The organism is Streptomyces sp. NPDC001980, from assembly GCF_040296885.1.
Lineage (GTDB): Bacteria > Actinomycetota > Actinomycetes > Streptomycetales > Streptomycetaceae > Streptomyces.
Window position 1 is genome coordinate 57,672 of the sequence record NZ_JBEOYD010000035.1, and the last position, 41,988, is coordinate 99,659.

14 protein-coding genes (1 of these 14 cut by a window edge) are annotated in these 41,988 nt (G+C 72.3%); 3 read left to right on the forward strand and 11 right to left on the reverse strand.

Going from position 1 to position 41,988, the window contains the following annotated elements; genetic code table 11:
• The 4 genes in view from ABT137_RS38245 to ABT137_RS38260 are tightly spaced (at most 39 nt apart) and all read right to left on the reverse strand, a layout consistent with a single transcriptional unit that may run on beyond the window.
• Nucleotides 1-114 carry the start of a class I SAM-dependent DNA methyltransferase gene (locus ABT137_RS38245; protein WP_351716020.1) on the reverse strand. Its footprint begins 696 nt before the window's first position, so 114 of the gene's 810 nt are visible here — the first part of the coding sequence; it begins with the start codon at nt 112-114; its stop codon lies off the left edge, out of view.
• A gap of 39 nt (nt 115-153) precedes the next feature.
• Nucleotides 154-1,905, reverse strand: a complete 1,752-nt coding sequence (locus ABT137_RS38250) for an NAD+ synthase (protein WP_351716022.1) — start codon at nt 1,903-1,905, stop codon at nt 154-156.
• Nucleotides 1,902-3,206 (reverse strand): nucleotide disphospho-sugar-binding domain-containing protein, encoded by a 1,305-nt coding sequence (locus tag ABT137_RS38255; RefSeq protein ID WP_351716024.1) that lies wholly within the window; start codon nt 3,204-3,206, stop codon nt 1,902-1,904. Before ABT137_RS38255 ends, ABT137_RS38250 begins: the two co-directional genes overlap by 4 nt.
• Nucleotides 3,199-3,360, reverse strand: a complete 162-nt coding sequence (locus ABT137_RS38260; RefSeq protein ID WP_351716026.1) for a hypothetical protein — start codon at nt 3,358-3,360, stop codon at nt 3,199-3,201. Before ABT137_RS38260 ends, ABT137_RS38255 begins: the two co-directional genes overlap by 8 nt.
• Before the next feature lie 202 nt (nt 3,361-3,562).
• Between ABT137_RS38260 and ABT137_RS38265 the strand changes: the two genes are divergently transcribed.
• Nucleotides 3,563-4,549 (forward strand): methyltransferase, encoded by a 987-nt coding sequence (locus tag ABT137_RS38265; RefSeq protein WP_351716028.1) that lies wholly within the window; start codon nt 3,563-3,565, stop codon nt 4,547-4,549.
• Between the two features lie 113 nt (nt 4,550-4,662).
• Here the strand turns inward: ABT137_RS38265 and ABT137_RS38270 are convergent, their stop codons facing one another.
• Nucleotides 4,663-5,892 carry a cytochrome P450 family protein gene (locus ABT137_RS38270; protein ID WP_351716029.1) on the reverse strand — a complete coding sequence of 410 codons (1,230 nt, stop codon included), beginning with the start codon at nt 5,890-5,892 and terminating at the stop codon, nt 4,663-4,665.
• A gap of 324 nt (nt 5,893-6,216) precedes the next feature.
• On the opposite strand from ABT137_RS38270, the gene ABT137_RS38275 reads away from it, so the two are divergent.
• Nucleotides 6,217-7,413 (forward strand): cytochrome P450, encoded by a 1,197-nt coding sequence (locus ABT137_RS38275; protein ID WP_351716030.1) that lies wholly within the window; start codon nt 6,217-6,219, stop codon nt 7,411-7,413.
• A 4-nt stretch (nt 7,414-7,417) separates the two neighbouring features.
• Here the strand turns inward: ABT137_RS38275 and ABT137_RS38280 are convergent, their stop codons facing one another.
• Complete coding sequence (locus tag ABT137_RS38280; RefSeq protein WP_351716032.1) at nt 7,418-10,270, reverse strand: ATP-binding protein; 2,853 nt, start codon at nt 10,268-10,270, stop codon at nt 7,418-7,420.
• 206 nt (nt 10,271-10,476) lie between these two features.
• Here ABT137_RS38280 and ABT137_RS38285 point away from each other — a divergent pair, with 206 nt between their 5' ends.
• A complete protein-coding gene (locus ABT137_RS38285; RefSeq protein ID WP_351716034.1) occupies nt 10,477-11,130 on the forward strand; it encodes a sigma-70 family RNA polymerase sigma factor in 654 nt (217 codons plus the stop codon).
• Nucleotides 11,131-12,118: 988 nt separating this feature from the next.
• Here ABT137_RS38285 and eccCa read toward each other — a convergent pair.
• The 5 genes from eccCa to ABT137_RS38310 all read right to left on the reverse strand — a co-directional run.
• Nucleotides 12,119-16,132 (reverse strand): type VII secretion protein EccCa, encoded by a 4,014-nt coding sequence (gene eccCa / locus ABT137_RS38290; protein WP_351716035.1) that lies wholly within the window; start codon nt 16,130-16,132, stop codon nt 12,119-12,121.
• 28 nt (nt 16,133-16,160) lie between these two features.
• Nucleotides 16,161-16,565, reverse strand: a complete 405-nt coding sequence (locus ABT137_RS38295) for a YbaB/EbfC family nucleoid-associated protein (protein WP_351716037.1) — start codon at nt 16,563-16,565, stop codon at nt 16,161-16,163.
• Nucleotides 16,566-16,688: 123 nt separating this feature from the next.
• On the reverse strand, nt 16,689-39,551 hold the full coding sequence (locus ABT137_RS38300) for a lonely Cys domain-containing protein (protein WP_351716039.1): 22,863 nt from the start codon (nt 39,549-39,551) through the stop codon (nt 16,689-16,691).
• 14 nt (nt 39,552-39,565) lie between these two features.
• Nucleotides 39,566-40,036 carry a WXG100 family type VII secretion target gene (locus tag ABT137_RS38305; RefSeq protein WP_351716041.1) on the reverse strand — a complete coding sequence of 157 codons (471 nt, stop codon included), beginning with the start codon at nt 40,034-40,036 and terminating at the stop codon, nt 39,566-39,568.
• Between the two features lie 14 nt (nt 40,037-40,050).
• A partial coding sequence (locus tag ABT137_RS38310; protein ID WP_351716043.1) for a WXG100 family type VII secretion target occupies nt 40,051-41,988 on the reverse strand: 1,938 nt, incomplete at its 5' end.

Below are 41,988 nucleotides of genomic sequence, written 5' to 3' on the forward strand. Positions count from 1 at the left end.
CTCGCCGTTCTCCAGGAGGTCGAACGTCCACTGTTCCGCCCGCACGGTCTCGGGTTCGACGGGCGGGAAGCTGATCGCGTGTCTGGGGGCGGTGGACTCGGTCGTTCCGTGCACGGGGGCTCCTGGACGGGAGGGGTGGGGGGCGTCTCGGGGTCAGCCGGGGTAGCCGTTGGTGATGGGCATGCGCCGGTCGCGGCCGAACGCGCGGGGGCTGATGCGCAGGCCGGGCGGGGTCTGGTGGCGCTTGAACTCCTTCTCGGCGACGAGCCGCAGGGTCAGGTCGACGTCCTCGGCGCGGGCGCCGGTGCGGGCGAGGATCTGCTCGCGGGAGGCGTTCTCCTCCACCGCGAGTTCGAGGATGCGGTCGAGGACGTCGAACTTCGGCAGGGTGTCCTCGTCGCGCTGGTCGAAGTCGGTCTCCGCGCTCGCCGGGCGCTCCACGATGCCGCGCGGCACCGGGTCGGTGGCACCGGTGCCGCCCCGGTGTCCGACGAGGGCGTACACCAGCCACTTCGGTACGTCGTCGATGACCGCAAGGCCGCCGGCCGTGTCGCCGTAGAGGGTGGAGTAGCCGACGCTGGTCTCGGTCTTGTTGTTGGTGGTCAGCACCAGCCAGCCGAACTTGTTCTGCATGGCCATCAGCAGGGTGCCGCGGATCCGGGCCTGGAGGTGCTGTTCGGCGACGTCCGGGCCACGGTCGGCGAAGGTGGACGCGAGCATCGCCTCGTAGGCCTGGAAGGCGGGCTCGATGGAGATCTCGTGGCTGCGCACGCCCAGGTTGTCGGCGAGGCGGCGGGCGTCGGCCCTGGTCCCGGCGGAGTTGTAGCGGGACGGCATCAGCAGCGCCTCGACGTTGCCGGCGCCGAGCGCGTCGACCGCGAGGAGGAGGACGAGCGCGGAGTCGATGCCGCCGGAGACGCCGAGGCAGACCTTCTCGAAGCCGTTCTTGCGCACGTAGTCGCGGACGCCGAGCACCAACGCGGCGTACACCTCCGGCAGTTCGTCCAGGACGGGAACGACGGACGGTGCCGGGCGCGTGGGCGGCGGCGTGCCGGCGGCCGGCCGGGACAGGGTCGGGCGGCTCACGGTCGTACGGCTCTCGGTGGTCGTACGGCTCTCGGGCGGGCCGGAGGAGCGGGGGTTGAGCAGCCGTGCGGCGCGCACCGTCTCGACGTCGAGGTCGACGTGCAGCAGGGCCTCCTCGAACTGCGGTGCCCTGGCGAGGACTTCGCCGTGGTGGTCGAGGACGACGGAGTGGCCGTCGAAGACGAGGTCGTCCTGGCCGCCGACGAGGTTGCAGAAGGCGACGGCGGCGCGCCGGTCCCGGGCGCGCTGGGCGAGCATCCGCTCGCGCTCGCGGCCCTTGCCCCGGTGGTAGGGGGACGCGGAGGCGTTGAGGACGAGGTCCACGGCGGGTGCCAGGCCGGCCGGGGGCGGTCCGTCCGCCCAGATGTCCTCGCAGACGGAGAGCGCGAGGCGGGTGCCGCCGTAGTCGAGCAGTCCGGGTTCGGCTCCGGCGGTGAAGTAGCGCCGTTCGTCGAAGACGGCGTAGTTGGGCAGCTTCTGTTTGCGGTACACCGCCCGGACCGCGCCGTCGGCCACCACGGCGAGGGAGTTGTGGACGGCGCCGTCCCACTCGGGGAAGCCGACGAGCGCGACGATCCCGGCGGTGCCGCGGGCGAACTCGTCGAGGGCGGCCCGGCAGTCGCGCAGGAAGTGTGCCTTGAGGAGGAGGTCCTCGGGCGGGTAGCCGCAGATGGACAGCTCCGGGGTGAGCACGAGTTCCGCGCCCTCGTCGCGCGCCCGGTCGGTCCAGCGGCGCAGCGCGGCGAGGTTACCGTCCAAGTCGCCCACGTGAAGGTTGAGTTGGGCGAGGGCGAGGCGGAGTGGGGCGGGCGGTCTCATCGTCGGACCCCGGTCAGCGAGTCGGCGAGGTCGGCGATCAGGGTGCCGCCGGTCTCGCGGCCCGGGGCGCGGCGGATGTTCTCGCGGACCTCCGCGAGGCGCCGGCGGCGGCCGTCGTCGGCGAGCAGTTCCTCGATGGTGGCGACCATGGCGTCGGGGTCGAAGCCGTAGGTGTCCATGCGGACGCCGAAGCCGAGGTCGGCGACGCGCTGGGCGTTGTCGTACTGGTCCCAGAAGAGCGGGAGGACGATCATCGGCAGGCCCGCGGCGACGCCCTCGCCCAGGGTGTTGCTGCCGCCGTGGGTGATGAGGAGGTCGCACTCGGGCAGGACGCTGGGCTGCGGGAGGAACGGCTCGCCGTACATGTTCGGGCCGAGGGTGACCTCGTGGTGGCACGGGCCCATGGAGACGATGGTGCGGTGGCCGGTGCGGGCGACGACGTCCACCAGGTGCTGGAGGAGCCGGGTGTCGAGGGAGCCGAGGGAACCGAGGGAGAGATAGAGGACGGGGCCGGTACCGGGCAGGTGGTCGGCCACCTTGAACGTGCGCTCGCCGGTGCGGACCACGGTGTCGAGGCGGTGCCGGCGGCGGGTGAATTCGGCCGGGCGCGGGTAGTCGAGGGCACTCGGGTAGGTGTAGAGGTTGAGCCAGGGCGAGTCGTAGGAGAATCGCAGCGGTTCCAGCGGCGGGGCGCCCTGGGCCGTGCAGTAGGCGTCGAACTCGGCGTGCAGGCCGGTGTGCAGGGCCGCGTACTCGGCGCGGAAGGCGTCCCAGCCGGAGCGGTCGCCGAGCGGGTAGCCGGAGAAGGCGGGCGGCAGGTCCGGGTCTGCCAGCTCCAGCGGGTTCGCGGAGATCGACCGTACCCAGGGGATGCCGGACGCGGCGACCGAGGGGTCCGCGCCGACGTTGTCCACCACGATCAGGTCGGGCCGGACCTCGTCGATGATGGCGCGCAGCCGGGGGTGGGCGTACTCGGCGGCCCGCGCCAGTTCGGCCCACTGCGGCCGGATCACCGTGCGGAGCTGTTCCAGGGTGGAGCCCCGGAAGTGCACGGCGTTCTCCCGCACCCAGGCGGCCCACATGGCGGGGCCGCCCGCGGCCGGGTCGGCGGGCGGGGGCGAGGCGTCGTACACCTCCTCGTCGAAGCCGTGCGCGACGGCGACCCCGCGGAAGCTGCCGTCCATCGCGAACACGGGCCGCCCGCCGCGCTCGCGGACCACCTCGGCCATCGCCCGCAGCGCGTTGTACGGCCCCCACGCGGCGGCGCCGGGCACGAAGAGGACGCGGGCGGTCTCAGGCACGGGCCGGCCCCCGTCCGGTCGGCACCGACGCCGCGTTGCCCGCGGTGTCGGGCGACTCCGTGCCGTACAGGGCCGGTTCTCTGTCGTAGCGCGCTGGTTCTCCGGCGGGCACGGTCACCGTGCCGCGGTCGAACCCGTTGCGGTGCGAGCTCATCGGCCGCCTCTCGGTCCGGGACCCGGGCCCGGAAGCGTGCCGCGGCCCTCGCTGATACCGGTCGACACCGTACGGCCGCGCCCCGGGGACATTCCCAGATCCCCGAACGAAGACCTGTCGGGCGTCGGGGCGCCGCTCCTACCTTCTTGTCCCACGCGATCCGGACGTGCCCGGCCACCGACGAGAGGGAGCCCTGCCCGTCATGACCCAGCAATCCCCCGAGACGATCCACGCGCTCGCCTACGGCGCCTACCCCGCGCGCTGTCTGCAGGTCGCCTCCGAGATCGGTGTCGCCGACCGCATCGACGACGAACCGGTCCCCGTCGACAAGCTCGCGGCGGCCTGCGGGGCCGCTCCCGGAGCGCTCGACCGGGTCCTGCGCCTGCTCACCTCGTTCGGTGTCTTCGAGGAGCGGGACGGCGGCTACGCGCACACGGACGCGTCCCGCGTCCTGCGCGACGACCACCCGATGAGCGCGCGCCCGCTGCTCCGCCTGATGGGGCTGCCGATGCACCTGGACAGCCTCACGCTGCTCCAGCACACCGTCATGACCGGGGAGCCGGCCATCGAGGTGCTCCACTCCGAGGGGGTCTGGACCTATCTGCAGGAACATCCCGACGAAGCCGAGATCTTCAACCACGCCATGACCTCCAAGGCGGCGGCCGACGTCCCGGCGGTCGTCGGCGCCTACGACTTCACGCCGTTCGGCGTCATCGCCGACATCGGCGGCGGCCGGGGCCACCTGCTGCGCGGCATCCTGGACGCCGCCCCCGACGCCGAGGGTGTCCTGTTCGACCAGCCGAGCGTCATCGAGGCCCTGGCCTTCCCCGACCACCCGCGCCTCGCGCTGCGCGCCGGGGACTTCTTCGACGCGGTGCCCGCCGCCGACGCCTACGTCCTGATGCACGTCCTGCACAACTGGGACGACGAACGGACCGCGCGGATCCTCGCCACGATCCGGAAGTCGGCCGCCCCCGGAGCCACCCTGCTCGTCATCGAGAACGTCCTGCCCGACGAGCGGCCGACCCCGGCGGCGCTCACGATGGACGTCATCATGCTCGCCCTCACCCGCGGCCGTGAACGCACGGAGGGCGAGCTGTCCGCGCTTCTCGACGCCGCCGGTTTCCGGTCCACCGGCATGACGGAGACCTCCGGCACGATGCGCATCGCCGAGGCGAAGGCGGTCTGACACGCGAGAAGCCGACACTGCGGCGCCACCCCGATCGTCGGGAGCCCGGCCGGGGTGGCGCCGCACTGTTGTGCTCTTCGATGCTGGTCTCCGCCTCTGCTGAACGCCCTCCGCTACGCGGCGGGGCCCAGGATCACGGGCAGTTCGGCGAGGTCGTTGCCGATGAAGGAGTGCTGGGGCTCCAGGTCGTCGGGGGCGATGGAGAGGGCCAGCCGGGGGAAGCGGGCGAACAGGGCCGGAAGGGCGATCTCGGCTTCGAGCCTGCCGAGCGGGGCGCCGACGCAGTAGTGGATGCCGTGGCCGAAGGCCAGGTGCTGCTTGTCGGCGCGGTCGATGTGGAAGGCGGCCGGGTCGTCGTGGAGGCCCGGGTCGCGGCCGTGGGCGCCGAAGGCGATGAGGATGGCGTCTCCGGCCCGCACGGTGACCCCCTCGCCGAGGTCGATGTCCTCGGTGGCGAACCGCATCGGCAGGTGCATGATCGGCGGATGCAGCCGCAGGGCTTCGTCGATCACGTCGGTCCAGCGGGCCGGCTCGGCGAGGACGGCGGCCAGCTGGTCGGGGTGGGTGAGGAGTTCGCGTACGGCGGCGTCGATCAGGGAGACGGTGGTCTCGCTGCCGCCGCCGATCATCGCGATCAGGGTGGAGACGAGCTCCGTCTCGCTGAGCCGGTCGCCGTCCTCCTCGTGGGCGGTCAGGAGCACGCTGGTCAGGTCGTCGGCGGGGGCACGGCGCTTGGTCTCGATGAGGGTCTGCATCGCGCGGTAGAGGTCGTTGGCCACGGCGGCGGAGTGCTCGGGCGTGACGTCGGTGGCGAACACGGCGCCCATGATGCGGAGCATCTCGGGCCGCTGGTCGGCGGGGACACCGAACAGGTCGCAGATGACCCGGGTGGGCACGCCGTGCGCGAACCCGGCGCGCAGGTCCACGCGTTCGTCGGCGCCGCGGGCCTCCAGGGTGTCCAGGAGGTCGGTGACGATGACCTCGATCGCGGGCCGCAGCTCTTCGATCCGGCGCGGGGTGAACGCCCTGCCGAGCAGCTGCCTCAGCCGCGCGTGGTCGTCGCCGTCGGAGGTGAACATGCTGATCACGTCGACCCAGGGATAGAGCCACGGTACGGCGCCGGGCTGGTGGCCGGGCCAGGACTTGCGGGCGTCCTTGGAGACGTGCGGGTGGACGAGGAGCTGCTTGGCGATGTCTCCGCGGGTGACCGACCAGGCGACGACGTCCTCGGGCAGCCGCACGCGGACGGCGGGCCCGGCGGCACGGAGTTCGTCCGCCTGCTCGTACAGCCGTCTGCCGCCGTCGCTGTCGAGGGTCACGGCCTCGGTGGGGATGCTGGTCACGCGGTACCTCCTGGGTGTGGGCCGCGGCGTGGCTGCACGCCGGGCACTGCGGGCGGGAGCGTGCGCGGTGCCGGGCAGGGCATGAAGGTGAAATGCCTTACCGCGCGGGCGAGTTGGGGCGGGCGCAGCGACACCGTACGGCCGCACCGCGAGGACAGGCACAGATCCCCGAACGGGGACCTGTCGAGCGGCGGGGCCCTGTTCCTACCTTTGGTGGAGTGCGAACGACGGCTGCCCCGAGGCCGGTCGGCGCGACACGCACTGCGGTGCCGAACCGGCGAGTGGGTCATGGTTGCTGATGGCAGAGTCGTCCCGTCCTTCCCGATGCCCCGGGCACCCGGACGGCCCTTCGATCCCCCGCCGGGTCTGTACCGGCTGCGGCGGGAGGCGCCCGTGTGCCGGGTGCGGCTGTGGGACGGCAGCGTCGCCCGGCTGCTGACCCGGCACGCGGACCAGCGGGCCGTGCTGCTGGACAGCGACCGGTTCAGCTCCGACACCGACCTGCCGGGGTTCCCGCATCGCAGCGCGAGTTCGAAAGCCATGCGGTCACGGGAGCGGGCCTTCATCGACATGGACGATCCCGATCACGGCAGGATGCGCCGGCTGGTGATCCCGGACTTCGCGGCGCGGCGGATCGACGCCCTCCAGCCGATGATCCAGCGGGTCGCGGACGAGCGCGTCGACGAACTGCTCCGCGGCCCCGAGCGGTTCGACCTGGTGGCGGACTTCGCCACCCCGGTGACCCTGCTGGTGCTCTTCGAGGTCCTCGGAGTCCCGTTCCGGGACCACCCGTTCCTGCGGGACGCGGCGCTGACGATGCAGTCGGCCGGCCATTCGGAGGAGGTGGGTGCCTCGGTCAAGGCGCGGGTCATGACGTATCTGGAGGGGCTGATCGGCGCCAAGGCCGCCTGCCCCGGGGCGGACGTCGCCTCCCGGCTGGTGCAGGGCGGCCTGGCCGCCGGGGCGCTGAACAGGGAGGAGACGGTGATGACGCTGATGCTCCTGCTGATCGCCGGGTTCGAGACCACCGAGCAGATGATCGCCCTGGGCAGCCTGGCACTGCTCGAACACCCGGACCAGCTGGCCCTGTTCCGGGAGAACGACGACCCGGCCGCGGGCACCAGGGCGGTCGACGAGCTGCTCCGCTACCTGACGGTCTCTCACTTCGGGCGCCGGCGGGTGGCGTTGGTCGACGTGGAGGTCGCCGGGGAGGCGGTGCGGGCCGGTGAGGGGGTCGTCGTGGCCACCAACATCGGGAACCGGGACGAGGAGGTGTTCCCGGGCGCGGACCGGCTGGACCTCGGGCGCGACGCCCGCGGTCATCTCTCCTTCGGCTTCGGCCGGCATCTGTGCCTGGGCCACCACCTCGCCCGCACCCAGCTCCGGATCGCCCTCGGCACCCTGCACCGCCGCCTGCCGTCCCTGCGGCTCGCCGTCTCGCGGGACACGCTGGCCTTCCGCCACGACAAGATGATCTACGGCGTCCACGAGCTGCCGTTGATCCGCTCCGCACCCGCGTGACCCCTCAGCCGCGCCCGTCCGGTCGTCCGGGACCGGAGTCCGCGGCGGCGCCGACCTCGCGCCGGGAACGTACCTGCAACTTGGTGAGGATGTGCGAGACATGGGTCTCCACGGTGCGCCGCGAGAGCAGCAGCCGGGCGGCGATGTCGGGGTTGGACAGACCCTCGGCGACCAGGTCGGCGACGCGCCGTTCGGTCGCGGTCAGCGCCTCCCAGCCGAACGACGGCCGCACGTGCGGGGCGCGGCTGCCGGCGCGCACGCCCCAGGGGCGCAGCCGGGCGGCGGCCCGGCGGGCGTCCCAGTCCGCACCCAGCTCGGCGCAGACCGCGAGGGCCTCGCCGAACGAGGCACGGGCGGCGTCGAGATCTCCGGACGCGGCCTGGACCACGGCGAGGTCCTCCAGGGCGTTGCCCAGGTCCGGCTGCCGGTCGGCGCCGCGGAGGTAGTCGACGGCGGCGAGCAGCCGGGCCGGGTCCTGGTCGAGCAGCCCGAAGCACCAGTCGGCGGCGGCCAGGGTCCGCGGCCGCGGCCGGCGGTCGGAGGCCTGCCGGGCGGCGATCCCGGCGGCGCTCGCGGTCTGCCGGTCCTCGGCGGCCAGCGCCAGCCGGACCAGGGCGGGCAGCCACTCCGGGTGGTTCCCCAGGTCGTGTGCGTAGGTCTCGGCCATCAGCTCCGTGAGCACCTCGACGGCCTCGGTGAGCCGGCCCGCCCGTTCGGTGACGAGGCCGCGGGCCAGCAGCAGGTGTCCCGCGGCGACGGGTCCCTGCCCCGGAGCCCGGCCGCCGGCCGGGGCGTCCAGGAAGCCGGCCGCCTCCTCCCACTGTCCGCGGCGGGCGCTGATCAGCGCCTTCAGGCCCCGGCGGGACAGCCGCCACAGCGGCGGGAGGTCGGTGACCTCGTCCAGCACCGCCAGCGCGTCGTCCCAGCGTCCGTGCTCGTAGTACCGCTCGGCCCCCTGGACGAGGGTCATCGACAGCCGCGTCGCTCCGGCGCGCTCGGCGAGCGTACGGGCCTGGGTCAGGGCCTGCTCCGCCTCCTGGAGACGGTCGACGCCGTCCAGGTCGGCGGCCCGGTGGCCGAGCAGGATGAGCCGCAGGTCGACGAGGTCCGGGTCGTTGCCGATCTCCGCCAGCGCCTCGGCGTTCAGGGCCAGCGCGCCGGCCTGGTCGCCGTGCCAGCTGCGGATGACGGAGGCGGCGTTCAGGGCGTATCCGACGGCCATCGGGTCGCCCAGTTTCCTGCCCTCGTCCAGCGCCTCCGCCATCGCCAGCCGGGCCCGGCCGATCTGCCCGAGGACGTGCCGGGCCAGCGCCACCAGGGCCAGCAGCCGGGCCCGCCAGACGGGTCCGACCCGGGGGTCGTTGGTGGCGGCACGCCAGTTCTCGACCACGGCCTCGTAGCGGCCGGTGCGCATCCCGATGGTGCTGAGCAGCCATCTGACCCGGCCGAGCAGTTCGGGGTCGGCCGTCTGCCGCAGTACGGTGCGGGCCAGTTCCTCGGCGCGGTCCAGCGGGCCCATGCGGAAGTAGAGCGCGGCCAGCTGGGCGGTGAGCACGGGCAGCCGGGGATCGTCCGGGCCCGCCTGGCGCACGGCGTGTTCGAGGAGTTCCGCGGCGGCGATCGGGGCCCGTACGACCAGTCGCTCGGCGTTGTCCGCGAGCCACTCCCACTCGCGGTCCTCGGCCGTGTCCAGGACCGGGAGGATCAGCTCGGCCACCCGCTCCACGGGGGCCCCGGAGGTCATCAGCTCCTGTGCCGCGCGTCGCAGGAACGCCGTGCGCAGGGCGGGCGGCATGGCCTCGTACAGGACCTCCCGGAGCAGGCCGTGCCGGAAGCGGAGGCGGGACCCCGCGGACTCCAGCACGGCGGCGCCGAGCGCCTCCTCCACCACCGCGAGCATGGAGCCGGTGCCGCGGCCCACCGCCGCGGCCAGGTCCCGCACCGAGAACTCGGGGCCGAGCAGCGACGCGGCGCGCAGCGCCTCCTGGGTGTCGGCGGAGAGGCCGGCCAGCCGGTCCGCGATCACGTCCCGCAGTTCGGTGAGCTTCTCCACGTCCCGGCCGGCCGACGTCAGCTCCACCCGGCCGTCCGTGGTCCGCAGGGCGCCGACGCGGGCCAGGGCGTCCAGCAACTCCCGTACGTAGAGCGGGTTTCCGGCGGCCGAGCGGAGCCGTTCGGCGAGCACCGGGCCGGGTTCGCCGCGCGCCAGCAGGCCGGTCAGCTGGGCGACCTCGGCCTCGGGCAGCCGGTCGAGCGAGATCAACTGCCCGCCCCGGGACCGCAGATCGCGGCGCAACGGCTCCAACTCGGTGTTGCCCGGGACCGGCCGGCAGGTGCCGATGACCAGTAATGGCAGCTGGACGGAGGCCCGGCACAGCCGGCGCCACATCAGCAGGCTCGCCTCGTCGGCCCAGTGCAGGTCCTCCACCGCCAGCACCAGCGGGCCCGTCGTACACAACCGGTCGACCAGGACGAGGAGTTGTTCGGTCGCCGCCACCACCGGGTCCCCGGCGAGCAGCCGCATCGTCCAGCCCGTCGCCTGCTGCGGCTGCTCCAGGGCGAGCGCCGCCTCCGCGCGACGGGGGTCGGACGAGCCGGTGTCGATCTCCAGGAGCCGGGTCATGACGGACAGCGGCAGCCGCCGGCCCAGCTCGTCGCACTCCCCGGCCGAGACCTCGCAGCCGGCCGCGCGAGCTTTGGCCAGGGCGTGCGCAAGCAAGGTCGACTTACCGATGCCCGGCTCACCTTCGATCAGCAGACTCCCGCCGCGACCTGCGGCGACGTCGGAGACCAACCGATCCAAAACCGCCTGCTCCGCTTCCCGGCCGACCACCGGATGCAGCTGTTGCCTGAGCATGCTCATGACTCTAGAGCCTTTCTGTTAGGTCCCACTCCGTTTCAGATGACGCCTGGGGAAACTGCGGCTTCGGTCACACGGCCGCCCCCGGCTCACTGAGTCGGTCGGTCCCTGGAGCCTCCGGGATCTCAGTGAGGCTCACGGATGTCTCCGTATCGGCGCTGCCGCAGGCTCGTTCCATCGGTCGGCAACAGATGGGGCAGCTCATGACGACGGCACTCGCACCCGAGGCACAGACTTCCGCACCGCAGGCGTTCCCCGCCCCCGGGTCCGCGGAGCAGAAGATGCGGATGATCTACGACGTCAACAAGAACTCGCTGATGCGCAGCCTGCTCGGCTGGACCCAGGGCGACCGGCAGACGGCGGAGGACCTCGTCCAGGAGACCATGCTGCGCGCCTGGCGCAATCTGGACATCCTGCCCGACGACCCGCGGGCGGTACGGCCGTGGCTGCTGACGGTGTCGCGGCGGCTGGCGATCGACATGCTGCGGGCCCGCTCGGCGCGCCCCACCGAGGTGGAGGACGATCCGCTGGAGTCGATCCCGGTGACGGGGGAACCGCTGGAGCAGATCCTCGACCGCCAGGTGCTGCGCACCGCGCTCGCCGGGCTGTCCGCCACGCACCGCGCGGTGCTGGCCCAGGTCTACTTCCTGCACCAGCCGGTCCGGCACGCGGCCGAGGTGCTCAACGTCCCGGAGGGCACGGTCAAGTCCCGCACCCACAACGCCCTGCGGGCCCTGCGCGAGGCACTGGGCGACCGCAACGGGGCGACCCTGCGCGCGCGGCACGGCCTGCCGGCTCAGGCGCAGCGGCATCCTGGGCGCCGCCCCGCCGCCGTACGGTCCGTCGCCCCCCACTGATCCGGGGCGCCGGGACCTCGTCCGTAGCGACTCCGCCCGGCACCGCACTCCCCCGCCGCGCCCCTCGCCCGGGCTCACCCGTGGCGGGAGCCGGCCTCCGAAGTGTCGCGTGTGCGCACCGAACACGTCCCCACCGTCCGCCGGGACCGACGCAGTTGACCGGCGATGCCGGGATCGGCCGGGCCCCGTCCGCGCCGCCCGGCAGAGCGCCCGCCCGGCGGCCCGCCGTGCTCTCCGCCCACCGACCACGCCCACGAGAGCGGTCGGCCCCAGGGCCGCGATACGGCCCCACCGCAGCACTACAACGTTGTCAGCCGCCCCGGCCCCGGCCGGCACCGCGGGCGCCTCCGCGCCGCCCAGGCCGGCACGCGACATGTGCGTCGCGCCGTGCGGAGCCCGCCCGGACGGCCCCTGTCGGAGGCACAGCCGTGTGCCGTCGTCGTCCACGCCCCCGTCCGCCACACCGACGGGGGCGTACGGGCGCCCCGGCGCTGTCGCATCGTCCGTGACCGGGAGATCCGCCCCCGGCAGAGCCGACCCACGTGCCACGGCCGAGCAGACCTCCGGCCGCCCGGCGACCGCCTGCGCCACCGGCGCCCCGCTGTCCGGCAGGGTTTCGGAGCCGAGTCGAGCGATCCCCGCACTCCGCGGGAAGCGGCCCCTCGGCGTCCGTGCCAGGAGTGACCACCGCTGATCCTCCTGGTCCGGGGTGGAGCACGGCCCCCGGTATCCGGGGGGCTGCGCGGCGCCGGACCGTGCGGACCTGCCCTGATCCGGCTCCGCGCCCTCGACGAGCAGGTCCGCCCGACCGCGTCTCGCGACGGAATCCGCCAACCGGGCGGCCTGTAGGGCGAGTTGGGTCTGCCGTTCGACGGCCGGAGCCGTCACGTGCACTGCCATGCGGCGGAGCGTAGCGATCACCCGGGAGGCGGAGGTTGTGCGGAGATGAACGTTTCCCGCTTCCCCTCCGTCTCACCGGGGCCGCTCCTCACCCGTCCAGGGCGACCTGGATCAGGGTCGGCGGCGTCTGCCGGCCGACGAGGACGCCGCGGCCGGGCGGGCGCTGGGCCGCGCGCTCGCTGCCGAGCACCGCGCCCTCGCGCGGATCGCCGGACAGGACGAGGCCGGCGGTACCCAACTCCTTCACCCGCGTGAGCAATTGCTCGGACATCGAGCCGCGGGCGGTGCCTGCGACCCGGCGGGCCACCACCAGGTGCAGGCCGATCTCACGGGCCTGCGGCAGGAAGTCCATCAGCGGATTGAGCGGTGACGTACGGCCATTGGCGACCAAGTCGTAGTCGTCGACCACCACGTAGAACTCCGGGCCCGTCCACCAGTCGCGCTTGCGCAGCTGCTCCATGGTCACGTTCGCCGGGGGCAGCCGTTCGGTGAGCTTGGCGACGACCTGTTCGACGTAGACCTGGGCGGCGTTGGCGTCGCCGATGTAGGCGCCGATGTACTCCTCGTCCACCGCGCCCATCAGGGCCCGCCGGTAGTCGACGACGATGAAGCGCGCCTCGAAGGCGGAGCGCCGGGCCGCCAGGCCCTTCATCCAGCCGCGCAGGAAGGTGGACTTGCCGCAGCCCGCGTCGCCGAAGACCAGGAAGTGCGGGTCCGCGTCGGTGAGGTCCACCCGCACCGGGGCGAGGTCGGCCTCGGCGATGCCGACCGGCACGCCCGGGGTGGTGTCGTCCTCGCGGATCCGGCCGGCCAGGTCGGCACTGGTGAGCCGCTCGGGCAGCATCCGGATCGGCGGGGCGACGTCACCGGACCAGGAGGCCGCGAGCTTGCCGATCGCCTCCTCCTGCGCGTCCGCGAGTCCGTCGGTGGTGTCCCTGCCGTCGAGACGGGGCAGGGCGACCTGGAACTGGACTCCGGGCGGGGCCATGCCGCGGCCGGGTGCGGAGAGCCCGAAGGCGCGGGCCGCACGACGGTTGATCTCCGAGTCGCCCGGGTCGTTGAGGCGCAGTTCGAGCCGGGCCGAGATGGCGTCGCGCAGCGCCGTGCGGATGTCCGCCCAGCGGCCCGCGGTCAGCACCAGATGGACGGCGACGCCGAGGCCGCGGCCGGCGATGTCCAGGAGGATCGCGTCGATGCCCTCCATCTCGCCGCGCACCGCACCCCAGTTGTCGATCACCAGGAAGACGTCGGCCGTCCGCATGCCCTTGGGCAGCCGGTCGGTGTTGCGCAGCCGCCGGAACTCGTCGGCGGAGTCGATGCCGAGGTGGCGGAAGAGCCGCTCCCGCTCGGCGATCAGCTGGCGCACCTCGGCCAGCGCGCGCCGGGCGCGGGCCGGGTCGTGCCGGCCGGCCACCCCGCTGACGTGCGGGGCCCGTTCGAAGGGCTGGAGCGAGCCGCCGCCGTAGTCCAGGCAGAGGAACTGCGCCTCGGCGGGGGTGTGGGTGAGCATCGTGGAGAGCATCAGGGTGCGCAGGAAGGTGCTCTTGCCGGACTGCGGGGCGCCGACCACCGCGAGGTGACCGGCCTTGGCGAAGTCGGGTACCAGCGGCTGCTGGAGCTGCTGGAGCGGTACGTCCAGGACGCCGACCGGGGTGCGCAGGGCGCCCTTGTGCGACCACCAGTCGGCGGTCATCCCCCGCTCCGGGCGGACCACGACCGGTCCGGTGAGGTCGTCCAGGGCCAGCGCGGCCGGCAGCGGCGGCAGCCACACCTGGTGGGCCAACTGACCGGCTGTACCGAGCCGTTCGACGATGACCTGCATCTCGCTCGGACCCTCCAGCATGGGCCGCACCCGCTCGCGCTCCTCCTCCGGCTGCGCGTCGGGGTCGGGCGGCAGCCGCAGCGCGTAGTGCACGGGGTCGGTGGGCGGCGGTCCGGCGGCGAGGGCGCGCTGTTCGTCCGACAGGTGGGTGCCGGAGACATGGGCGACGCGGAAGCGTTCCAGGACCGTCTCGGCGACCTTGAGGTAGGCGGAGCCGGGGATCGGCGGCAGCCGGTAGGCGTCCGGGGTGCCGATGACGACCCGGGACTCGGCCGCGGAGAAGGTGCGCAGGCAGATCCGGTAGGAGAGGTTGGCCTCCAGGCCACGCAGCCGCCCCTCCTCCAGGCGCTGGGTGGCGAGCAGCAGATGGATGCCCAGGGAGCGGCCGACCCGGCCGATCTGGACGAACAGCTCGATGAAGTCGGGCCGGTTGGCGAGCAGTTCGCCGAACTCGTCCACGATGACCAGCAGGTACGGCAGCGGTTCCAGCGGGCGCCCGTCGGGGCCGGTGGCGCCTGCCGCCCGGCGCAGCTGGTACTCGCGGACGTTGTCGATGTTGCCGGCGTCGCGGAGCATCTTCTGCCGCCGCTGCTGTTCGCCGACGAGGGCGTCCTTGACCCGGTCGACCAGGGCGACCTCGTCCACCAGGTTGGTGATCAGGCCTGCCACGTGCGGGAGGTCGGTGACGCCGGCGAAGGTCGCGCCGCCCTTGAAGTCGACCAGGACCAGGCTGAGCAGTTCCGGCGAGTGGGTCATGGTCAGGCCGGTGACCAGGGTGCGCAGCAGCTCGCTCTTGCCGGAACCGGTGGCGCCGACGACCAGGCCGTGCGGGCCCATGCCGCCCTGCGCGGACTCCTTGAGGTCCAGGACGAGTTGCTGGCCGCCGCTGTCGAACCCGATCGGCATGCGCAGCACCTCCTCGTCCTGCGCGTCGACCCACAGCGACTCGGGGCTGAAGTTCTCCAGGTCGGAGATGCCCAGCATGCTGGGCAGTGACATGGTCTGGGCGAGGATCTCCTCGCCCTCCACGGACAGCCTGAGCGGGGCCAACGCCCGGGCGACGGCCTCGCACAACGGCAGTTCCGCGCGGGCCGCGACGGCCGACTCGACCGCGGAGCGGGCGTCGGCGCGGCGGCCTTCCACGGTGACGGCGCCCTGTGCGTCGAGGCGCACCCGGACGTCGGCCCGGGTGGGCTCGTCGTTCTCCTGTTCCACCAGGCAGATCACGGTGAGCGCGCTCTGCGGGCCGGCCGCGGCGAGGAGTTCGGCGGCGAGCGGCGAGCGGGCCCAGGCCGCCCGCGGCAGGTAGCGGTCGAGGACGACGACCAGGCGGCGCCGGGTGTCGGGACCGTCCCGGTCGGTCAGGGACAGCCGCCGGGACGGCTGCTGCGCGGCCGCCTCCAGGGCTTGCTGGAGATGGTCGGCGATGCCTTCGAAGTCCTCGGCGACCAGCGGTACCACGCCGGCCTCGCCGGTGGTGTCGGGTTCATGGGTGTGCGGCAGCCACTTGGCCCAGTTCCAGTCCTCGCCGCCGGTGGCGATGGCAATGCCGACATCGTCCGGGGCGTGCAGTACGGCGATCTGGCAGAGCAGGGCGCGCACCGCCGCGCGGGCCACCTTGGGCGGCCCGAGCACGCTGACCACACCCGCCTTCGCCAGATCCAGCACGGCGGGCTGGTCGCCGACCACGGACATCGAGTCGACCAGCCGGTCCGCCGCCGTCTTGGCGCGTGGGTCGTACTCCACCGTCGGGTCGTTGCGGGTGGACATCCGAATCGGCGTCGACAGCGGCGCGTTGCCCGTCCCCACGGACACCTTGAGGAAGTCGGCGTCGGTCACCCGGCGTTCCCACACCCTGCGGCGCTGGGCCGCGATCGCCCACAGCCGGCGCGGCGAGGGGAACTGCCAGGCGGCGACGGTGCGCTGGCTCTCCGCCACCTGGCGGGCGGTCCGCCGCACCTCGACCAGGTGGTCCAGGTAGCGGTCGCGGGCGCGCAGCTTCTGCTTGCGGGCCTGTCCGCGCATCTGCATCCGCACGCCGACGGTGACGCCGATGGACATCACGACGAACGCGATGCCGAGCAGGACCAGCATCCGCCGGCCGCCGGACATCAGATAGGCGGCCATGCTGATGCTGGAGAGCAGCGGCATGAGCAGCATCAGCCAGCTGGCGTTGCTGTCCTTGCCGACCGGCTGCGGCGGCGCGGAGAGCACCACCGGATCGGTGGGCAGCGCGGGCGGTACGACCCTGGCGGGCCGGTGGAAGATGACCCGGGACATCAGTTCTCCTCGTCGGTCGGGCTCGCGATCAGGGCCGTCGCCGGGGGCGGCGCTCGGGGAAGCGCGGTACGACGGGGGACTTCTCCTTCTCGTTCTTCTCACCGTTCAGCCCGGCCAGGATGTCCTGCAGGCCGCCGGTGATCCCCGACATGACCTCGGCGCGCTGCTCGGTGACGGTGTCGTGCGCGCTGTCGATGGCCTGGATGACGAGCCGGACCAGCCGCTCCGAGTTGTCGGGGTCGATCACCGACGGGTCGATCCGCAGGTCCACGACCCGGCTCTCGGCCGAGACGGTCGCGCTGACCATGCCGTCCGTGCTGTGGCCCGTGGCCTCGATGTTCCGCAGGTCCAGCTGCGCCTCGGCCACCGTGCCCTGCATCCGCCGGGCACGGTTCGCGAGCGCGGAGAAGTCGACCTGCTCATACTCGGGCATGCGAGCATCTGCCTTTCCGGGGGCCGTTGTTCACTCGGAGGGTCCGCTCAGGGGTCCCACTCGGGGGTTTCACTGGGAGATACGGATCCGAGGTCCGAACGGGTCTGTGTCAATTCCTCGACGTCAATTCCTCGACGGGCAGATGTCGACGGGCGTGCGCAGGGCGCCGACGGTCAGCATGGCCCGGCGCCCGAGGCCGTTGGCGACGACCCGGGCCAGTGCCATGCCCGCCATGGAGTGACCCGGATCATCCATGCTCACGTGCAGATCGACATGGCCGACAGCGAGGCCCTGCTCGGCCAGCTCCACCTTGATGTGTGCGGTCAGCCGGGCGCCGAGCTCGCCGGCGTACTGCTCGCCTGTCACCGCGTCCGCGCCGCCGAGCGCGTCCGCCAGGTGCAGCAGCTCGTCCGGGGACACCACGTCCTCCACCCTGAACACCCGCTTGTCCAGCACCGGTTGGATCGGCAGCCGACGCACGGGGGCCGCGGGCGTCACATCGCGGCCGTCGTCGTACGACCGGTGGTTCGGGTTGGGGATCCACTCGCCGAGGGTGTTCTCCCCGTGGGCGCCGGCGCCGGGGACGATCCGCCAAGCGCCCTTGATGTACCGGGACGCGACGCCGCCCGCGAAGAGAACTTCGGCCCCTGCGGCGGTCTTGTGCGGGATGCCGTACGCGTCGAGCGTCGCGGCGACGTCGATACCGCCCGGCGCGTCGACCTCCCAGACGTAGCCTTCGTTCAGGCGTTGCGCCGCCTGCTCACGGGAGGCGCCGGCGGCCACGAACCCGAATGCGGCGCTCTCGCCGGACCCCGCCTGGGCGTAGCTGTCGAGGTCGAGGCTGGGCCCCATGGGCACCAGGCCGGCGGCGATGATCTCCTCGGGAAGGCGGTCGTCCGCCAGGAAGACCTGCCCTCCCCGGGAGAGGATCGGTGGCGGAATGATGTCGGCCGCGTCCGCCGGGACGGCGGCGTTCGGCATCGGCCCCTCGACGATCTCGGTGGTGCCGACGGCGGGGAGCCTGGGAGGGGCGACCGCCGGCGCCTCGGTGACGGCGGGTGCCGCCGGTTTCGCCGGGGTGGGTGCGGCCAGCGGTGGCGGAAGGGTGCGGACCCAGCCGGACGTGGAGCTCGCTCCGGGGGCGGGTTCCGCCACCACGATGTGGTGCTCCTTCGTCTTCCTGTTGTGGAACAGGTCGATGTCGACCGCGGGCCGCAACACGCCCCTGCCGGTCGCGGCCCGGTTCGTGAGGGCTGTCGCCAGGGCGCGGCCGCCGCCGGAGTGCGGCACGAGCGGTACGACGGGCTCGTTCGGCGGGTGGGCGCTCAACAACTGGTCGTTGGTCAGCAGTTCGGCGATCTCGTCGTGCGGCACCGAGGGGCGGGTGCCGTTGGGCAGGGACATGTCGATGTGGTCGGGACCACCGTCGGCGAGCACGAAGAAGGCGCGTGGGAGCTCGTCCGGGTCGTCTTGGGGAGAGAGCCACGGCGCGGTGCGGGGCGAGGCGCCCGCCGGGTCGGTGCCGTTGCCCGAGAGGAGGTAGTTGTCCGTGACCAGCCGGCCGGTCAGCGGCCGGCCGGTCCAGTTGCGGCCCAGCGCACGGGTGGGTGGGCCGAGCAGCGTGTCCGCCGACAGGGCACCGGCGCGTTCGAGGTGGAACGCGGCGAGTGCCGTCGGGTTGTGGACGTCACGGCCGGCCGCGGCCGCCCCGGCCATGGTCCAGAGGAGTTCGGCACGTCGTGCGTCGTCCACGGGACCGGCGGAGGAGCCCAGGTGGAGGACCTTTGCCGCCACGGCATCCACGTCGGACGCGGCCGCCAGGCCCTCGACGGCCTTGACCGTCGCCCACAGCAGCCGCTGCCGGTGGACGTCCGTGACCGGACCGGACTCCAGGTCCAGCACCTCGACGGCCCGCTGGTCGGGATCTCCCTTGCCCACCAGCGAGAGGGCCTCGCCCAGCGACGGCAGCCAGACGAAGCCGGTGAGGGACCTGTGGTCCGGCTGGGTCCGTGCCGCCTCCAGCACCGCCCGGACGTCGGCCGGATCCAGAGCTGTGCCCGGGGCCCGGACGAGCCCCGCGGACCGTCCGAGATACGCACGGGCGACCCTGTGCAGGAGATCCATGGTGAACGGCCCGACGTCCCCCATCAGCGGATCGTCGCGGCGCATCCTCGCCAGTGCGCCGATGCCGGCCAGCAGCCGCTGGTACTCCCCGTGGGCGTCGTCCTTGTCGTCCTCGACCGAGGCCCCGAACACCAGCCGCAGAGCCCGGACCAGCCGCAGGGTCGTGACCCTGTCCTGCTCCGACGCCGGGCCCTCGCCCGTGTGCAGGCCCGCCGTACGGGCCAGTTCGTCGAGCGACGCGCCGATCGGTTCGGGCCGCAACTCGAGCCACTTGCGCCGTTCCCCCAGGGAGTCCGTGAGGATCCCCTGCCAGGACTCCTTGCCCTCGCTGCGGACGAAGTGGACCCGGTCGATCGCGAACACGGTGCGGTCGACGTGGTTGGCGACCTGCTGGGCCTCGGAGACGGTCGCCAGCGGGTCGGCGACGAAGGGAGTGCGGCCGGCTCTGTTGTGGACGGCGAGAGTGTCGGCAGGCGCGCCGGCCCAGCACGACATGAGCACCACTACGTCATCGGGGGCGAGTTCCTGGAAACTCGGGCGCCGCTGCAGGTACCCGGCGACCTGGTCGCCGCGCGCGTTCCCGCTCGTCCCGTCCAGCTTCACGACGCGGAACGCGCCCGGTTGCCCGTGCAGGTAGAAGTAGTACGCCGTCCGGCCGGCCCAGGGCACCTTCTCCTTGTCGCCGTGCGTGAACGAGCGGACGGGGTCGAGGTACTCGTACTCGTTCGCCTCCGGCAGCGCGTTGACGTGCTCGTCCCGTTCGGCCATGTCGCGCTCGCTCAGGACGGCGCGGCCGTAGGGGCGTCCGTCGGTGGTGAGGGTGTGGCTCAGGATCTCGTCGTCCGGGACCAGTGTCCCGTCGACCGTGCGCACGTAACGCTGCTCGGCCCCGGCCGTCGGGTTCTCCGGCTCCGGTCGGCCCGGCCTGCTGGCGAACCAGCTTCCCAGCGGGTGCCCCAGGTCCCGGTGGTCGATCTCCACGATCCGGGCCCGACCTGTCACCGCGTCGTCGTGCAGCTTGACATGGCCGCCGTGCGCCCACACGGTCCTGCCGGTCCGGGCGGCAGCGGTGCGCGGCAGGCGCGGACTCCGGGCGCCCGCGTGCGGGACGACAAGGAGGACGGGGACCTGAGCGTCGAGTGCCGCCAGGTCCGGGTCCATGGCCAGCAGCTCGGCGAACTCCTCCAGCGGCACGCGCACCAGGGACCCGCCCGTCAGCCGGACCCGGACACGCTCGTGATCGCCCTTGGCCGAGATGACATAGGGGCGGTGGTCACCGGGCCCTTGCTGCTGCCACGGCACCGTGGGGGCGTCCACGGTGTTGCTGCCGCGCACCTGGACGTAGGATTCCGCGGCCAGGTCGATGACCGCGCCGCCCGTCCAACTGCGGCCCAGGGCACGGCCGTCCGGCGCGGTGATCCGGCTCGCGTCGGACAGCGCCCCGCGCCGCCAGAGGTCGTACGCCCCCAGCGCCGCCAGGCTCGTCGCCCGGCCGGCCGCGGTCGCCTCGTCCACCAGTGCGTACAGCGCGCGGCGATGGACGTTTCGTACGGGCCCGTCGAGGTGCAGGATCCGGCGGGCCAGCTGATCCGGGTCGAAGGGGACCTCGCGCTGTGCCGGGTCGGGGTCGGCCAGTCGCAGGGCGTTCAGCTTTTCGATGGCCGGCGAGCGGGGCGCCAGGTCGATCTCGATGACCGCCTGCCGCCGCAGGTCCCGCGTGCCGGCGCCACCGGACGCCCCGTTGTCGGCGAGGTCCCGCCCCCCGCTGACGCTGTCGATCCTGAAGGCATCGGCGGCGACCCGGCCCGCGGTGGACGCATCGCCGTTCTGGAGGAGGCGCAGGGCGTTGCCGATCTCGGTCCGGAGGACGTCGGCGACGGCGTCCGCGCGTTCCCGGCCCGTGCTGTCGGCGCCCCGGCCACCGAGCCGTGAGCCGTTGCCGTACCCGGTGACGGTGATCCAGGGGGCCTGCAGTCCGTCCCGGATGTCACGCAGGCCCGCCTCCGCCGCCTTGCGGGCCAGAGCGGCGAGGCGGTCGCGCCGGGCCGGGGCGACCTCCTTGGAGCCCTCCTCGAAGGTGACCTTCTCCGTGGTCCACGGCCGCGATGACGCGGTCGCGTCGGCGGTGGCCGGTTCGACGGCACCCGCATCTCGCACCGGGCTGCTCAGCGGCCCGACGGGCATGCTGGGGAACGGTTCGGGAGCTGAGGTTGCCGACACCGTGGTGGTGACGGGTACCGCCGGTGCCGCCGGGGCGGGTGGGACCAGAGCCGGAGGGTCCTTGCGGACCCAGCCGGCTGTGGCGCCCGAGTGGGCGGGCTCCGCCACGACGATGTCGTACTCGTTCCTCCTGGTGCTGTGGAACAGTGCGACGTTCACCGCGGGCATGAACACGGTCCTGCCGGTCGCCGCCCGGTCCGTGAGGGCCCTCATCAGCGGGGCGCTCCGCGGCGTGTTCGGCATGATCGGCACGATCGGGTCTTCCGGCAGGCGAGCGTTCAGCACCGGGTCGTTGGCGAGCAGTTCGGCGATCTCGTCGGGGGGAACCGGGCGACGGGAGCCATCGGGCCAGGGCATGTCCACGTGGTCGCGACCGCCGTCGGCCAGTACGAAGTAGGCGTTCTCGCCTGTACCGGCTCCGCGAAGGCGCCACGGCACGGGCAGGACCGCGGCGCTGCTCGGGCCGACGTTCGTGTCCGTGGCGAGGTACCGGTCCATGACCAGTGGGTCGGTCATCGGCCTGCCGGTCCAGTTGCGGCCCACCTCGCGGCCGCTGGAGGACAACAACAGCGTTCCGCGGGACAGGGCACCGCTGCGTTCGAGGTGGAACGCGGCGAGCGCCGTCGGGTTGTGGACGTCACGACCGGCCGCCGCCGCCCCGGCCATCGTCCACAGGAGTTCCGCACGCCGTGCGTCGTCCACGGGCACGACGGACGCGTCCAGGTGCAGGACCTTCACCGCCAGGGCGTTCACATCGGGGGCGGCCGACAGGCCCTCGACGGCCCCGACCGTCGCCCACAGCAGCCGCTGCCGGTGGACCGCGGTGACCGGGCCGGACCCCAGGTCGAGGACCTGGACGGCCCGCTGCGCGGGATCGTCCTTCGCCAGCGTCGAGAGTGCCTCGTCCACCGACGGAAGCGGAACGAAGTCACGCAGAGCCGCCCGGGCCGGCTGGGTCCGCGCCGCCTCCAGCACCGCCAGGATCTCGGCCGGCTCCAGGGCCGTGCCCGGGGGCTTGGCGAGTCCCGCGGACTGCTCGGCATGCGACCGGGCGACCCGGTCCAGCAGGTCCATGGTGAAAGGACCGCTGTCCCGCAGCCCCGGATCGTCGCGGCGCATCGTCTCCAGCGCGCCGATACCGCTCAGCAGCCGCTGGTACTCCCCGTCGACGACGTCCTTGTCGTCCTCGACGGAGGCGCCGAACACCAGCCGCAGGGCCCGCACCAGCCGCAGGGCCGAGTCCCTGTCCTCCTCCGAAGCCGGGCCCGCACCCGTGTGCAGGCCCACCGTGCGGGCCAGTTCGTCGAGCGCTGCCCCGGTCGGCTCCGGCCGCAACTCCTTCCACCCGCTCCGCTCCCCCTCGGCGGTCATGGCGATGCCTTGCCGGCTCTGTCCCCCGCTGTACGAGACGTAGTGGGCCCGATCGACCGCGAACACGGTGCGGTCGACCTGGTTGGCCACCTGCTGGGCCTCGGAGACGGTCGCCAACCGGTCGGCGGCGAAGGGGGCACGGGCGGCGTCGCCGCGACGGGAGATGCCGTCGGCGGCCGCGCCGGCCCAGCACGACATGAGCACGACCACACCGTCGGGGGTGAGCCGCCGCAGACTCGGGCGCCGTCGCAGGTATCCGCCGATCTGGTCGCCGGGCGTGGTCCTGGCGGTCCCGTCCGCCCTCGCGATCTGGAACGCGCCGGGGTTCCCGTGCAGGTAGAAGAAGTACGCGTCCCGGCCGAACCAGGGCACGTTCTCCGCGTCGCCGTACAGATTCTGGGAGACGGGATCGACGTGTACGTACTTGTCCGCATTCGACACGGTACCGAACTGCCGCTCCCGTGCGATCACATCGCCCTTGGTGAAGACGGCGCGGCCGTACGGGCGCCCGTCGGCGGCCAGGGTGTGGCTCATGATCTCGTCGTCCGGGACCCGCGTCCCGTCGACCGCGCGCAGGAACCGCTCCTCGATCCCGGGCACCTGGTCCACGAGTCCCGGACGGTCCGGCTCGCTGGCGAACCAGCTTCCCAGCGGCTCTCCGGCCGACCGGCGGTTGACCACCGCGATCCGGGTCTGCCGCGTCGACGGGTCTTCGTGCAGCTTCACCTCGCCGCTGTGCGCCCACACGGTCCTGCCGGTCCGGGCGGCGGCGGTGCGCGGCAGGCGCGGACTCCGGGCGCCCGCGTGCGGGACAGCGAGGACGACGGGCAGCTGGTCGTCGAGCGCGGCCAGGTCCGGGTCCATGGCCAGCAGCTCGGCGAACTCCTCCAGCGGCACGCGCACCAGGGACCCGCCCGTCAGCCGGACCCGGACACGCTCGTGATCGCCCTTGGCCGCGACGAGATACGGGCGGTTGTCATCGGCTCCCTGCTGCTGCCACAACGCCGTCGGGCTGTCGGCGACCCTGCCCTCGCGCAGCTCGACGTAGGACTCCGTGAGCAAGTCCCCCGCCGGACCGCCCGTCCAGTTGCGGCCCAGGGCCCGGCCGTCGGCGGCGGTGATCCGGCTCGCGTCGGACAGCGCCCCGCGCCGCCACAGGTCGTACGCGCCGAGCGCCGCCAGACTCGTCGCCCGGCCTGCCGCGATCGCCTCGTCCACCAACGCGTACAGCGCGCGCCGGTCGGTGTCCCGCACCGTGTGCTGGGCGTCCAGGTGCAGGATCCGGCGAGCGAGCGGATCCGGATCGAAGGCGCCCTCACGCAGACCGGTGCCGGTGTCGGCGAGCCGCAGGGCGTCGAGCCGTTCGACGGCCTGCGAGCGGGGCGCCAGGTCGATGTCGATGGTCGTCTGCCGCCGCAGGGCCCGTACACCGGCGTCACCGGACACACCGTCGACGGCGACGTCCCGCCCGCCACTGACGCCGACGATCGTGAAGGCACTGGAACTGACGTGCCTTTCGGGCGGTTCGTTCTGCTGGATCAGTTTCAGGACCTTCCAGATCTCGTCCCGCAGCACGTCGGCGACGGCGTCCGCGCGCCCCTGGCCCCTGCTCTCGGCGCCCCAGCCGGGGCTCGCCGGCGTGAGCCACGAGCCGTTGCCATACCCGGTGACGGTGATCCAGGGGGCCTGAAGCCCCGCTCGTATGTCGCGCAGCCCCGCCTTCACCACCTTGCGGGCGAGATGGGTGAGGTAGCCGCGCTGGAGGGGATCGACCTCCTCGGAGCCCTCCTTGAAGGTGACCTTGCCGGTGGTCCACGGCTCCGACGACGCGGTTCCCTCGCTGACGGCCGGATCGACGGCACCCCGGCCGTCGGCAGAGGCGGCGGCAGCGGACGTGTCCGACTGCGCCGGGGCCGAAAGGGCGCTCTTCCCCGGGTCGGTCAGGGGGCCGGCGGGCATGCTGGAGATCAGTTCGGGACGGGCGCCGGGGTCCAGGGAACCGGTGGTGTCGACAACCTCCGTGGGCAGGATCTCCAGCAGGGCTGCCGCCGCTTCCTCGTCCGGCGCGGTGGTCTTCGCTGCCGGTTCCCGGGTGCCGGCACCGCCGGCGACGTCGGCCGCCCGGACGATTTCGAAGCGCAGCTGGAAGTTGCCGTTGCTGTCCCGGAACAGGGCTCCCCCGGTAATGAGGTGAGCGTCGTCGCCCGAGTAGCCCTTGAGCTCGTTGAAGGTCTTGACGATGTTGTTGGTCGACTTGCCGTTGACGGTCCTGAGGACCTGCTCGAACGACTCGTCACCCGCGGTGAACCGCCTCGTGCTCGTCTCCGCGTCGAGCAGCCCGCCCAGCGCCTTCTTGGCAGCCGGACCGGAGATGTTCTGCCGGTAGATACGGTGCGGCAGTCGCTCGGGCAGGTCGGCGGCGGACTTCGGCCGCTCCAGGTCCTTGCCGACCGCGGTGGCGAGTTTCTTCGCCGACAGTTTCTCCCCGGCGAGCAGCACGTGCGCGGTCGACCACTGGTGGATGAACGCGTCGGCGGCCGTGAACCCTTCACCGGGGGCACGGTAGTTCTCCCCCATCACCGCGAGAGTCGTGCCGTCGTCCGTGCGGCCGTAGGAGTTCATGAACTTGGCGCCCGACAGCGGGGCGTTCGCCTCGCCGTTCTCCTCCGCCGGTGTGTAGCCGACCGTCACGTCCTCGATCTGTACGAACCGAGGCGGAATGTCGACGCCCGCCGCGGTGAGCGCTGTGGACCGCTTCGCCCACATGGCCTCGCGACTGCCCGGTGTCTCGGCGTCGCCGTCCTTGAGCGCGGCCACGTACAGGTCCAGCCGTTCCGGTGCGGGCAAGAGCGCCCGACGGGGTCCGGACGGCTGCGGCGCAGGGGCGGGGGCCGGGGTGCCGGTCGCGTCCTCGGCCACGGGCGTCGGCCGAGGCTCGGGTTCCGGTGTCTGCTCGACCCGCACGGGCGGGGACGGTTCGGTCACGGGGGTCGCGGGGGCGTCGAGTGTCTGTCCGGGGGCCGTACGTCCCGCGGCGGCCGCCGCACGCCGAGCCGCCGCCTGCTGCTTCTTCGCCTTGCGCTGCGCCAGCTTCTGCTCCGCCGGCGCCGCCCGCTCCTGCTCGGTCGGCGGCGCCGTGACGGGCTTCGCGGCCTTGGCGGAGTTGGGCAGCAGGCGCCCGATAGTCTGCAGTGCCGACCACTGGGACTCGGTGAAATGGTCCTTCCTGGCGTTGTGCAGTGCGCCCAGCGCCTGGACGAACCTCGCGGGCTTCTGTTCCGCCCACTTCGGCGGCGCCGGAAGTGTCCCCTCCAGGAGACCGGTCATCGTCTCGCTCAGCGGACGTTCCTCCGCGAGCCGGTCGGCCAGGGCGAGGACGTCCGCGGCGTCGCGAAGCCGCTTCTCCAGCACCCACTCCGCGCCGTTCGGATCGGACGGATCCGCCTTGCGCCCCTCGAAGGCAATGATCTTGTCGGCAAAGAGCCGGGCGGTGTCCACCACACTCAGGTCGACGGTGCCCGGGCCGTCCACCACCGGGAGCGAACGCGTCGCGACGGGCACCGGCGCGAGCGTGACACTCGCCTCGACATCGCCGAACTGCCCGCGCACCGTCGTCCCGGAGGACTGCTGACCGCCGACGAGAACGTCGTCCTGGAGGTACCGCATGACAGCCGCGCGCTGCTCGGCCCCGACCCCCTCGGGCAGGGTGAGGCGCAGGTCCAGATCCTGGACGGAGCGCACCGGCCGGACCGCCGACACACCGCCGCCACCGCCCAGACCGACCACCGCCTCCAGACCGAAGCGGTCGCGCAGAGCGGCAGTCACCGACTCCTCCAGCAGCGCGGCCGTACCCAGGCGGAACTGCGATTCGGGGTCGTCGTCCTGCCGATAGCCTCCCTCGCCCGGCGAGAGCTCAGCCGTCGGCGTGGGCGACGGCACCGGCGGCACGGGCTCGGGCTCGGGACGGACCGGCGTCGCGAGCTCCGGCGCCGGGCGGGCGGTCCTCGCGGACAACGACGAGGTCCGCGCCGGGACCGGGGGCGCCGGTGCCGGACGGGCCTCCATCGCGAGCTCCTGCGCCGGGCGGGAGGTCTTCGTCGCCAACGACGAAGTACGCGTCGGCACAGGAGGCGCCGGTGCCGGACGCGTAGGCATCGGCGGCGTCGGGACGGGCCGGGTCGGGACCGGCGGGGCCGGGGCCGGACGGGCCGGCATCGGGGGTGCAGGGAGCGGCGGGGGTGCCAGGAGGCCCTTCCGCCAGTCCTCGAGGCCGTCCGCGAGCCTGCCGGTCGCCTTGTCGATCGGGAGCATGCCGAACAGGCCGTTCGGGACCTTGACCCGGACCGTTCCGTGCGGGCCCTCGACGACCGCGGTGACGTCGAACCGGTAGAGCCGGTAGTGCCGCTGCCCTTCCTTGTTGCGCTCGTCGGTGTCGCCGACGGCGGTGGTCCGCTTGCGGCCGTTCATCCAGTTCTTGATGGTGATCGGCAGCCGGTCGAACATCTTGTGGTCACCCAGCGAACCGCCCATCTCGGGCCCGAGCGTGAACTGCCAGCCGCTCTCCTTCTCCACCTCGTGCTTGGGTTCCTCGTCGGTCTGCGTGTACGTCCGCTGCTTGATCAGGGTGCCCTCGGGCGGACCCAGGATCTCCGCGCCGTCCACCTCCAGGCCTACGACCGCCTTCTCGGCGCCGACCGGGACCTCGTAGGTCTGGTTCAGCAGCTCCTTGATGTGGGGCCGCAGCATGTTGCCGCTGGTGTAGTGCTGGTAGCGCAGCCCCGCCCGGGTGGTGAAGTTCAGGCCCGAGACATGCGGGGGCGCGGCGACGTCGAGAGCGGGCGGGGTGCGGTGGCGTACGGCGGTGACGGCGGCCCAGCGCCCGATGGCGGCGGCAGCGGGCACGGACCACGGGTGCAGGTTCTCCAGCAGCGCATCCGGCAGCTTGGGGACCTGTTCGGCCTGTTCGGCCTTCTGCGCCGGGACGGTCTCCTGCGCAGGGGCGGGCTCGGACACCTGGGGAGCCGGGGCGGCCGGCTGTTCCTGGGTCGGCTCGGGGCGCGGCTCGGCCGGCTGCGCCGGATTGCGCCTCTTGAGCGTGTTCGGCTTCGGCCCGGGGGTCCAGCTGACCTCGGTCTCGCGGGCCCCGGTGAGGTCGATGGGCTCGGGCCACGCCTCGACCGCCGCCGTGAGGTGCCGGGGCACGAGCAGGCGGACGCTGCCGCCCTCCACCTGCGGGGCGTTGCCCGGTGTGCCGTCTCCCGCGTCGTACCAGGTGAACACCCCCTTGTCACGGCTCGGTGCGCCGGTGAACAGCCGGGTGATCCGGCCGACGCCGCGGGCGGGCAGGGTCAGCGCCTCCGGCAGTTCGGTGGTGGCGCCCATCTCGACCCGGAAGGTGAGGTCGTGGTTGAACTCCTCCGACGCGTCCTTGGGGTTGGCCCGGTAGATCTTGACCGTCTTCTCGGCCTCCTCGTCCGCCTCACCGCGGGACGTGGAGTATTCGGCTCCGCCTTCCAGACCGCCGTGCAGCGACCCGGCACCGATCCGGCCGCGCAGATCCAGGCCGCCGCTGAACTCCGAGCCGGAGGCCTCGCTCTTCGACTTCTCGTCCACCGACTCGCCGCGCAGCGTGAGCTTGATGTCGTCCCGGGGCCGCTGCCCGGCCGCCGCGCCGAGCCTGGTCGCGGTGACCTTCACCCACAGGTAGCGGGTGGTGCCGAAGGGACCCGGCACCGGGAACCAGCGGCTCACCCCCTGGTTGGTGGTCAGGGCGTACCACTCGCTGCGCAGCGCGTCCGCGGAGAACGACGAACTCAGCGACCGCATCAGCAGGTTCGGCCGCGGACCGACACCCTGGACGCGCTCCGTGGTCACCACACCACGTCCGCGCAGCCGGTCGGTAATGGCGTCCAGGATCCCGTCGGCCCGCATCACCTCCGGGTGCCCGATACCGGAGATCAGGTCCTGGTGCAGGTAGCCACGGGTCCTGGGCGGCGGGGCGACGGACTGTTCCCGGGCGGTCGGCGACAGCCGGGCGGGGTCCGGTACGGACGCGGTGGCGGCCGCGGCCGTACCGGGGTCGGTGGCGTGCTCCTCCACGTCGGGCGGCGTGACGACGATCGTCGGGAGGGGGGCCGGGGCCGCGGCCGTGGTGGCGTAGGCCGCCGGGGCCGGGCCGACGGCCGACTCCTCGCCCTCGGGAGAGGTGATGACGATCGCCGGAACGGTGGCCGGGGCCGCTGCCTCGGCCGCGCCGGCCGCCGGAGCCTCGGCCCGGTCGGCCGCCGCGGTCCTGGTCGCGTCGGCGGCCGGGACCCCCGCGGGCATGATGTCGGAGAGCCGGCGTTCGGGGGTGAGCAGGTCGAGGGCCGCGTCGGCGGTCAGGAACTCCGTCGTCTCGGTGAGTTCCTTGCCGCGCCAGCGGACGTAGGTCACCTCGAAGACCGGCGTCGTACGCACCGTGTGGACGTCGCCGCTGTACGTCGCCCGGGTGATGTCGATCCGTCCGGCCGTCTTTCCGGAGCCGTCGCCCCACTTCTTGGCGGCCTCGCCGTATCCCAGCACGGTCAGCCGGCCGCCGAGGCCGCCGTGGTGCCCCTCCTCGTCGTTGGCGTCGGCGCCGAACCGGAACTGCGGTCCGACCGAGCCGGCCAGGCCGAGGGCCCACTCGCCCTCCTTCTCGACCGCGTGGCTCGCCGCGGCCTGGGCGTAGTGCTCGACCTCGACGTCCGGGCTGCGCCCGAGATCGCTCGGGGCACGGGTGTGCAGCCGTACCCGGAACGCCTGCTTGTGCCTGCCGTCCTTCGGAAGCTCCGACTGGTGCCCGAGGGAACCGGTCATGGCGCCGAACCGGGCGGTCAGGATCCCGGGGTGGGCGAGGTCCCGGATCTCCTCCGGCCACTCCGCCGGGTTGTGCAGCCAGCTGTCGGGCAGTCCGTGCTGCCTCGCGTACATGCGGGCGCCGAGCTGGGCCAGCTCCGGCATCAGGTGGAAGACCGGGTAGAGGCCGTGGGTGCCGCTGCTGAAGTCCAACGGCCGCTCGGTCGCCGGACGTTCGCCGGTGACCTCGGCCCGGCCCGCCGCCTGCGCCTGCTTCAGGGAGACGGGCTCGGCCGGTACGTGCTCGTGCGGGACGACGACGCGTGCGGTCGCGGGGTTGCTCCCGCTGAGGTACGACGGCTTCCTCGCTTCCGGTGTGACCGTCCACTGCAGGGTCATCCCGTAGCGGTGCTCGTCGACCTTCTTGGCCGTCTCCGTGCGCCGGTACTCCTTGGCCAGTCCGGCGAACTTGTCGCTCTTGCCCCAGGACCGGCTCAGCAGCCCGCGGAAGGCGCCCACGGCGAGCCGAAACGGCGGGGTCTTCAGGTGCAGGGAGCCGATGTTGAACTCGTGCTCCGGAATGGCCAGCCGGGCACCGCCGCCGAACGCGAACCGGGCCTTGCTGCCCTTGCCGCGCTCACCCGCGACCGTCGCGCCGTTGACGACACGGGCATTGACCTTCATCGTGTACGTCTGGCCCAGCGGGTTGTCCTCGTTCACCGGACCGGTGAGCGGGTTGGCTCCGGTGACCCGGTCTCCCCAGCTCATCTTCGCCGACACCTTGTAACGGTGCCCGCCGACCTCGATGGTGCGGTGGATACCGAGCAGTGCCTGGTTCGGATCGGCCTCCAGGGCGGACCGGCCGTAGAACATCGCGAGATCCCGGTCGGCGTTCGCCCAGTCGCTCTTCGAGGCCTTCTTGGCTCCGGCCGCCTTGACGTGGTGCCGCTCGATGGCGTCGCGGAGGTCCTGCTGGAGGGTCTCGGAGCCCGGCAGGGCGATGGGCATGCCGAAGCCGAGGCCCCGGCGTGCGGCCAGCGGCAGCGGCTCGCGCGGATGCGGCGGCAGCAGGCCCGGACCGGACACGCCCATGCCGAAGCGGAACGGCGAGCGCACGGTCGGCAGCTTCTTGACCTGCCGACGGGCGGGCAGCGCGAAGACCCGGTGGCGCCGGGCGTTCTCGCCGCCGTCCGCCGGGCGCAGGTCCGCGGTCCAGCCCGGACCGACCGTGCCCTCCACGAACTGGGCCGCCTCGCGCTGCGGCACGCTCTGCTCGGACTCGGTGGTGACGACGACCGGGGCGATGTTGTGGGTGCTGGACTCCATGGTCGCGGTCAGCCGCAGCCCGGTCCGGTAACGGCTCTGGTCGCCGAAGACGTTCAGCACCGTGTGGCTCATGTGGGCGGTGTCCAGGGAGTAACCGGCACCGCGGTCGCCGCTCACGGACGCGCCGACGGCGGGGGCGACGCCCTTCACCTCGACCGACTCGTGCTCCGGCGCCTCCTGCCCGGGGGTAGTCTCGGGGTCGGTGCCCGCCGCCGACGCGTCGGAGCCACCGCCGCCGATGCCGGCCGTGTTGTAGCCGCCGCCGAGCCCGGCGACCGACGCCCCCTTGGTGGACGCCGTGCGGCTGAAACCGGCGCCGATGTCGTCACGTGTCGCGACGTTGGTGTCGCCCAGGTACTGAAGGCTGTCGACCGTGGCCTGGATGCGCAGATGCCCCTGGAACTTCTTGCCCAGCGGTCCGGAGACCTCGATGCTGTTGGAGACGTCCCCGCCGGCCCACCAGGCATAGCGGTTGCGTGCGGTCGGCTCGCTGAGGAAGCCCTGGGACTTGTCCATCCCCAGCCCGGTCATGATCTTCTTCACGTGCGGGGCGGGAAGGCCGGCGGCGAGGAGATTGCGGTGCAGTCCCGCGATGGCGGGGGTGAGGTTGACCGCGTTGAGCAACTCCCTGGCCTGGGACGGCCCGGTCCTGCGGGGCTTGACGGGGCGGGGCCGCTCGGGGGCGTTGAGGTCCGGCTGGTGCTGGCCCTCCTCGGAGTAGGGGGCGGGGAGGTCGACGTGCACCCGGTCGGGCACGGTGACCAGGCGACCCGCCTGAGTGGCCTCCTCGCCGCCGACGAAGACGTGCATCTCCAGTCCGGCCGTGAACCGGTTGAACTTGTTGATGAAGGGCTTGCGGCCGGACAGGATCGTCTGCCCCCAGGAGTTGCTCTTCTCCTTCGACGAGCCGACGAGGACCTGCGGGACGGCGAGGGCGGCGATCGAGGCGGCGACACTGGTGCCCAGGTTGAGGGCCGTGAACAGGATGGAGTCGGCGCCCTGGACCGTCTCGCGGCTCGTCTCACCGCCGGTCTGGGTCACCGCGAAGCCGACCGGGTACTCGCTGACGTCGCCCGTCTTCGGAGGCACCGGGGTCAGAGCCCGCACCATGGGACGGAGCCACACCAGCCGGCCGTCCACGACCACCGTATGGCCCACCGCGAGCACGTTGTCCCAGTCCTTGGGCTTCTTGTCCAGCAGCAGTTTCTGGACCTCGTCCCGGATCCCCGCGCGCAGCGCGTCGTGCGGTCCGGGGCCGGGCAGGACGAGAGACTGGCTGACCCGGCCCGCCCAGAGCCGGGCCCGCTTCTCGGTGAACTTGATCTGCTTGACCGAGTCCGGTACGACGGCCTGGCCCAGCGCGCCGAAGGACAGGTACCAGGGCTCGCGCACGTCGTCGGGCGGCGTGACGACGTTCTCGGGAACGGGGGGCTGGACGGGGGCCTCGCCCGAGGTGTTGCTGTCGGCCGATGTTCCGGCAGAGGCTTCGGCAGAGGCTTCGGACGACGCCCCGGCTGAGGTCTCGGCCTGGTCCTCTGTTGCCGGGTCCGTGGTGGCCGGGTCCGTGGTGGCCGGCTCTTCGGCCGTCGGCTGCGTGGCGGAGGCTCCCGTGCCGGCCAGGCCGTCCGGGTCCAGGGTGATACGGACCGCGGTGGCGCCCCTGGTCCCGGCCGGCCCGGTCGGGACCAGGTGGATGTAGGACGAGTCGGCCACGAGGGTGTGCCGCGCGGTGCCGGGCGCCGGGAAGCCGGGGTGTTCCAGCAGCTCATCCCGGTTGTACACCTGGCCGAGCCAGCCGGTGTCCCCGAACAGCAGTGCCCCGGACGCAGGATGGACGAAGTCACCGCCGTACCGCACCCAGCCGTCCGCGGACAGCACCTCGCCCGAGGGCATCCTGACGCTGCCCATGTCGCTGACGTCGTACTCGACCGGCGCCGAACCGAGTGGGCTCGGGCGCCGATACGTGAACCATTGCTCCCTGGCCTTGCCCTTGCCCTCGCCCTCGCCCGTGGGCAAGGGCAGAGTCGGCGCGGGTACCTCGGTGAGCTTCCCGACGCGACGCGGCCCTTCGAGGACCACCGGCTGGCCGATCGGCCAGCCGTCCGTGTACGGGTCGACACCCGTGTCCGGCAGCCCGCCGTCCCGCAGGACAAGCCGCTGCACCGACGCCGAGGCCGCGCCGACGTCACCGGACGACGTGTACTCGGCCTCGTCGCCCGGCGCTCCGCCGGGTGCCATGCCCAGCCTCAGGCCCATGACCGCGCGAGCGGTCACCTCCGCCGTCGACTTCGGGTCCTTCCTCCAGTACGTCGGCAGCTCGGCGTACTCGTGCGCCACCTTCGCGGTGCTCGCGGAGCCGTACGGCCACTTCACCTCCCGCAGCACCCTGTTCACGTCGGCCTTGAGCTCGGAGAGCGCGGAGGCCGACAGCCCGTCGGCGGCCGACTGCTGCTGCTCCTGCCCTTGCCGCTGCTCCTGCTCCTGCCCCTGCCCCTGCCCCTGCCCCTGCCCCTGCTGCGACGGCACCGGCTCCGTCGTGTTCCAGTACGTCTCCTCGAACGCGCGGACGTGCTCCTCCCGGATGCGACCGATCTCCTGGCGGGCCCAGCCGGCAACCGCGTCCGAGGTCACGGTCACGGCATCGATCCGCACGTCGGACAGAGCGTCGGCCAGGTCCTGGTGCGCGAGATGACGTACGCGGGCCGCCTCCCGCAACGCGTCGAGCGCGAAGGCGAGTTCCGCCATGGCCGGGATGCGGGCGTCCGGCTTGGGGCCTGCCTCGTACGCGACGAAGCCGTTGACGAGCGCCGCCTGCTGCGTCTTGTGCCAGAAGGCCAGCTCCTCGGACCAGTCGGAGTCCGCGCTCCGGGCCCGGGTCAGCTCGGTGGCCTGCCGGACGACGTCGCCCATGGACTCGGCCCGGGTCAGGAAACGCGCCGCCACGTTCCGGACAGCCGCATCCAGGCGGCCCACCGTCTCCGCGGGGGGCCGGCCCTGGCCGGCGGCGAGCCACTCCGCGGTGTACTGCTCGCGCAGCTCCCGAAGCCGGCCGCCGTACCAGGCGCGCTGCTCCTGGGCCCACGACGGGCGCCCGCGCGTGAGGTCGACCCCGTCGGGGAGGGAGAGCGCCTTCCGGAACTCCTCGCGCGCGAACTCCTCGGCCCACCAGTCCCTGGACGCCTGCTGGTACTGCTGCCGGAACTGCTGCACCAGCTCCGGGGCCGGATCCTCCTGGCCGGTGGTGATCGCCGCGGCCATCGCCTGGCGGAAGTCGTCCCGGATCGACCGGGCCACGCGCGAGCTGCCGAAGTAGGTGTCCGCCAAGCGCAGCTTCGCCGACGACAGGGCGACCTCGCGGTCGAAGACCGCGTTCGCCTCCGCCGTGGCCTTCGCCTGGCTGTAGTCCCGTGCGAGCCTCGCATCCAGCTCGGCGCGCAGGGTGTCGTGGTCGGTGTCGGGCTGCTGTGCCGCCTGCGTCCACCGGTCGGCGAACCACTCCCGGGCCTGCACCTGCTCCGTGTACGGGATGGTCTGCCGGAACGCCGGGGTGTCGGCGAGCCGCTGCTCGAACTCCTGGTACACCTGTGCACGGAGTTCCAGCCCGGCACCAAGGTCCGCCAGCGCCCTGCCCGGGCCGTCCGTAGGAAGCGACACCTGCTGTGTCCGCGCGTCGGCGGACCCGGTGCCCCGAGCGGACGTCGCGGCGGCCTGCTCGTGCGGTCGGCCGGATTCCTTGAACGGGGCCCGCTCGACCGTCAGTCTGGACAGGTCGACCTTCCACTCAGGGTTCTGCCGCCACTGCCGGTATTCCGTGTCGAGTTTCGCAGCGTCGTCGTAGAGGGCCTGGATCTTCTCCTGAGCGGTGCGCACCGCCGTGCCGAGATCGTCCGGCGTCCGGGCCCCCGTCATCTCCTCCTTGAAGGAGTCCAGGACCTGCCGGCTGTCCTCCTGGAAGGTCCGGCGAGCGGCCTGGGAGCCGATGGCCGACGCATGCGTCTCGACCTGCCGGCGCACGTCGGACTCGGCCTCCAGCGAGGTGAATCTCTGCCGCAGCTGCGCCCGCCACGTTTCCTGCTCGGCGCGATGGCGGGGCATCTCCACCTCGTGCACGAGATCGCGCCACGCCTGACCGCGTGCCGTGCCGAAGACGTCGCCGTCCGCCCGCTCCGTGCCGAGCGCGGCTTCGACGTCGCGGCCGTTCGGGCCGTAGATCTCCTGGTGGGCCTGGCCGGCATCGCTGCGGAAGTCGTCGGCCACCTTGCCCAGGTCGTACCCGTTCAGCGCGTAGCGCCCGGAGACCGTTCCGGCCGCTTCGTCGACCTTGCTGGTCAGCTCGTTGAACCGGCGGCCTCCGTCGGCCAGCGCCTCGTCGAAAGCGCTCTCGTAGGCCAGGCGGTCATCCAGGGATCGGGTGTACGGATCCAGGACCGCATCGTTGAAGGCCGTTTCCCGTGCGTTCAGTTCCTCGGCGGACCACTGGCCCTCCTCGGGCATCCCGACATGCTCGCGGTAGGCATCGGCGAGCGTCTTGTACATGTCGTCCTGAACCCGCTTGGCCTGCGAGTCCAGTTCGGTCCCCTTCCGGACGCCGGCGGCCGCGTGGAGCGAGTAGTCCGCCTTCTCCAGGACGGCGTGCAGGGGGGCCGTCTGCCGCATCAGCAGAATGTGCGACTGACTCAGTTCGGCCGTGTACGCGGCCCAGTCGTCGGCGGACAGTTCCTCCGGCCTGCGCGAGCCGAGGATTCCGGCCATCGCGTCGTCCAAGGCCTTGCCGTAGTCGGCGAGTATCTTGTCGGTGACGTTCCGGGAGGCGACGTACCGATTACCGCGCAGCTCGTCGGCCTGCTCGCGCAGGGCGCGCTCGGCGGCCTTCGCGTCCAGCCGGCCCGCCCAGCGGTCCCCCAGTTCGCTGAGGGCCCGGTTGAACTGGTGTGCCGCGTCGGCGTATTCGGCGCTGGTGAGCTCGCGCACCGGCCGGCCGTCGGCGAGTTCGCCGGTGGTCTGGGCGTACTCGTCGAGGAAGTCCTTGCGTACCGCGGCGATGTCGTCGGAGTTCCGGTCCAGGCCTCTGGCGTCGGCCATGGCGTCGAAGGTGCGCGTGGCGTCCTCGGCCAGCGTCAGCCGGGTCTCCAGGCCGCGCACCATGGCGTCGAACCGCGGCTGGGCCCCGCTGACCAGGTCCGTCATGAAGTCCCGGTGGACCAGGTTCCCGTCCAGTTCCAGCTGCCGGGTGATGTCGCGCAGATCGGCGGTGAACTCGTCCAGGAAGTCCGTGCGGAGGTTCGCCTCGTCCTTCGCCGAGAACGGCCGCCGGTCGAACAGCGCCTCGGAGACGAACAGGTTTCCACCGGGGCGGTCCGGATGGGTCAGGGCGCGGTCGAAGGCCTCCGACGCCGCATCGCGCAGCTGACGCACCGCGGCCTCCAGCGCGAACTCCTGGGGAAGTCCTTCGTAGAGGCTCTGCTTCGCGGCTTCGCCCTGCCGGGCGCTGATGTCACCCTGCTGGACGGCGTCCTCGATGCTCTCCAGCCGTGTTTCGAGCCGCTGCTTGACCTCCTCCCGCCACGGCCGCGGCTGACCGCTCTGGAACCTGTTCTCCTCGCGGATCATCCGGTCGGCCAACGAGCGCGCCGACAGGTCGTGTTCCAGATTCCCGAGGTGGTCCTCCAGCTTGGCGGTCAGCGCCTCCTCGAACGCATGGGTGCCGGGGTCGGTCTCTCCCGCTCGCCGGTACTGCTCGAAGCGGGCCTCGTGGTAAGCGCTCGCCACGGTGGAGACGAGGTCCTCCGGGACGCCGAGCTTGCGGGCCCAGTCCTTCGGCCCGGAACTCTCGTCCGACGACCGCCGGATCGCCTCGACGAGCTCGACGGGCGACGGACCCCGGTAGCTGTCGTCGAGCACCGACTCCAGTGCCTTGACGAGCTTGGCCTGCAGCGGAGAGTGCGACACGGCGCCGGTCTCGTGGTCTATCCCGACCTGCAGTTCGTCGGCCCGCTTCTCCGGATGTTCCTTCAGGTAATTCTGGTGCTCCTCCACCGCCTTACGATAGGAGTCGGCCATCCCCTCGGCGTAGCGGTCCGAGACGCCCTCGCCCCTGACGACGGCCTCGATGTCGGTGACCGCCTCGGACCTGACCGCGGGATACTCGTGCGACAGGTCGCCGCGGACGTCGTCGAAGGCGTTCCACAGCCGCTGGTTGTGCTGCAGCCGCTGCTCGGCCCGCTCCGCCTCCTCCGCGAGCCTGCCTTCGTACGTCTCGTTCTGCCGGCGCTGTGCTTCCTCGTACGCGGCGTTCTTCGCCTCCGACACGTCGTGCCGGTAGTCGTACGAGACCTGCTCGTGCCCGGACTGCTCCCCGGCCCTGTCCCCGGACTGGGCGTGCGCCGGGTCGGCGTCGGTGCCGGTGGCGGCCAAGTCGTGCCGCGCCGTCCGGTCCGCCGAGCCGTGGTCCCCGGCCTGTCCCTGTGTCGTCTCGTGCGCCGCCCCCGACGCGTCGGTGACGTCGGTCGCGTCGGCGGACTTCGCAGTGGCGGACCTGGACGTGGCGTCGGCGGACCTGGAGGTGGCGTCGACGGAACGCGACGCCGCCTCGGCACGGCTCGCCCCGGTGATCCCGGCCCTGGTCTCCTCGGCGCGGACCACCGCCTCGGCGCGCGGCGCGCCGGCGGTCTTCCCGTCGGCCTCCTCGCGAACCGCGGCCGTGTTGCGGTCCTCGGCCCTCTGGCGCTTCGCGGCCTCCCTGAAGTCCGCGACCCGCTGCCGTTCCGCCTGGGTGACGGTGCTCTCGACGGACCTCCCCTCCGGAGCCGTCCGCCCGGACTCGGCTTCTTCGGACCTGGTGGCCGACCGCGCTTCGTCGGCGCCCCGCTGGGCGCGTGACGTCTCGCCCGGCGCACCCGTCCGGGTCTGCCCGGCGCCGTCGGCCTCGGACGCGGCCCTGGCCGACGCCCCGTGCACCGTTCCGTCGGGCCGCAGGATCCCGTCGGCCGCCTCCACGGGGGTGGTCCTGTCCTTCGCCGGTCCGGCGAACGCGGCCGAGTCGCCGCCCTCGCCCGACGCGGACCTGGCGTCCGCCCTGCCCGCGGGCCGCACCTGCCGGCCGCCCGGTCCGGCGGCCGACTTCAGCGGCTCACGTCCCGCGTTCGGAACCGTGCGGGTCCCCTCGGCGGCACCGGAGACACGCTGCCCCTGGTCCGTCCCCGAACGTACGGCGGTGTCCCCGAGGTTGGCCCGGGTGCCGATGTCCCTGGCCGCGGCGCCGCCGTCCGCCGTGCCGCGGGCGCCCTGCTCCCCGGCCGCGGACCTGGGAGCGGTGCTTCCCGCCGTCTGTGGCGTGCCCGTACGGCCGCCGCCCTCGACCTGCCCGACCGACGCCTCGCGCACCGGGGTCGTCGGATGGACGACCTCCGGCTTCCCCGACGCGACGGACTGCACCGGAGACACCGTCTCCTCGGCCCCCGCGGTGCGGGCGCCCGTGTCCGGTGTGGCGGCGTGATTGTCGCCGACGGCCCGCAGCGCGCTCTGCGCCTGCCGCACCCCGGCGTCGACCGCCTTCCCCACGCCCGGTACCGCGTTGCTCCCCGTGTCCTGCACCCTGCCGCCTGCGGCGTCCGTCGTCGGGCTCGGGGTCTGGGGAGCCACCTCGTGCGGAGTGGCGGTGGACGGCTGGGCGTCCAGGTTCGTCCGCACCGCCTGCCCGGCGCCGGAGGCGCCCACCGACTCCTGGCCGCCGGTCGAGTGTCCTGCCGTCGAGGCGTCCACGGTCCGCTGTGCGGCCTGTGCCGTCTTGGCCACGCCGCTGAGACCGGAGCCGACGTCGTGCAGGACGCTCTGCCCGGTGGAGCCGTCCGTCGCGCCGCTCGTGATCGTGTTCGCGTTCCCGCCGGCCGTCTCGGTCTTCGGCGCGGGCTGTACGGGCTGGGTGGAGCCGTCGGTCACCGTCCTGACCGCCGAGGAACCGCCGGGCGAGGTGCCGGCGTCCACCGGGGTCACCTTGTTCGGTACAGCTGTCCCGCCGTCGGTGTTCGGGCCGTCGGCGGCGCCGGTCGTCGTCACCTTGGTCGGCGTCGGCGCCGGTGCCGTGTCCACCGACGTGCGCACCGTGGTGCCCGTGAGCGTCTGGGTGACGGCGGAGTTGATCTCGACGTCCGAGGACAGTGTCAGGTCGGACTTGGTGAGGCCCTTGGAGGAGTCGGCGATCGTCCCGCTGACGGAGGAGACGGAGGTGACCGAGGACGGCAGGGTCAGGCCCGTACCGGTACCGGTGCCCGTCGACGAGTTGCCGACCGAGGTCCCCACGTCGCCGGCGCCGACGTTCACGTCCCCGACGTTCATATCCGCCTTGAGGATGTCCAGCTTCTCCCTGGCCACATTGACCAGGCCCTTGGCGGCGGAGGCCACGGCGACGCCGATCCCGCCCCACAACACCAGGTCCGAGATGAAGCCGGGGATCTGCTCCAGGGAGGTGGGGACGGGGATGAGCTGCTGGGCGGTCGTCTGCAGACCGGCGGCGGCGTTGCCCGCCGCCACCGACGCCGCGTTGACGCCCATGAACTCGATGCCGAACCGGGCGACGTTCCCGGTGACGCCGGCCATCGTCACCACCCAGTCGGGCAGGGTCTCGCCGACTGCGGCGGCAGCGCTGCCGACGAACTGGCCGACACTCTTCCCCACGTTCACCAGGAAGGTGAAGATGCTCCCCATCATCCCGCCGACCTCCGCGAGAAGTCCGGCCGCAGCACCGAGGAGGCCGAGGAGTTCCGGTGCCACGAACAGGAGCGCGCCGAGAAGGACACCGACGATGCCCGCGATGAGCTCCGACAGCGACTGCTTCGCGAGCGTTGCCTCCTGCTCCGTACGGAGCATGGCGTAGTAGTTGATCATCTCGCCGGTGTCCCAGAACTCTTCGATGATTTCCATCACCGCTTCGCGCTGGTCGGAGAAGGCCTGAGTCATCCACATCTCGGCATCGCCCTGCCATGCCCCGAGGTTCAGATCGAACTCGGCGTCGGTCATCCTGGCGGCCTGCTCGTCCAGGAAGTCGCCGAAGTCGATGAGGGCGTTTCCGAGTTCGTAAACCGGGTTAGGGTCCCAGTTTTTGACGGGGCTGAACGTGTCGTCGGACATGGTCGGGGGCTACCTCAGAATCCGGTCTCGTTGACCGCGGTGGTGTGGTAGTTCTCGTTCTGCACGCCGCTCGGCTGGTCCACCGTGTCGGTCGGCGAGCCGGAGTCGGTCGAGCCGCTCTTTGCCAGCACTATCCCGTTGTGGAAATTCCAGAACATCGCCTTGACGGCACCCTCGCCGTTGGCGTAATTCTGTGCGGCTTTGCCGATGCCTGCGGTCAGGATATTGAGGACGCCCTTGGAGGAGTCCGCCTGCGTGCCGTAGAGCTGCTCCGTCACCGTCGTCCAGCGTGTGTTGAACTCGTCGGCGACGTCCGCCGCATCTCCGGTCCAGGAAAGCCGCAGTTCGCTCAGGGAGTTCATGATGTCGGCGAGCGCGTCACTGATGTTCTGCCCGGCCGAGCTCACCTGGTCGCACGCGGCAGTGAGGGCGTTCGGATCCACCGAGAGCGTGACCGCGTTGTAGTCGTGGGGAATGTGCGACATTGGCTGATACCTCCTCAGGATCCCTGCGAATTGGCGATGTTGGCGTTCTCGGCCGAGATGTAGTTCTCTTTGCTGGTCATCATGCGCTCGATCATGTCGGTGAGGAGATCCTGGAGGTCATTCATGACTTTGGTGACTTGGGTCGAGACATCGCTGAACGAATTGCCGGCGGGGCCCTTCCAGGCGTCTTCGACGATGCGATACTGATCCTGGACGGTGTTGATGTTGTCCTCGATCACATCGGCCCGGTTCCGGACCAGGGTGATGCAATCACCCAACTGACCGATGTCGACGGCCCAGGCCGCCGGGGTCATCACCGTCGAGCCGTCGGCGAGCAGGTAGGAACCGTCGCTCTGCAGGGTGGCGCCTTCGATTCCGTTGTCGGTGACGAGGTAGGTGGAGCCGTCGGACGCGGTGAAGATGCCGGTCTGGGTGTCGAGGGTGCCGGTCAGCACGGTGCCGTCCGCCAGGACGACGGTGGTCCCGTCGGAGGAGTAGAAGTCGCCGCCCGACATGTAGCCGTAGAGAACGGTGCCGTCGGGCAGGGTCTTGGTCACCCCGTTGCTCAGGAAACTGCCGTCCGGAGTGCTGATGCCGTGCTCGACCTCGCCGTCCGCCGAGACGTAGACGGTCCCGTCCTGGGAGATCCAGCCGCCGTCCTGGGTGGCGCTGCCCAGCAGCGTCTGGCCGTCGACGCTCTGAGAGACGAGGAACTGCCCGTCCGCGGTCGTCTGTCCGTTCAGGACCGTGCCGTCGGGCTGGATCTCGACGGTCCCGTCCTCCGACACCCACGTGCCGTCGCTCAGGACGCTTCCGTACACCTGCTGACCGTTGACGGTCCGCACCTGGCCGTTCGGCAGGAACGTACCGTCCGGCGAGGTCAGCCCACTCTCCACCTCACCGGTGGGAGAGACGTACACCGTGCCGTCCTGGGAGATCCAGCCGCCGTCCTGGGTGTCGGTGCCCAGCAGCGTCTGTCCGCCGACGGTCCGCGAGGTGAGTGACGAAGTGTCCGAAGTCGACTCCTCGGACTCGTCCGCGGAGGTGTCCTCGGCCGAGTCCGACGTGGCGGTCCCGTCATCGACGGAGCCGTCGTCCGCGACGGTGGTCGTGCCCTCGTCGGAGACCGTCGTCGCACCGTCGTCAGAGACGGTGGTCGTGCCGTCGTCCTCCCCGGCCGTCGTCGTGCCGTCCCCGCTCGACGTGTCGCCGGCTGGCACGAACGATCCGTCGGACGAGGTCTGCCCGTACTCGACCTCGCCGTCCGCCGAGACGTAGACGGTCCCGTCCTCGGAGATCCACCCGCCGTCCTGGGTGTCCGATCCGAACAACGTCTGACCGTCGACGGTGCGCTCAGTCAGAAACTGCCCGTCCGACGAGGTCTCCCCGTGTTCGACCACGCCGTCGGCGGTGACCATCGTCGTCCCGTCCTCAGACAGAAACGACCCATCATCCAGCTGCGTCCCATAAACGGTCTGACCATCGATCTGCTGCACCTCACCATTCGCCAAGAACGAACCGTCAGGCGCCGTCAGACCACGCTCCATCTCACCATCCGACGAGACATAAACCGTCCCGTCCTGCGAAATCCACCCCCCATCCTGCGTATCCGAACCCCACATCGTCTGACCGTCGACGGTCCGCTCAGTCAGAAACTGCCCGTCCGACGAGGTCTCCCCGTGTTCGACCACGCCGTCGGCGGTGACCATCGTCGTCCCGTCCTCAGACAGAAACGACCCATCATCCAGCTGCGTCCCATAAACGGTCTGACCATCGATCTGCTGCACCTCACCATTCGCCAAGAACGAACCGTCAGGCGCCGTCAGACCATGCTCCACCTCACCATCCGACGAGACATAAACCGTCCCGTCCTGCGAAATCCACCCCCCATCCTGAGTGTCAGAGCCCCACACATCCTGACCATCAACAACCCGCTCCGTGACGAACTGACC

Bases quoted from the DNA above. Each gene is read 5' to 3' on its own strand.
- ABT137_RS38295 (WP_351716037.1), bottom strand. From the start codon at position 16,565: ATGCCCGAGTATGAGCAGGTCGACTTCTCCGCGCTCGCGAACCGTGCC.
- ABT137_RS38260 (WP_351716026.1), bottom strand. From the start codon at position 3,360: ATGAGCTCGCACCGCAACGGGTTCGACCGCGGCACGGTGACCGTGCCC.
- eccCa (WP_351716035.1), bottom strand. From the start codon at position 16,132: ATGTCCCGGGTCATCTTCCACCGGCCCGCCAGGGTCGTACCGCCCGCG.
- ABT137_RS38250 (WP_351716022.1), bottom strand. From the start codon at position 1,905: ATGAGACCGCCCGCCCCACTCCGCCTCGCCCTCGCCCAACTCAACCTT.
- ABT137_RS38265 (WP_351716028.1), top strand. From the start codon at position 3,563: ATGACCCAGCAATCCCCCGAGACGATCCACGCGCTCGCCTACGGCGCC.
- ABT137_RS38305 (WP_351716041.1), bottom strand. From the start codon at position 40,036: ATGTCGCACATTCCCCACGACTACAACGCGGTCACGCTCTCGGTGGAT.
- ABT137_RS38280 (WP_351716032.1), bottom strand. From the start codon at position 10,270: ATGCTCAGGCAACAGCTGCATCCGGTGGTCGGCCGGGAAGCGGAGCAG.
- ABT137_RS38285 (WP_351716034.1), top strand. From the start codon at position 10,477: ATGACGACGGCACTCGCACCCGAGGCACAGACTTCCGCACCGCAGGCG.
- ABT137_RS38300 (WP_351716039.1), bottom strand. From the start codon at position 39,551: ATGTCCGACGACACGTTCAGCCCCGTCAAAAACTGGGACCCTAACCCG.
- ABT137_RS38275 (WP_351716030.1), top strand. From the start codon at position 6,217: ATGCCCCGGGCACCCGGACGGCCCTTCGATCCCCCGCCGGGTCTGTAC.